58 protein-coding genes and 1 riboswitch (1 of these 59 running past the window's edge) are annotated in these 55,628 nt (G+C 69.9%); of the genes, 18 read left to right on the top strand and 40 right to left on the bottom strand.

Annotation, left to right across the window (positions count from 1 at the left end; translation table 11 throughout):
- The 3 genes in view from ABTX24_RS25985 to ABTX24_RS25975 are tightly spaced (at most 50 nt apart) and all read right to left on the bottom strand, a layout consistent with a single transcriptional unit that may run on beyond the window.
- Positions 1-440 carry the 5' portion of an arylamine N-acetyltransferase family protein gene (locus ABTX24_RS25985; RefSeq protein WP_350843714.1) on the bottom strand. 406 nt of this gene lie to the left of the window's left edge, so only the first 440 of its 846 coding nucleotides appear in the window; its start codon is at positions 438-440; its stop codon lies beyond the left edge, outside the window.
- Positions 437-880 (bottom strand): flavin reductase family protein, encoded by a 444-nt coding sequence (locus tag ABTX24_RS25980; protein WP_350843712.1) that lies wholly within the window; start codon positions 878-880, stop codon positions 437-439. Before ABTX24_RS25980 ends, ABTX24_RS25985 begins: the two co-directional genes overlap by 4 nt.
- Before the next feature lie 50 nt (positions 881-930).
- A complete protein-coding gene (locus tag ABTX24_RS25975) occupies positions 931-1,680 on the bottom strand; it encodes a lysophospholipid acyltransferase family protein (protein ID WP_160024366.1) in 750 nt (249 codons plus the stop codon).
- A 98-nt stretch (positions 1,681-1,778) separates the two neighbouring features.
- On the opposite strand from ABTX24_RS25975, the gene ABTX24_RS25970 reads away from it, so the two are divergent.
- Positions 1,779-2,267, top strand: coding sequence for a hypothetical protein (locus ABTX24_RS25970; RefSeq protein WP_160024367.1), 489 nt, complete (start codon positions 1,779-1,781; stop codon positions 2,265-2,267).
- Here the strand turns inward: ABTX24_RS25970 and ABTX24_RS25965 are convergent.
- From ABTX24_RS25965 to ABTX24_RS25945, 5 genes are read right to left on the bottom strand one after another with little or no spacing between them, the layout of a single operon-like run.
- The gene (locus ABTX24_RS25965; protein ID WP_350843709.1) at positions 2,264-3,235 is read right to left on the bottom strand and encodes an ROK family protein; all 972 of its coding nucleotides are present in this window, start codon (positions 3,233-3,235) and stop codon (positions 2,264-2,266) included. The two genes, ABTX24_RS25970 and ABTX24_RS25965, sit on opposite strands and share 4 nt — an antisense overlap.
- Before the next feature lie 10 nt (positions 3,236-3,245).
- Complete coding sequence (locus ABTX24_RS25960) at positions 3,246-4,199, bottom strand: ROK family glucokinase (RefSeq protein ID WP_160024369.1); 954 nt, start codon at positions 4,197-4,199, stop codon at positions 3,246-3,248.
- Between the two features lie 3 nt (positions 4,200-4,202).
- Positions 4,203-4,625: a DUF5304 family protein gene (locus ABTX24_RS25955; RefSeq protein WP_160024370.1), complete on the bottom strand. Its 423-nt coding sequence runs from the start codon at positions 4,623-4,625 to the stop codon at positions 4,203-4,205.
- A 2-nt stretch (positions 4,626-4,627) separates the two neighbouring features.
- Positions 4,628-5,851: an ArsA family ATPase gene (locus ABTX24_RS25950; RefSeq protein WP_350843707.1), complete on the bottom strand. Its 1,224-nt coding sequence runs from the start codon at positions 5,849-5,851 to the stop codon at positions 4,628-4,630.
- On the bottom strand, positions 5,848-6,294 hold the full coding sequence (locus tag ABTX24_RS25945; RefSeq protein WP_160024372.1) for an SRPBCC family protein: 447 nt from the start codon (positions 6,292-6,294) through the stop codon (positions 5,848-5,850). Before ABTX24_RS25945 ends, ABTX24_RS25950 begins: the two co-directional genes overlap by 4 nt.
- Before the next feature lie 132 nt (positions 6,295-6,426).
- On the opposite strand from ABTX24_RS25945, the gene ABTX24_RS25940 reads away from it, so the two are divergent.
- Positions 6,427-8,220: an AMP-dependent synthetase/ligase gene (locus ABTX24_RS25940; RefSeq protein WP_350843705.1), complete on the top strand. Its 1,794-nt coding sequence runs from the start codon at positions 6,427-6,429 to the stop codon at positions 8,218-8,220.
- Positions 8,221-8,308: 88 nt separating this feature from the next.
- Here the strand turns inward: ABTX24_RS25940 and ABTX24_RS25935 are convergent, their stop codons facing one another.
- The 4 genes from ABTX24_RS25935 to ABTX24_RS25920 all read right to left on the bottom strand — a co-directional run bounded on the left by ABTX24_RS25935 (position 8,309) and on the right by ABTX24_RS25920 (position 12,255).
- Positions 8,309-9,556 (bottom strand): M48 family metallopeptidase, encoded by a 1,248-nt coding sequence (locus ABTX24_RS25935; protein WP_350843703.1) that lies wholly within the window; start codon positions 9,554-9,556, stop codon positions 8,309-8,311.
- On the bottom strand, positions 9,553-10,755 hold the full coding sequence (locus tag ABTX24_RS25930) for a hypothetical protein (RefSeq protein ID WP_350843701.1): 1,203 nt from the start codon (positions 10,753-10,755) through the stop codon (positions 9,553-9,555). The genes ABTX24_RS25935 and ABTX24_RS25930 overlap by 4 nt, the downstream gene beginning before the upstream one ends.
- A gap of 38 nt (positions 10,756-10,793) precedes the next feature.
- Positions 10,794-11,780: a C40 family peptidase gene (locus ABTX24_RS25925; RefSeq protein WP_160024376.1), complete on the bottom strand. Its 987-nt coding sequence runs from the start codon at positions 11,778-11,780 to the stop codon at positions 10,794-10,796.
- Positions 11,781-11,797: 17 nt separating this feature from the next.
- Positions 11,798-11,976, bottom strand: a riboswitch (cyclic di-AMP (ydaO/yuaA leader).
- A gap of 96 nt (positions 11,977-12,072) precedes the next feature.
- Entirely contained in the window at positions 12,073-12,255 is a 183-nt protein-coding gene (locus ABTX24_RS25920) for a hypothetical protein (protein ID WP_091049976.1), read from the bottom strand.
- Positions 12,256-12,378: 123 nt separating this feature from the next.
- On the opposite strand from ABTX24_RS25920, the gene ABTX24_RS25915 reads away from it, so the two are divergent.
- Positions 12,379-13,644, top strand: a complete 1,266-nt coding sequence (locus tag ABTX24_RS25915; RefSeq protein ID WP_350843699.1) for an NYN domain-containing protein — start codon at positions 12,379-12,381, stop codon at positions 13,642-13,644.
- A gap of 82 nt (positions 13,645-13,726) precedes the next feature.
- On the top strand, positions 13,727-15,643 hold the full coding sequence (locus ABTX24_RS25910; RefSeq protein WP_350843697.1) for an APC family permease: 1,917 nt from the start codon (positions 13,727-13,729) through the stop codon (positions 15,641-15,643).
- Here the strand turns inward: ABTX24_RS25910 and ABTX24_RS25905 are convergent.
- Positions 15,624-17,522, bottom strand: coding sequence for a hypothetical protein (locus ABTX24_RS25905; protein ID WP_350843695.1), 1,899 nt, complete (start codon positions 17,520-17,522; stop codon positions 15,624-15,626). The genes ABTX24_RS25910 and ABTX24_RS25905 overlap by 20 nt on opposite strands.
- An 85-nt stretch (positions 17,523-17,607) precedes the next feature.
- Between ABTX24_RS25905 and ABTX24_RS25900 the strand changes: the two genes are divergently transcribed.
- Complete coding sequence (locus ABTX24_RS25900) at positions 17,608-19,326, top strand: DEDD exonuclease domain-containing protein (RefSeq protein ID WP_502890935.1); 1,719 nt, start codon at positions 17,608-17,610, stop codon at positions 19,324-19,326.
- 23 nt (positions 19,327-19,349) lie between these two features.
- Complete coding sequence (locus ABTX24_RS25895; protein ID WP_141803873.1) at positions 19,350-19,628, top strand: Lrp/AsnC family transcriptional regulator; 279 nt, start codon at positions 19,350-19,352, stop codon at positions 19,626-19,628.
- A gap of 122 nt (positions 19,629-19,750) precedes the next feature.
- On the opposite strand, the gene trpD is transcribed toward ABTX24_RS25895, so the two are convergent.
- Entirely contained in the window at positions 19,751-20,788 is a 1,038-nt protein-coding gene (gene trpD, locus ABTX24_RS25890) for an anthranilate phosphoribosyltransferase (protein WP_350843691.1), read from the bottom strand.
- Complete coding sequence (locus ABTX24_RS25885; protein ID WP_160024381.1) at positions 20,785-21,195, bottom strand: hypothetical protein; 411 nt, start codon at positions 21,193-21,195, stop codon at positions 20,785-20,787. The genes trpD and ABTX24_RS25885 overlap by 4 nt, the downstream gene beginning before the upstream one ends.
- A 138-nt stretch (positions 21,196-21,333) precedes the next feature.
- On the opposite strand from ABTX24_RS25885, the gene ctaE reads away from it, so the two are divergent.
- The 5 genes from ctaE (at position 21,334) to ABTX24_RS25860 (ending at position 26,252) form a co-directional block, all read left to right on the top strand.
- The gene (gene ctaE, locus ABTX24_RS25880) at positions 21,334-21,999 is read left to right on the top strand and encodes an aa3-type cytochrome oxidase subunit III (RefSeq protein ID WP_160024382.1); all 666 of its coding nucleotides are present in this window, start codon (positions 21,334-21,336) and stop codon (positions 21,997-21,999) included.
- A gap of 13 nt (positions 22,000-22,012) precedes the next feature.
- On the top strand, positions 22,013-22,894 hold the full coding sequence (gene qcrC, locus ABTX24_RS25875; protein WP_201451064.1) for a cytochrome bc1 complex diheme cytochrome c subunit: 882 nt from the start codon (positions 22,013-22,015) through the stop codon (positions 22,892-22,894).
- Positions 22,891-24,054 (top strand): cytochrome bc1 complex Rieske iron-sulfur subunit, encoded by a 1,164-nt coding sequence (qcrA, locus tag ABTX24_RS25870; protein WP_160024383.1) that lies wholly within the window; start codon positions 22,891-22,893, stop codon positions 24,052-24,054. The genes qcrC and qcrA overlap by 4 nt, the downstream gene beginning before the upstream one ends.
- Positions 24,051-25,778, top strand: a complete 1,728-nt coding sequence (qcrB, locus tag ABTX24_RS25865) for a cytochrome bc1 complex cytochrome b subunit (protein WP_502890786.1) — start codon at positions 24,051-24,053, stop codon at positions 25,776-25,778. Before qcrA ends, qcrB begins: the two co-directional genes overlap by 4 nt.
- Positions 25,779-25,901: 123 nt before the next feature.
- A complete protein-coding gene (locus tag ABTX24_RS25860) occupies positions 25,902-26,252 on the top strand; it encodes a GatB/YqeY domain-containing protein (protein ID WP_350843689.1) in 351 nt (116 codons plus the stop codon).
- Positions 26,253-26,304: 52 nt separating this feature from the next.
- Here the strand turns inward: ABTX24_RS25860 and ABTX24_RS25855 are convergent, their stop codons facing one another.
- From ABTX24_RS25855 to ctaC, 10 genes are all read right to left on the bottom strand, one after another.
- Positions 26,305-27,156, bottom strand: a complete 852-nt coding sequence (locus ABTX24_RS25855; RefSeq protein ID WP_091049949.1) for a MurR/RpiR family transcriptional regulator — start codon at positions 27,154-27,156, stop codon at positions 26,305-26,307.
- Positions 27,153-28,031, bottom strand: coding sequence for a phosphonate ABC transporter, permease protein PhnE (phnE, locus tag ABTX24_RS25850; protein WP_160024387.1), 879 nt, complete (start codon positions 28,029-28,031; stop codon positions 27,153-27,155). The genes ABTX24_RS25855 and phnE (ABTX24_RS25850) overlap by 4 nt, the downstream gene beginning before the upstream one ends.
- Entirely contained in the window at positions 28,028-28,852 is an 825-nt protein-coding gene (phnE, locus tag ABTX24_RS25845; RefSeq protein WP_160024388.1) for a phosphonate ABC transporter, permease protein PhnE, read from the bottom strand. Before phnE (ABTX24_RS25845) ends, phnE (ABTX24_RS25850) begins: the two co-directional genes overlap by 4 nt.
- Positions 28,849-29,613, bottom strand: coding sequence for a phosphonate ABC transporter ATP-binding protein (gene phnC / locus ABTX24_RS25840; RefSeq protein WP_160024389.1), 765 nt, complete (start codon positions 29,611-29,613; stop codon positions 28,849-28,851). The genes phnE (ABTX24_RS25845) and phnC overlap by 4 nt, the downstream gene beginning before the upstream one ends.
- Positions 29,610-30,587: a phosphate/phosphite/phosphonate ABC transporter substrate-binding protein gene (phnD, locus tag ABTX24_RS25835; protein ID WP_350843686.1), complete on the bottom strand. Its 978-nt coding sequence runs from the start codon at positions 30,585-30,587 to the stop codon at positions 29,610-29,612. The genes phnC and phnD overlap by 4 nt, the downstream gene beginning before the upstream one ends.
- Positions 30,581-31,318 carry an HAD family hydrolase gene (locus ABTX24_RS25830; RefSeq protein ID WP_350843684.1) on the bottom strand — a complete coding sequence of 246 codons (738 nt, stop codon included), beginning with the start codon at positions 31,316-31,318 and terminating at the stop codon, positions 30,581-30,583. Before ABTX24_RS25830 ends, phnD begins: the two co-directional genes overlap by 7 nt.
- Before the next feature lie 150 nt (positions 31,319-31,468).
- Positions 31,469-32,677, bottom strand: coding sequence for a L,D-transpeptidase (locus ABTX24_RS25825; protein WP_350718908.1), 1,209 nt, complete (start codon positions 32,675-32,677; stop codon positions 31,469-31,471).
- Positions 32,678-32,827: 150 nt separating this feature from the next.
- Positions 32,828-33,244, bottom strand: a complete 417-nt coding sequence (locus ABTX24_RS25820) for a cytochrome c oxidase subunit 4 (protein WP_350661547.1) — start codon at positions 33,242-33,244, stop codon at positions 32,828-32,830.
- Between the two features lie 5 nt (positions 33,245-33,249).
- Positions 33,250-34,932 carry an aa3-type cytochrome oxidase subunit I gene (ctaD, locus tag ABTX24_RS25815; protein WP_350718910.1) on the bottom strand — a complete coding sequence of 561 codons (1,683 nt, stop codon included), beginning with the start codon at positions 34,930-34,932 and terminating at the stop codon, positions 33,250-33,252.
- Positions 34,929-35,819 carry an aa3-type cytochrome oxidase subunit II gene (gene ctaC, locus ABTX24_RS25810; protein WP_160024393.1) on the bottom strand — a complete coding sequence of 297 codons (891 nt, stop codon included), beginning with the start codon at positions 35,817-35,819 and terminating at the stop codon, positions 34,929-34,931. The genes ctaD and ctaC overlap by 4 nt, the downstream gene beginning before the upstream one ends.
- A gap of 175 nt (positions 35,820-35,994) precedes the next feature.
- Between ctaC and ABTX24_RS25805 the strand changes: the two genes are divergently transcribed.
- Positions 35,995-37,104: a cysteine desulfurase family protein gene (locus ABTX24_RS25805; protein ID WP_350843682.1), complete on the top strand. Its 1,110-nt coding sequence runs from the start codon at positions 35,995-35,997 to the stop codon at positions 37,102-37,104.
- Entirely contained in the window at positions 37,101-37,337 is a 237-nt protein-coding gene (locus tag ABTX24_RS25800; RefSeq protein ID WP_160024395.1) for a sulfurtransferase TusA family protein, read from the top strand. Before ABTX24_RS25805 ends, ABTX24_RS25800 begins: the two co-directional genes overlap by 4 nt.
- A gap of 90 nt (positions 37,338-37,427) precedes the next feature.
- Here ABTX24_RS25800 and ABTX24_RS25795 read toward each other — a convergent pair whose 3' ends face one another.
- Complete coding sequence (locus tag ABTX24_RS25795; protein WP_350843680.1) at positions 37,428-38,411, bottom strand: carbohydrate kinase family protein; 984 nt, start codon at positions 38,409-38,411, stop codon at positions 37,428-37,430.
- Between the two features lie 119 nt (positions 38,412-38,530).
- Between ABTX24_RS25795 and ABTX24_RS25790 the strand changes: the two genes are divergently transcribed.
- A complete protein-coding gene (locus ABTX24_RS25790) occupies positions 38,531-38,746 on the top strand; it encodes a hypothetical protein (RefSeq protein WP_160024397.1) in 216 nt (71 codons plus the stop codon).
- Positions 38,747-38,839: 93 nt separating this feature from the next.
- Here ABTX24_RS25790 and ABTX24_RS25785 read toward each other — a convergent pair whose 3' ends face one another.
- Positions 38,840-39,436 carry a TetR/AcrR family transcriptional regulator gene (locus ABTX24_RS25785; RefSeq protein WP_350843678.1) on the bottom strand — a complete coding sequence of 199 codons (597 nt, stop codon included), beginning with the start codon at positions 39,434-39,436 and terminating at the stop codon, positions 38,840-38,842.
- An 86-nt stretch (positions 39,437-39,522) separates the two neighbouring features.
- Between ABTX24_RS25785 and ABTX24_RS25780 the strand changes: the two genes are divergently transcribed.
- Positions 39,523-40,950 carry an MFS transporter gene (locus tag ABTX24_RS25780; RefSeq protein WP_350843676.1) on the top strand — a complete coding sequence of 476 codons (1,428 nt, stop codon included), beginning with the start codon at positions 39,523-39,525 and terminating at the stop codon, positions 40,948-40,950.
- A 73-nt stretch (positions 40,951-41,023) separates the two neighbouring features.
- On the opposite strand, the gene erpA is transcribed toward ABTX24_RS25780, so the two are convergent.
- Positions 41,024-41,377, bottom strand: coding sequence for an iron-sulfur cluster insertion protein ErpA (erpA, locus tag ABTX24_RS25775; protein ID WP_008363173.1), 354 nt, complete (start codon positions 41,375-41,377; stop codon positions 41,024-41,026).
- Between the two features lie 63 nt (positions 41,378-41,440).
- On the bottom strand, positions 41,441-42,526 hold the full coding sequence (locus ABTX24_RS25770) for a glycerate kinase family protein (RefSeq protein ID WP_350843674.1): 1,086 nt from the start codon (positions 42,524-42,526) through the stop codon (positions 41,441-41,443).
- Between the two features lie 94 nt (positions 42,527-42,620).
- Between ABTX24_RS25770 and ABTX24_RS25765 the strand changes: the two genes are divergently transcribed.
- Together ABTX24_RS25765 and nadA are read left to right on the top strand one after the other, a co-directional pair.
- A complete protein-coding gene (locus ABTX24_RS25765) occupies positions 42,621-43,670 on the top strand; it encodes a DUF695 domain-containing protein (protein WP_350843672.1) in 1,050 nt (349 codons plus the stop codon).
- 64 nt (positions 43,671-43,734) lie between these two features.
- Positions 43,735-44,907 carry a quinolinate synthase NadA gene (gene nadA, locus ABTX24_RS25760; RefSeq protein WP_350843670.1) on the top strand — a complete coding sequence of 391 codons (1,173 nt, stop codon included), beginning with the start codon at positions 43,735-43,737 and terminating at the stop codon, positions 44,905-44,907.
- 101 nt (positions 44,908-45,008) lie between these two features.
- On the opposite strand, the gene ABTX24_RS25755 is transcribed toward nadA, so the two are convergent.
- The 11 genes from ABTX24_RS25755 to ABTX24_RS25705 all read right to left on the bottom strand — a co-directional run bounded on the left by ABTX24_RS25755 (position 45,009) and on the right by ABTX24_RS25705 (position 54,702).
- Entirely contained in the window at positions 45,009-45,650 is a 642-nt protein-coding gene (locus ABTX24_RS25755) for a LuxR C-terminal-related transcriptional regulator (RefSeq protein WP_350718968.1), read from the bottom strand.
- Positions 45,647-46,879: a sensor histidine kinase gene (locus ABTX24_RS25750; RefSeq protein WP_350843668.1), complete on the bottom strand. Its 1,233-nt coding sequence runs from the start codon at positions 46,877-46,879 to the stop codon at positions 45,647-45,649. The genes ABTX24_RS25755 and ABTX24_RS25750 overlap by 4 nt, the downstream gene beginning before the upstream one ends.
- A gap of 17 nt (positions 46,880-46,896) precedes the next feature.
- Positions 46,897-48,246, bottom strand: coding sequence for an FtsX-like permease family protein (locus ABTX24_RS25745; RefSeq protein ID WP_350843666.1), 1,350 nt, complete (start codon positions 48,244-48,246; stop codon positions 46,897-46,899).
- The gene (locus ABTX24_RS25740) at positions 48,246-49,013 is read right to left on the bottom strand and encodes an ABC transporter ATP-binding protein (RefSeq protein WP_350843664.1); all 768 of its coding nucleotides are present in this window, start codon (positions 49,011-49,013) and stop codon (positions 48,246-48,248) included. Before ABTX24_RS25740 ends, ABTX24_RS25745 begins: the two co-directional genes overlap by 1 nt.
- Before the next feature lie 109 nt (positions 49,014-49,122).
- Positions 49,123-50,550, bottom strand: a complete 1,428-nt coding sequence (locus tag ABTX24_RS25735; RefSeq protein WP_350843662.1) for a sensor histidine kinase — start codon at positions 50,548-50,550, stop codon at positions 49,123-49,125.
- The gene (locus ABTX24_RS25730; protein WP_160024408.1) at positions 50,547-51,272 is read right to left on the bottom strand and encodes a response regulator transcription factor; all 726 of its coding nucleotides are present in this window, start codon (positions 51,270-51,272) and stop codon (positions 50,547-50,549) included. Before ABTX24_RS25730 ends, ABTX24_RS25735 begins: the two co-directional genes overlap by 4 nt.
- Positions 51,273-51,332: 60 nt before the next feature.
- Positions 51,333-52,118: a class I SAM-dependent methyltransferase gene (locus tag ABTX24_RS25725; protein ID WP_350843660.1), complete on the bottom strand. Its 786-nt coding sequence runs from the start codon at positions 52,116-52,118 to the stop codon at positions 51,333-51,335.
- A 1-nt stretch (position 52,119) separates the two neighbouring features.
- The gene (pspAB, locus tag ABTX24_RS25720; protein ID WP_350843658.1) at positions 52,120-52,719 is read right to left on the bottom strand and encodes a PspA-associated protein PspAB; all 600 of its coding nucleotides are present in this window, start codon (positions 52,717-52,719) and stop codon (positions 52,120-52,122) included.
- Positions 52,720-52,729: 10 nt separating this feature from the next.
- The gene (htpX, locus tag ABTX24_RS25715; protein ID WP_350843656.1) at positions 52,730-53,638 is read right to left on the bottom strand and encodes a zinc metalloprotease HtpX; all 909 of its coding nucleotides are present in this window, start codon (positions 53,636-53,638) and stop codon (positions 52,730-52,732) included.
- A 6-nt stretch (positions 53,639-53,644) separates the two neighbouring features.
- Entirely contained in the window at positions 53,645-53,923 is a 279-nt protein-coding gene (gene pspAA, locus ABTX24_RS25710; RefSeq protein ID WP_350843654.1) for a PspA-associated protein PspAA, read from the bottom strand.
- Positions 53,920-54,702 carry a PspA/IM30 family protein gene (locus ABTX24_RS25705; protein WP_201451065.1) on the bottom strand — a complete coding sequence of 261 codons (783 nt, stop codon included), beginning with the start codon at positions 54,700-54,702 and terminating at the stop codon, positions 53,920-53,922. The genes pspAA and ABTX24_RS25705 overlap by 4 nt, the downstream gene beginning before the upstream one ends.
- A 187-nt stretch (positions 54,703-54,889) precedes the next feature.
- On the opposite strand from ABTX24_RS25705, the gene ABTX24_RS25700 reads away from it, so the two are divergent.
- Positions 54,890-55,474 (top strand): DUF3043 domain-containing protein, encoded by a 585-nt coding sequence (locus tag ABTX24_RS25700; protein ID WP_160024413.1) that lies wholly within the window; start codon positions 54,890-54,892, stop codon positions 55,472-55,474.
- Positions 55,475-55,628: the final 154 nt, after the last annotated feature.

Below are 55,628 nucleotides of genomic sequence, written 5' to 3'. Positions count from 1 at the left end.
TGCCCGTCGACCAGCGGCAACGGGTCACGGAAGCCGTCCCCGTAGCCCACGTCGGCAGCCCACCTGCCAGCCGGGTTCGATGAGGTCGGCAGTCCACGGACCTCGATCGCCAGGTGGTCCAAGGTCCCCGAAGGACCGGTCGCCTCGAGCATCTGGCCGAAGCGGCGTACGACGTCGAAACCGAGCTCCTCCAGCACCAGCGAGAAGACCCCGTTGTTGTGGAAGCAGTAGCCCGCATTGCCCCCGGCCGCGACCCGCGCCAGCGTCACCTCGGGGTCCACCGGGTCCGGCGCCCCCACGGCCCCGATGGCGGCGAGCATGATCGAGAGGTTGTCGTAGGGAAGCGTGTCGAGATGGCGGTGATGAAGATCGACGAGCGTCTCGTACGTCGCCTCCGGCCGCCCTTCGATGCCGAGCCGTCGCAGATAGCCCTCGATCATCGCTCATACCTCCCGTGCCGGTGGACCAGCGGGTCGGCGTCGTCACCGACCTCGAGCGACACGATCTCGCAGGTCGCCAGAGCAGACCAGCCGATTTCCTGCATCGACACCAGGCGTACGCCTGCCCAGGTCGGCGCATCGGCGAGGCGACGGCCGAACTCGGTGGTCTCCCACGACCCGAAGCGGAACGCGCCACCGGGAGCGGGAGCGGTGCCCCCGAACGCCTCGGCGAGGTCACGATGGCGCCAGTGGAGCAGCGACACGACCCCCACGCCGGTCTCCTCGAGCTCGTCGCGGAGGTCCGAGTCGGGATCGAGGAGACCGAGGACGGCTCCGGGCGACCCGTTGGCCACCATCAGCGAGGAGACCGTCAGCCCCGCCGAGGAATCGGCAGGGCCCGAGGTCCACAGCGACACCCGCCCACCCAGACGACCGCGCAACCGGCGTACCGGATCCTCCGGCGTCGGGAACGGGTGGGACGAGTGGATCGTCAGGCTACGTCCTTGGTAGGCCCGGAGGACTTCTTCGCGGGCTTCTTCGCGGGCTTCTTGCCCTCGGCCAGCTTCTTGGCCTCGGTGGCGTACATGTCGACGTACTCCTGGCCTGAGAGCTTCAGGATCTCGTAGACGATCTCGTCGGTGATCGCGCGCAGGATGTAGCGATCGTTGGTCATGCCCTCGTAGCGCGAGAAGTCCAGGGGCTTGCCGTAGATGACCCGCGGGTGCACGAGCTTGCCGAACTTCTTGCCCGGAGGCGCGATCACATCGGTGCCGATCACGGCGACGGGGATCACGGGCGCACCGGTGTCCAGAGCCAGTCTGGCGATGCCGGTCCGTCCCCGGTAGAGCTTGCCGTCGTGGGAGCGGGTGCCCTCGGGGTAGATCCCGAAGAGCTCGCCCTCGGCCAGGACCCGCTTGGCGGCGATGAGCGCCCCCTCGGCGGCAGTGGCCCCACCGCGGTCGATCGGCACGTTGCCGGTGCCCGAGAAGAAGACCCTCTGCAGGAAGCCCTTGGGGCCCGTTCCGGTGAAGTACTCCGCCTTGGCCACGAAACGCACCATCCTCTTCATCCCGAGCGGCATGAAGAGCCAGTCGGCGTAGGAGAGGTGGTTGCTGGCCATGATCGCCGGGCCTTTGCGCGGGATGTTCTCCGTGCCCTCATAGGACGGACGGAAAACCGCTCGCAGGAGAGGCCCGATCGCCACCCACTTCAAGAACGAGTAGAAGAGCTTCGTCGACACCCCATCGCCTTCCCTAATTGCCTTCGACCGATGAGCCTATAACGAGACAGGTACTTCGACTCCCGCACCCTGTCATGGGATCCGGCTAGGCTTGAGGAGTGAGTGACCGAGACGACCGGCCCGAGGACGCGACCGGGGCCCCAGACGACGCCTCCGTGCCCTCGGAGAGCCAGTCGTCGGACGACGAAGCATGGCGCGAGATCGTCGAGAACTACGGCGACCGCCCCGCCCTCGAGGAGGAGCCCGTCGCCCGCGATCTCTTCGAGAAGAAGATCGACATCGTCGAGACCGTCGACGAGCCGGACGCCTATGACGACATGTGGCGCGACGACGAGGAGGGCTACGTCCCACCGCCTCCGCCGCCGCTCCCGAAGCCGACCCCGGCGCGCCTGCTCGCCTGGATCGGGGTGCTCGGCGCGCCGGTCGCCGTGCTGGTCCTGATCGTGGTCACCCAGGTCACCGGCCGGCACTTCAACAGCTGGGTCATCGGCGGCCTGGTCGCCGCCTTCCTGGCCGGCTTCGTCTACCTGCTCGCGACCATGCCGTCCGAGCCCCGCGACCCCTGGGACGACGGCGCCCGCGTCTAGGTCTGGCTCTGGCTCGAGGTGAGCCGGCGAGCCAGGATGCTCGCCCCCACCACGCCGGCCTCCGCACCGAAGGCGGTCGCCACGATCGGCGGCACCTCACGATGCAGGCGGCCGACGAGCGAGGCCTCCAGCGCCGTACGCGCCGGCGCCAGCAGCAGGTCGCCCGCGGTGGAGACGCCCCCGCCGACGACCAACAGCTCGGGGTCGAAGGCGGCCACCAGGCCGGCCATCCCGACCCCCAGCCACGACCCCACCGACTCGTACGCGGCCAGCGCGAGCGCGTCGCCACGGGCCGCGGCGGCGGTGACCGCCGGGCCGGTGATCTTGAGCGGGTCGCCGGCGGCCAGCTCGTCGAGCGCGCAGCCGGCGTACTCCTCGGTCTCCACACGGGCGCGCACGAAGGCGACCAGCGCGTTGCCGGAGGAGTACTGCTCCCAGCAGCCGGTGAGGCCGCACTCGCACGGGAGCCCGCCGGGCACGACCTGCATGTGGCCGAACTCGCCGGCCATGCCGTTGCGACCACGCACGATCTTGCCGTCCAGGACCACGGCTCCGCCGATGCCGGTGCCGAGAGTGATGAGCAGGGCCGAGTCGACGCCGCGGGCCGCGCCGAGCTCCAGCTCGGCCAGCGCGGCGCAGTTGGCGTCGTTGTCGAGCGCCACCCGGGTGCCCCATCGCGAGGAGAGCCGGGTCAGAGTCGGCTCGCCTCGCCAGGGCAGGTGGGGAGCGAACATGACCCGCTCCCCGGCCGCGTCGACGAACCCCGCGGCGGCCAGGCCGACGCCCGCGACGGGCCGGCCGGCGGCCACCTCGGTGACCGCCTCGGTCAGCGCGTCCTCCACCAGCTCGAGCTCGACCCGGCGTCCGGGAGTGCTGCGCTGAGCGGTGCGGAGCACCTCACCGTCCGGTGAGACCTCTGCCGCGAGCACCTTGGTGCCGCCGATGTCGACACCGATGTGCAGGCTCACTGGTGCTGGCTCACTTGCGGGCCAGGTCCGCAGCGCCGATCAACCCTGCCTGGTTGCCGAGCGTGGCCTTGCGTACGTCGAGCATCGGCCGATGTCCGCGGCCGGTCAGCTGAGCCTGGAAGGCGCGCCGAGCAGGCCCGAGCAGCAGGTCGTCGGCCTCGGCCACTCCCCCGCCGATGGCCACCACGGCAGGGTCCAGCACGGCGGCGATCGAGGCGATCCCCTCGCCGAGCCAGATGCCGAGGTCGGTCAGCGCCTCGATCGCGAAGGCGTCCCCGTCTCGGGCCGCCTCGGTGATCAGCGGGCCCTTGATCTTGTCGAGGTCACCCTCGGCCCGGTCCAGGACCTCGCGGGCCAGCAGGGACCCACCGCGCGCGGCGGAGCGGACGTTGCGCACCAGGGCCGACCCCGAGGCGTACTGCTCCCAGCAGCCGCGGTTGCCGCAGCCGCACAGGTGGCCGTTGGGCACGACCCGCATGTGGCCGATCTCGGCACCGACGCCGAAGGCGCCGCGGTAGAGCTCGCCCTCGAGGACCAGGCCGCCGCCGACGCCGGTGCCGACGGTCACCAGCATCATGTTGTCGACCTCGGCGCCCGCGCCGTACTCGAACTCGCCCCACGCGGCCGCGTTGGCGTCGTTCTCGATCACGACCGGCAGCTCGAGGACCTTCTCCAGGCGCTCCTTGAGCGGTACGTCGCGCCAGGCGATGTTGGGCGCGAACATGACCGTCGAGCGGCCCTTGTCGATGTAGCCCGCGGCACCGATCCCGACGCACTCGATCGGGTGGCGGGTCTTGAGCTCCTGGACCACCTCGATGATGGCGGCCTCGATGGCCTCCGGGCTCTTCGCCGGCGACTCGACACGGTGGTCCTCGATGATGTTGCCGTCATGGTCGACGACGCCGCCGAGGATCTTGGTGCCACCGACGTCGACACCACAGGCGAGCTTCTTCGTCGTCGTCATGACTCAGCTCCAGCCGTCGAGATCGATCCGCTCGACCTTCTCGGAGCGCTGCGCCCAGTCCCGGGTCGCATCTTCCTCAGCCCGCACGCCATCACTGTGAGCATCCTCGCCTTCACTAGGGCCAGCACCCGGACTCGTGGCCGCCGCGTTGAGCACCGTGACCGCGGCCTGCATCAACGAAGCGGCAGCGCTGGCCAGGTGCACCTTGACCTCCGGACTCGACTCCCGGAGGACATGTACGGTACGGCACAGCGGGCAGTAGGCACACTCCGGTGCCCCGGTATCGAGATGCTCTCCGACCGCCTCGGTGAAGTGGCCGATCCGGGAGTCCTTGGCCCACTCGCCGATGGCCTCCATCAGCCGGCCCAGCTCCTCGGCGGTCGACCCCAACGGCTCGTCCGCCCACTCGTGGCGCTGCTCGCTCACGATTACTCGCTCTCGGTGTTCGTCGTCTGACGAGAAAACGTTACTCGCAGCTCCCCGCCCTCGACCCGCGCCCCGCTGACGCGCATCCGGGCGAGTGCGGCGGGAAGGGTCAGCAGGCGCCGGTACGCCCCCACCGTGATCGCCAGCTCGTCGCCGTTGCGGCCCAGCTGCACCTGGTCGCGCTCGACCCACTGGGCCAGCCCGGGCAGCGCCAGATGGACGACCGTGGTCTCGCCGGTGGTCTCGGTGCGGAACGGAGCCGCGGTCTCGGGAACGGCCAGCGGGTCGATGCTGCCGGACCAGGCGTACGCGGCCTCGGCGACCTCGCGCAGGTCGTCGACCCCCACCGGCTCGGTCGGGCGGTAGAACGAGCGCCAGACGGGCAGCCCCTCGAAGGAGGCGCCCACGTCGCCGAGCACGTCGTCCTGGGCCTTGACCCAGCCGGCGCGCCAGTCGTCGGACCCGCCGGCCGGGAAGATCCGGTTGGCGACCACACCGTCGACGCGGTAGCCGTAGAGGGACAGCGTCGTCCAGGACCGTCGTGCCTCGGCGAGCACGACCCGCTCAGGGGTCAGCACGATGCGTACGGACGCCTCGGGGCCCGAGAGCAGGGCACGGACCTCCGCGAGCTCGTCGTGGAGCCGCACCAGGGCGTCGAAGACCGAGTCTCCGGGCATCGGCACACCGGCGGCCTTGGTCAGCACCGGCTTGAGCGCCCTCACCATCTTGCGCTGCACCGGGAGAATGCGCTCGAGATACCAGCCCAGGGCCTCGGGAAGGGCGAGCAGCCGCAGTGTCTCGGCGGTCGGGGCGCAGTCGACCACGATCGTGTCCCACTCCCCCGAGACGGCCATCCGGCGCAATTCCAGGAGCGCGAAGACCTCCTCGGCCCCCGGGATGATGGTCAGCTCCTCGGCGGCGATCCGGTCCACCCCGATCGTGTCCAGGACGCTCAGCAGGTAGCCCTGGACCTCCGCCCACGACTCCTCGAAGCGGCGCTGGGCGTCGACGTGCTGGACGTAGAGGTGCTCGGTGACCTGGACCGGCTCCGAACCCAACGCGCCCTCACTGTGCCCAGGGAGGGCGAACGCGTCGCCCAGGGAGTGGGCGGCATCGGTCGAGAGGACCAGGGTGCGCAGGCCGCGGGCCGCGGACATCGCCGCGGTGCCGGCCGAGACGGTCGACTTGCCGACGCCGCCCTTGCCGGTGAAGAGAAGGATTCTCACGAAGGCATGCCCTGCTTCTCGACTCTCTGCTTGAGGCCTCGCAGCGCGGTGTCGATCAGGACCTTCTCGCCCTTGCGCTTGAGCATGCCGATCAACGGGATGCTCAGGTCGAGCGCGAGCCGGTAGGTGACCTCGGTGCGACCGCCGAGGTCGCGCAGCACGTAGGCGCCGTCCATCGACCGCAGCAGGTTGCCCTTGACCAGCGACCAGGTCACCTGGCGGTCGTCGTCCCAGTCGTACGCCAGGGTGTATTCGTCCTTGATCGGCGCGACATCCAGCACGAACCGGACCTGCTCGGCCCGCCCGTCGACCCCGGTCTCGAGGACGCTGACCTCCTGCATGCCCTTGGCCCAGGCCGGATAGGACTTGAAGTCCGCGATCACCGCCATCACTGCCGAGGGCGCGGCCTCGATCACGATCGTCGAGGTGGTCTGATCGGCCATCGGTGGTGTCCTCACTCCCTGACTTGCTAGGTGCCATGGAGCGTACCGGATAGCATCCCGGTGAAATGGTCGGGCTGTGACGGGGGTAACCTCCGGTTCGTACCCACCTACCATCAGTATGCGGAGGCCCTAGTGCGCGAGTTCTCCACGCCCGCGACGTACGTTGTTCCCCCCACCGGCAGTCTGAGCGACGACGTCGTGCGTAACGCCGCCGAGGCACCCGATGCCGCCGTCCTCAGCCGGCCAGGCGCCGACGGCTCCTGGGACGACGTGACGTCGTCCGAGTTCCTCGCTGAGGTCTCGGCGGTCGCCAAGGGACTGATCGCGGCTGGTGTCGGCGCTGGGGACCGGGTCGCGCTGCTCTCGAAGACGCGCTACGAGTGGACGCTGATCGACTACGCGATCTGGTTCGCCGGCGCGACGACGGTGCCGATCTACGAGACCTCCTCCGCCGAGCAGATCGCATGGATCCTCCAGGACTCCGCCGCCGTGGCGATCGTCGCCGAGGACGCCGGCCACATGAGCCGGATCAGCGAGGTCCGCTCGGGCTGCGCCGCGCTCAACAGCGTGTGGTCGATCAATGACAACGCCGTCGACCTGCTGGTCAAGCTCGGCGCCGACATCACCGACGAGCAGCTCGAGGCCCGCCGCAGCGCGGTCACCCCCGACGACGCCGCGACGCTGATCTACACCTCCGGCACCACCGGGCGCCCGAAGGGCTGCGTGCTGACCCACGGCAACTTCATGTTCGAGCTCGGCGTCGTCGTCGACTCGCTCGACGGCCTGTTCAACATCGAGGGCCGCAGCACGCTGCTGTTCCTGCCGCTCGCGCACGTCTTCGCGCGGATCATCCAGATCGGCTGCATCACCTCCCGCACCCGTCTGGGCCACACCCCCGACATCAAGAACCTCGTCGCCGACCTCGGCACCTTCCAGCCGACCTTCGTGCTGGCCGTGCCGCGGGTCTTCGAGAAGGTCTACAACACCGCCTCGCAGAAGGCCGTGGCCGACGGCAAGGGCCGCATCTTCGACATGGCCACCGAGGTCGCCATCGAATACTCCCGGGCCACCGAGACCGGCAAGGCGCCGTTCCTGCTCGCCGCCAAGCACAAGCTGTTCTCCAAGCTCGTCTACGGCAAGCTGCTCGCCGCGCTCGGCGGCAACTGCTCCTACGCGATCTCCGGCGGGGCGCCGCTCGGCGACCGCTTGGGCCATTTCTACCGCGGCATCGGAGTCACCGTACTGGAGGGCTACGGCCTCACCGAGACGACCGGCGCGCTCACCGTCAACCTGCCCGAGGCGTTCAAGATCGGCACCGTCGGCCGGCCGATCCCCGGCACCTCGGTGCGTGTCGCCGATGACGGCGAGCTGCTCTTCAAGGGCGGCCAGGTGCTGAAGGAGTACTGGCAGAACCCCGCCGCCACCTCGGACGCGAAGACCGAGGACGGCTGGTTCCACTCCGGCGACCTCGGCGAGGTCGACGACGAGGGCTTCGTCAAGATCACCGGCCGCAAGAAGGAGATCCTGGTCACCGCCGGCGGCAAGAACGTCGCCCCGGCCGTCCTCGAGGACCGCCTGCGCGCCCACGTGCTCGTCGACCAGTGCATCGTCGTCGGCGACGGTCAGCCGTTCATCGGCGCGATCGTCACCATCGACCCCGAGGCGCTGCCCACCTGGGCCGAGGCCAACGGCAAGTCCGGCAACATCGAGGACCTCGTCGAGGACGAGGACCTGCGTGCCGTCATCCAGAGCGCCGTCGACGACGCCAACAAGGCTGTCTCCAAGGCCGAGTCGATCCGCAAGTTCGTGATCATCCCCGAATCCTGGACCGAAGAGGGTGGCCAGCTCACCCCCAGCCTCAAGCTCAAGCGCAACGTGGTCATGCGCGAGTTCAGTCACGAGGTCGAGGCGCTGTACGCAAAGTAGTTGCTCGTGCCGCCGAGTCGGCGCATCTTGACGCCTTGGAGCGAAGCGAAGCGAGCGAGGCGTCAAGATGCGCCGACTCGGCCTATTTTCAGTCGAGAACCCGATGAGCAATAGCGATCCGCTGCAGGGTCGTCGGGTGGGAGCCGAACCACCACTGCGACCAAGCCTGCGGTGACGGGTCGGAGAGCGAGCGGGCACCGAGGTCGTGCTGCAGCCGGGTGAACGACTCCAGGTCGCCGGTGGCCTGGAGCGCCTCGACGTCGGCGCGGGCCTCGACGTGCCGGCTGAGGCCGTTCTGGATCGGCATCGCCAGCACGCTCGCGAGCGCGAAGACGGCCATCAGCATCGGGACCGCTTCGGGAGTGGCGTACTCGTCCTGGCGCCGGTAGGACAGCAGCAGGCCGAGCAGACCGACGCCGGCGACCGCACCGGCGGCGCCGATGACCGTGCCGACCAGGACGTCGTCGTGCTTGGCGTGGGCGAGCTCGTGGGCGACGACGGAGAGGACCGCCCCGCGCGCGGCGGCGCCCCGCTGCGAGTCGACGAGGTTGTCGTAGAGGACGACGCGGCGGGTGGAGCCGAAGCCGGTGACGTACGCATTGAGGGAGGTCGTACGCCGGGAGGCATCGACCACCAGGACGTCGTCGAGCTCGACGCCCTCACGCTCGGCGATCGCCATCACCTCGGTCCGGAACTGGCCGCGCGGCAGCGACTCGAAGTCGTTGAACAGCGGCTCGATGACGACCGGATAGATGAACGAGCCGACCACCACCAGAGCAGCGACCAGGGCGGCGGCGACCGCCGGCCACCAACGCCGACCCAGGCGGATGCAGGCGAAGAGGGCGAGCAGCGCCACGGAGGTGGTCACGATGCCGACGACCTGGTTCAGCAGCGAGTCGCCCAGCCAGGGTCCCCACGCCTGCCGGGAGAGCCCGTAGCGCATCTGCAGCCGGTGGATGGCCACCCCGAACGGCAGCGTCGCGATCCAGCCGAGGAGCGTGACCACGGCGACGGCGAGCACCACCCGGAGCAGCCATGGTCCGGGCAGTCTCGCCACCAGACGCCGGCCGAGCGAGGTGAACCCGAGCACACAGGCGACGGTCAGAGAAACGAGGAGCGAGGCCCGGCTGATCCAGCGAGCGGTGCCGGAGTAGGCCAGCATCCGCTCGAGCTCCTCGGGCGTGAACACGTCACGCTCGTCGGGCAGGTCGAGCGCGCCGCCCGGGTATGGATGCCACGGGATCAACGCCCAGGCGAGCACCACGAACGCCACCGCCCCGAGGACGAGAACCACCCACGACGTACGTCGCGTTGCACTCACTTCCGCCCCACTCATCGAGCCGAGTGTGACAGATGGGTCCGCCAGCGGGCGGTCAGCTCCTCTTCTCCGAAGCCGAAGCCGGCCTGCAGCGCCTTCTCCAGGCCGATGCCGCGTCCGGTCTCCTCGTAGAGGTCGACCAGGGCCTGCTCGCCGCCGGCCTCGGCGAGTACCTCGCAGGCGAGCCAGGCGGCTTCGTACTCGGCGCCGAAGTGCTCCGAGCGGGTGTTGAACTCGGCCTTGCCCGGGAGGTGGTCGGGGGCACCGTTCTCGCGGACCTGGGCGAGGATCTGGCCGGCGGTCTTGGACAGCGGCAGCTTGGTGTCGCGGAGCGCGACGTAGTCGGCGAAGCCCTCGACCAGCCACATCGGCCGACGGGTGTTGGTCGCGGCGTCGGTGGCCGCATGGGTGGCCTCATGGGTGATGACGATCTGGGCGCCGGGGGCGTCGAGGTCACCGATGACGCCCTGGTTGACCCACACGTGCAGCGGCGTCCCGGCCTTCGTGGACCCGTCGACGGTCGCGGTCACCGCCGCGACGGCGGCGTAGGTCCCGGGCTGCGCGCCGAGCGCGGAGTCGAGGCCGTTTGCGGGCACCTCGAGGACCAGGCGCGGGTTCTTCCAGGGGATCACCTTGCGGACCCCGGCGACGGCGGTGGTGGCCAGCTCGGCGTAGCGGTCGGCTACCTCGGCAGAGGCCTGGGCGACCACGAGGGTGGAGCCGGTGCGGCGCACCTCGACCGGGCCGCTGAGCCACAGCGGCAGCCGGGTGCCCTGGGCCGCCGAGAAACCGGAGATCGCGCCCTCGGCGTCGAAGCCGACCTTCAGCTCCTCGGTCAGCGCCGGGTCGCCGGGGCTGCGCCACGACATCTCGACGTCGGCCGTCCAGGAGCCGTCGGGCTCCACGTTGCCCGACTCGGCGACGTACCTCGCGGTGACGTCCCCGAGGCCGATGGCACGGGCGTTGCGTACCGCCACCGAGGCGGCGTCCTCTCCCTCGGGCTCCGCCCCGTCGCGTACGCCGTCGACCAGGGCATCCAGCGAGGCCCGGGCACCCTCGGTGTCGGCGCGCACGACCGGCGCGCTGCTCGGGGTCGGGGCGACGTACTCGCCCCCGCCGGTGAGCCGCCAGCCGACGAACCCGGCGAGCAGCATCACCAGCACCAGCGCGGCCCCGATCAGGGCCGGGCGAGAAAGAAGAGAGCCGACCGTTCGCACCTGCGAACGATCGGCCTCTTCGGGGTGCTGGGTCAAACTCAACCCGGGCGGACGGCGCCCGTGTAGGGCATCTCGTCCATCGGGGAGACCTTCACACCGGTGCTCGGGTTGGACGCGTGCACGATCATGCCGTTGCCGATGTAGATGCCGACGTGGCTGATCGGGCTGTAGTAGAAGACCAGGTCACCAGGGGCGAGCTGGTCGCGGGAGACCTGGGGTCCGCTGCTGTACTGCGCCGAGGAGGAGTGCGGGAGCGAGACGCCGGCCTGGCCCCAGGCACCCATGGTGAGGCCGGAGCAGTCCCACGACTCGGTGCCGGTGGCGCCGTAGACGTAGGCGTCGCCGACCTGGGCGAGGGCGTAGTCGACGGCCACCTTGGCGCGACCCGAGGGCGGCGGCAGGTTGGAGGGGATGCTGGTGTCGGTGGACTGGAACTCCTCCAGCTCATCGGCCTCCAGCTCGTCGAGCTCGGCCTGGGCCGCCTCGTACTTCTTGTCGATCTCGCTCTTCTTCTGCTGCATGGTCGTCTTGATCTTGGCCATCTGGGACTTGGCGTCCTCGGTGGCCTCGCGACGAACCTGGAGGGCCTCCGCCTCGGTGTTGTACCGAGCGAGGAGGTCGGCCTGCAGCGCGTTGTAGGACGAGACGGTGGAGAGACCGGCGAGGAACTCCTGCGGGTCCTCGGAGGTGATCACCTGGCCGACGGCAGAGACGTCGGAGCCCTCGAACTGCCGCAGCACGGAGTCACGGAGCTCGGCGCGGATCTTGTCGAGCTCCTTGCTCTGACGCTTCTCGTCGGAGTTGAGGTCCTCGAGCTGGTCCTTGAGGTCCTGCAGCCGCAGCTTGGCGTTGCTGTAGTCCTCGTTGGCCGCCTCGGCCTGGGTGTAGAGCTTGTCGACCTTCTTGCGAACGTCGTCGATGTCAGGGTCTGCCTGGGCGGGGGTCGCTGCGGGAATGATCCCGGCGACTCCGATGGCGGCGATGCCGGCTGCTCCGGCAATGAGTCGCTTCCGGTCGCGTGTCACGAGCGGACGGTCTCCTTGTGTGTAGTCGTTGACGCCTACCGGGTGAGCTGACGGGTTCAGGCACGACCTGCCTTACCACCGCTCCTCGATCTGGTCTCCCAGATCGCCCTTGCGGCGGATACACCCCAGATGATCGGTGTGGTTCCCCGGCTCCTGGCCCGCCCCGAAGCGGGCCTGGACTAAGCGCGACACTCGCGTGGGCCGGTTGACCCACTTCCACGAGCGCCAAGTTCCTGCGCACACTAGCCGACGGCATCCCCCACCTGCCAACCACCCACGCCCAAAAGTTCGGCTACATCCCTTCCACCATGCGCAGCGGCGGGACCAGGCCTCCTTCGGCCAGCACGTCGAGCGCCCGGCGCTCGTCGTCCTCGATGGTCAGCTCCGGCGGTGGCCCCAGAAGCACGGTGACCACGCAGTCGTGGCACGCCAAACCGCGCACGAGGCAGGTGTCACAGTCGATTCTCGTCGTCATGTGAGTGACGGTCTCACCGAGCACCGACATTTTTGCTTTCGTCCGGTTGCGTCCGGCGTGTCATCACCATCGCAGCACGGTATTCCAGGCGGCGATCGCGGACCGGGTCCCTACACTTGGCACATGGAGGTCTCCGCGTACGCGACGCTCCCCGACACGGTCCGGGGGCGCATCGTCGCGCTCACGGCCGGGGTGCTTCCCGACGTGGTGCGCCTGCCGCCCGCGCTCAAGCGGATCGCCGACTTCGCGCCCGCCCGGCGGGCCAAGGCCGGCGGCGCGATGATCGCCTCGGTGCTCGAGAGCGACGACGAGGTCCGGGAGAAGGTCGGCAGCCAGCTGCGGCCGGCGTACGTCTCCGAGGGCTCCGCCGACCACGTGGTCCTCCCCGACGATCCGGCCGAGGCGGCCGCGGTCGTCTGGCTCATCCGCCCCGACGGCTGGGAGGTCTCGCTCAAGGAGGCCCTGGACCGGCTGGAGGCCGCCGCGGTTCCGGTGGTCGACGCCGAGGTGGCCCGGCTGCGCGGCAAGCTCGCCGCGGCCGAGGACGAGCTCCGCGAGGTGCGTGCCGACCGCAAGGCCCGCCTCGACGACCTCAAGGCCGACAACACCGCCCTGCGACGCAAGCTCGGCGAGGCCCGGGCTGCCGCGCGCGAGGCGGGCACCGGCCTGGACGAGGCCCTGACCGAGGCCCGCACGGCGCTCGCCCGCGCCGAGGACGAGCTCGCCGCACGGGACCGCCAGCTGCGGCAGCTCCGCAGCCAGATCGACAAGCTGGAACGCGAGGCCGCGGCCGAGCGGCGTACGTCCAAGACGGACCGCGAGGACGCCTCGCTGCGCGCCCGGTTCCTGCTCGACACGCTGCTCGACGCGGCCGGGGGTCTGCGTCGCGAGCTGGCGCTGCCGCCGGTCACCGGCACCCCGGGCGAGCGGGTGGAGGCCGAGCTGGCCTCCGCTGACGCCGCCGCCGGTGCCGGGGTCACCAGCAGCGCCCACCTCGAGCAGTTCCTGGCGATGCCGCGGGTCCGGCTGATCGTCGACGGCTACAACGTCTCCAAGGCGCTGTGGCCCGACTCGGCGCTCGACGCCCAGCGGCTGCGGCTGCTGCGGGCGATCGCGCCGATCGCCGCTCGCACCGGCGCCGAGACGACCGTCGTCTTCGACGCCCACTCCGCATCCGTACGTCCCACCGCGGTGCCTCCTCGCGGCGTCAAGGTCCTCTTCTCCCCCGAGGGCGTCATCGCCGACGACGTCATCCGCGACCTCGTCGACGCCGAGCCCGCCGGCCGCGTCATCCTGGTCGCCACCGACGACGCCGAGGTCGTCAAGGACGTACGCCGCGCCGGCGCCCGCACCGTCCCGCTCTCCTCGCTCTCGCCCCTGCTCGGTTGATCCAGCAGGCTTCCTGCGCCACACCGGCCTGATTCGATAGGTTCTCCCGACGTTCGAATCATCGGGAGTGGGAGACCAGCGCGTGCGGCACACCCTCAGCGCGATCGCCAGGATGATCCTGTGCGCCGCGGGATTCGTGATGTCCATCTACGGCAGCGTCCAGCTCAATGCCCTCAAGTCGCCGGGATTCCGCGAGCTGCTGCACGAGTCGAGCTTCTGGGTCGCGGCCGTCGGCGGCCTGATGACCGCGATCGCGTTCGAGGCGATGCGACGAGCGCAGGTCCCCGCCGCTCCCGCTCCGCAGCCCACCGAGCCCGTCACGCCGGTCACGCCCGTCACACCCGTGACCGCCGATGAGCCCGCGAAGGACGAGAGGGACGAGCGACCCGCCGATCAGGCCGACAAGCTGAGCCTCGTCGAGGTCGTCGGTCTCGCCGCGGGCGGCGTGATCGGATCCGGCTGGCTCCTGGCCGTTCCCACCCTTCACGAGAGCCTGGGCGAGGCCGCGCTCCTCGGCTGGGCCGCCGGCGGCCTGCTCATGCTCACCATCGCGGTCGTGATGGTCGAGTTCGGGCTCATCTCCCAGCGCACCGGCGGGCTGCTGTTCCATCCGCACGACGCCTTCGGGCCGCTGGTGGTGATCATTCTCGCGGCGTCGCTGTGGATCTCGTACGCCATCAACCCGGCCGCCCAGGCGGCCGCGGCGGTCAACGGGCTGGCCGAGATCGTCCCCGCCCTGGCCGGCGACGGCGGGCTCACCGGGATCGGGTCGACCCTGGCGGTGCTGGTGACCGCCGCGATCATCGCCTTCGTCCTGCTGCCCCGACGGCTCGTCCTGCGTACGAACGCGGCCCTGACGCTGCTCAAGATCGCCATCCCGGTGATCTTCGTGGTGTTCCTGGCGCTCGCGGCCCCCGGCCGGCCGACGGCTCCGGGGACCGCGGCCGGGCCTACCACGACCGGCGTGCTCAGCGCGCTGATCACCAGCGGCGTGATCTACGCCTACATCGGCTTCCAGGCTCCTCTGGACGTGACCGGAGAGGTCCGTGGCGGCCGTCGCGAGGTGGCCAGGCGGGTGCGCTGGGCGGTCTACGGCACGGTCGTCGGCTCGTTCCTGCTCTACTCCTCCCTCCAGCTGGTCTACGCCGAGCACATGGCCGGCTCCGGGGCCGAGCACGGCACCTCCTACGCACGCCTGACCGACGCGGCCACGCTGGCCGGGGCGCCGCTCGACTGGCTGGTCGTGCTGGTCCGGATCGCCGCGATCCTGGCCCCGATCGGGTCCGGCATCGTGTTCACCTACGCCCTCAGTCGCGAGGTCTACGCGCTGAGCGCGGAGAGGTACGTCCCCAGCGGCCTGCACGAGCCGCGGGCATCACGCCTCCCCGGCCGCACCGGCGACTCCTTCTGGCTGATCCTGCTCGTCAACCTGGTGCTCGCGCTGGTGGTCCTGGTCGCGGTGGGCGGCGACTGGCAGACCCTGGCCGTGCTCAACACCATCCCGATCCTGATCCTGTACGCGGTCACCTGCGTCGTCCTGGCCGTGCGCTCCGACCTGCTCGGGACGGGTGCCCAGCGGCTGCTCCCGTTCGCGGCGTACGCGGCCTTCGTCGTCATCGCGCTGGTCGTCAACGAGTCCGCGTGGGACCGGGTGTGGAAGGGCGTGGCGGTGATCGGCTGGGGATCGCTCGTCCTGCTCGTGCTCCCCTGGCTCCATCATCTCCGGGTCCCCGGCCTGGGCTGGTACGACGCGAAGAACCACGGCGCGCGCCTGGTCTCTCGCGACCCGGCGAACCGTCCGTTCGTCGTGCTCGCGCTGTACCTGGTCGCGCTGACCCTGCTGAGCGCCGTCCGCCACCGGATCGACGACGACTCCGTGTGGAGCGTGTGGAGCCTGCGCGCCCTGGTGATGATCGTCGCCTCGGGCGCCTTCGTCCTCCTCGTCGGTGCCGGGCGCCGCTACCTCAGGCAGACCCGGCTCACGACGACCCGGCCCTGACCCACTCGGCCTCCTCCTCCTGGCCGGCGGCGACCAAGGCCTCCACGACGGCGTCGACCCGGGCCCGGTCCTGCCACCGCCCCACCGAGCGGCGCAGGACCCCGGCGCGACTCGCCTCCGGATAGCGGTGCAGGCGGAGCCGGGTGGTGATGCCGACGATGTCGGTGGGGGTGACGCTCTGCGCCTGGTCGAGATAGCGGATCAGCAGCCGGTCGGCCGTGCCGGCGAGCTCCTTGCGCCGGAGCTGGTGGGCGGTCTCGGCGATCGTCGGCCCGGCGCCACGGCGGTTGATCGCCTCGTCGGCGAGATGGTGCCACGACGTACGCACCGCGTCGGTGAAGCCGGCCTCCTCGAGAGCGACGAGGCACTCGGCGTACCAGGCGACGTACGTCTCCTCGGTCGGCGCCGGGTAGACGAGCAGATCCTCGGCCAGCCTCCAGCCGACGTCGGCGGCGACGGCCGAGCGGCCCCGCCTCCCGACCCGGGAGGGTACGTGGCCGAGCAGACCCACGATCTCCTCGGCCGGGCGGAGCCTGACCAGGGTCGCGGCCTGCCGGCGAAGGTCCTCCCCCAGCGTCCTGCCGTGCCCGTCGGCCAGATACCCGGCGACACCCTCCACGACGGCGGATCCCATCGGCGCGCGGTCCGCGCCCTCCGGGGTGAGCACCCAGTGGAGAAGCTTCCGGGTGGTCTCGGCGGACGGCTGCGCCCACGACCACCGGTCGAGGAAGTCGCCGAGCCGCTCGATGTGGCCGCTGTGGGCGATCGCACGGACGAGCATCGCCGCCTGGGCCTCGTCGCCCTCCTCCATGAGGGTCTCGCAGATGCGCTTGAGGTTCATCGGCGTCGCGTCACCGGCCATGGCTGCCAGGAGGCTGTCGCGGCCGGGTCCCCGGCTGCCCCGCAACAGCAGCACGACGTGCTCGCGCGCCTCCTCGGCGTTCTCGCTGCCGTCGAGGCGCAGCTTGAACCAGTCCTCGAGCACGCGTCCGCCCGGGCACAGCTCCCAGAACGCCGCGACGAGATCCTGCTGCTGGGCGGGACCCGGCGCCCGGCCGAGGTCACCGATCGCGCCGAGGGTGCGCCAGAGCAGGTCCAGGGCGATCTCACGCAGCCTCGGGCTGGCGTACAGCGCGACGTAGAGCAGGGCCTTGTCGAGGTTCGAGCGACCGCTGGCAGGGGCCGCGAACTGCTTCACCGTGTCGTTGACCAGGTCCGGCGCCCCGAGCAGGTGCAGCGCCCGGAGGAACCGGGCGATGTCGGGGACGGTCCGCTGACGGAGCACGTCGTGGATGACGGCGTGGGCGATGGAGGTGTCGTGCTCGTTCTCGATCGCGAGCCGGGCGGCGTCCTCGGGCGGGCGGTGCAGTGCGGCGGCGGCGATCAGGATCACGGGGTCCGCGGCGGACTCCAGCGAGGTCGCCAGGGCGGCCAGATCGCCGTCCGCGAGCCGGCCGTAGGCGTGCAGCGCCTGGACCGCGATCGCCGGATGGCCCTGCGTACGCAGCTCCGCGAGCCAGGCCACGAACCGGTCGACGCCTTGGGCTGAGACCCTGGCGAAGGCGTTGTCGATCAGCTTCTGGGTGTTGAGGACCTCGTCGGCCTGGGCGCCGTCGAGGACGGTGACGTACTCGACCAGGCCGGCCAGATCGCCGGTCAGCGTGTCGAGCACACGTTCGTTGAACCGCAGCGCCGCGGTCTGTCCGTCCTCGCTCAGCAGCGTCCTGGCCTGCTCGCCGGCCTCGGCCGGCTCGACCTGCAACGAGCCCGAGCGAGCGAACCAGCGCGCCCAGGGACGATCCTCGCTGCCGGACGCCGCCCCCTCGATGCCGCTGTTTCTCCCTACGATCGCCCACACCTCCCCTGTCAGGTGCGCCACACCCTAGTGGCGAAGGACTGTCGGTGGCACTCGCTAATGTGTTCGCATGGGCAGTAGTAGCGCGGTGCGGGAGGCGCGCAAGGAGATGCGTGCTCGGGCCGTCGCCCGCCGCCAGCGTGAGCAGGCCACCGGAGGCTGGGAGGCTCAGCGGGGCTTCGACGAGCTCGGCAGGCCGCTGCGCGACCTGACCTTCTGCGTGGTCGACCTGGAGACCACCGGCAACAGCCCCGACAACGGCGGCATGATCACCGAGATCGGCGCGGTGAAGGTGCGCGGCGGCGAGGTGCTGGGCGAGTTCCAGACCCTCGTCAACCCCCACACCGGCATCCCGCCCTCGATCGCCGTGCTGACCGGGATCACCAACTCCATGGTCGCCTCCTCCCCCACCATCGAGTCGGTGCTCCCGGCGTTCCTCGAGTTCGCGGAGGGCTGTGTGCTGGTCGCGCACAACGCCCCCTTCGACGTGGGCTTCCTCAAGCACTTCGCCGCGAAGCAGGAGCGGCCCTGGCCGCGTTTCGAGGTGCTCGACACGGTGAAGATCGCCCGCCGGGTGGTCACCCGTGACGAGGCGCCCAACCACAAGCTCGGCTCGCTGGCCCGGGTCTTCGGCTCCACCACGACCCCCAACCACCGCGCCCTCTCCGACGCCCGCGCGACGGTCGACGTCCTCCACGGCATGATGGAGCGCCTCGGCAACATCGGCGTGCAGACCCTCGAGGACCTGGCCGTCTTCTCGGCCAAGGTCACCACGGCCCAGCGCAAGAAGCGCCATCTGGCCGAGGACCTGCCGCACGCCCCCGGCGTCTACCTGTTCAAGGACGACAGGGACCGGGTGCTCTACATCGGCACCTCCAAGGACCTCCGCACTCGCGTACGCACCTACTTCACCGCCTCCGAGACCCGCTCCCGGATGGGCGAGATGGTCGGGCTGGCCGCGACCGTGCAGGGCATCGAGTGCGCGACGGCGCTGGAGGCGGGCGTGCGCGAGCTGCGGCTCATCGCCGAGCACAAGCCGCCCTACAACCGCCGCTCGCGACGCCCGGAGAAGATGCATTTCGTCAAGCTCACCCAGGAACCGTGGCCCCGACTGTCGCTGGTCAAGCAGGTGCTCGACGACGACGCCGACTATCTCGGCCCGTTCGGCTCCAAGAAGGTCGCCGAGAAGGCGCTCCAGGCGCTCCACGACACGTTCCCCATCCGGCAGTGCGCCGACCGGCTCCCGCTGCTGCCGCGCAGGACCCCGTGCGTCCTCGCCGAGCTCCACCGCTGCCTGAGCCCGTGCGACCAGAGCGTCCCCTCCGAGACCTACGCGGCCCTGGTGTCCCGGGTCCGCGAGTCGCTCCTCCACCGGCCCGACGAGGTGGTCGAGACGGTCACCGAGCGGCTCACCGGCCTGGCCGAGCAGGAGCGGTTCGAGGAGGCGGCCGTCCACCGCGACCGACTGACCTCCTACTTGCGCGCAGCGGCGCGCACCCAACGACTCACCGGCCTGACCCGGCTGCCCGACCTCACCGCGATCCGGCGTGAGGACGACGGCCGCTGGGCGGTGCACGTCGTCCGCCACGGTCGCCTCGCCGGGGCCGGGGTGATCCCGCGTGAGGCCAACGCCCACACCTACGTCGCCGACCTCCAGCTCAGCGCCGAGACGGTCCTGCCCGCCCCCGGCCCGGTGCCCGCCGCGAGCGCCGAGGAGACCGAGCTGGTTCTGCGCTGGCTGGAGTCCCCAGGCGTACGCCTCGCCCACGTCGAGGGCGAGTGGACCTGTCCGACCGGCGGTGCGGGCCGGCGGGCAGCGGCGCTCTAGGAGGATCGGCTAACGTGACCTGCGTGATCACAGCGATCGTCTTCATCAATGCCGAGGTCTCCCAGATCCCCGAGGTGGCCGAGGCCGTGGCCGCCATCGACGGCGTCAGCGAGGTCTACTCCGTCACCGGCCAGATCGATCTGATCGCCCTGGTCCGCGTCCGTGCCCACGAGGACGTGGCCAACGTCGTCGCCGACAAGGTCAACAAGGTCCCCGGCGTGCTCGAGACCGAGACCCACATCGCCTTCCGCACCTACTCCCAGGTCGACCTCGAAGCCGCGTTCTCCATCGGCCTGGACTAGCGGGCGCAGCCCGTCCGTGGAGCCGAGTCGGCGCATCTGCACGCTTGGAGCGAAGCGAAGCGAGCGATGCGTGCGGATGCGCCGACTCGGCGCGTAATCCGCTACAGCACGAGGAAAAACCCTCAACGCGATGTAGCAGCAACCCAGCGGTCGAGCACACCCTGAGCTGCCCCGGAGTCGATCGCGTCGGCAGCGCGGGCGATGCCCCCGGCGAGCCGCTCGTCGACGCTGCCGGACCCGGCGTCGTGGACGGCGAGAGCAGCACCGGCGTTGAGCACGACGGCGTCGCGTACGGCGCCCTTCTCCCCGGCGAGCAGACGGCGGACGACGGCGGCGTTGTAGGCGGCGTCGTCGCCGCGCAGGTCCTCGGCGGTGGCGCGGCCGATGCCATGGTCGAGCGGCTCGACGGTCGCCTCGGTCACGACCCCCTGCGAGACCATCCACACGTGCGAGGTCGTGGTGGTGGTGAGCTCGTCGAGGCCGTCGTCGCCGCGGAAGACCCAGGCGTCGACGCCACGGCGGGCGAAGACGCCGGCCATGACCGGCGCGGCGGAGGCGTCGGCACAGCCGATCGCGGAGGACGCGGGTCGGGCCGGGTTGGTGAGCGGACCGAGCAGGTTGAAGACGGTGGCGATGCCGATCTCGCGCCGCGCGGCGGCGGCGTGGCGCATCGCGGGGTGGAAGGCCGCGGCGAACAGGAAGGTGATCCCGGCCTCCTCGGCCACCTCGCCGACCCGGGAGACATCGAGGTCGAGCCGGATGCCGAGGGCCTCGAGCACGTCGGCCGATCCCGACTTGGAGGAGGCGGAGCGGTTGCCGTGCTTGACGATCTTGGCCCCGGCACCGGCCGCGACGATCGCTGACATCGTGGAGATGTTGACCGAGAAGGACCGGTCACCACCGGTGCCGACGATGTCGAGCACGCGCCCGGGAACGAAGATCGGGTTGGCCTTGGCCAGCATCCCGTCGGCGACCCCGGCGAGCTCGTCGACGGTCTCACCCTTGGCACGCAGGGCCACCGCGAAGGCGGCGATCTGCGAGGGCGTCGCCTCTCCCGAGAGGATCTCCCCCATCGCCCACGCCGCCTGGTGCGCGGACAGGGACTGTCCCGCGACCAGCGTGGTGAGGACCTCGGGCCAGGAGTTGGGCGCGGACGTCATGCGCCAACGTTAACGGGCCGCAACAGTCCCACGACCGTCCGGGCCAGCTCGAACGGGTCGAGCGGGTGCGGCACGGTGGCTTCCGCACGCGACCAGGTGCCGAGCCACGCGTCCTGAGGACGACCGATGAGGACCACGATCGGCGGAGCGTCCTTCACCTCGTCCTTGACCGCCTTCGCGATGCCCAGTCCGCCGGCCGGAGCGGTCTCACCGTCGAGCACGGCCAGGGCCAGGCCACCGGCATCGAACTGCGCACGCACGGCCGGCTCGGTGGCCACCTCGACGTACTCCACCTCCGGCAGAGACGGGTGCGGGCGGCGCCCCAGAGCGAGGATCACCTGCTTGCGTACGTCGACGTCGTCGCTGTAGACGAGGATCTTCAGTGATTTCGAGGTGGTGTCGGTCACACCCTGATGCTAGCGCCAACACCATGCCCCGCGGCCACATGTCACACACCGAACCTGAGCGGTGTCTAAGGGTGTAGCAGCACCCTGAAACACGACACACAGGGTCCCAAGAAGACTCTGGAAAGGGGGCAGGACATAATGGCGGGCGTGGCGACAGTATCGACTCTTCCAACAGCCCGCCTGCACGGGCATCACGACCGTCCGAGCATGGTCAGCGTGGGGACGATCATCTGGCTCGCAAGCGAGCTGATGTTCTTCGCGGCGCTGTTCGCGGCCTACTTCACGATCCGCGCGGTCAGCCCCGAGGTGTGGGAAGCCAACACCTCCGGGCTCAACATCCCGTTCGCGGCGGTCAACACGACCATCCTCGTGCTGTCGTCGTTCACCTGCCAGTTCGGCGTCTTCGCCGCCGAGCGTGGCCAGGTCGGACGTAAGGGCTCCCTGCTCGCGGTCCGCCTGTGGGGCCTGCGTGAGTGGTTCATCCTCACCTACCTCATGGGCGCGGTCTTCATCGCCGGTCAGGCGACCGAGTACGCAGCCCTGGTGCAGGAGGGCATCGCCCTCAACCGCGGCATCACCGGTCCCGACGACCCCTACGGCTCGGTCTTCTACCTGACGACGGGCTTCCACGGGCTCCACGTCACCGGCGGCCTGATCGCCTTCCTGTTCGTGCTCGGCCGGACGTACGTCGCCAAGCGCTTCACCCACGAGCAGGCCGTCTCCGCGATCGTCGTGTCCTACTACTGGCACTTCGTCGACGTGGTGTGGATCGGCCTGTTCGCGACCATCTACCTCCTCAAGTGACCAAGGACTGAATGTGCGTCTACTGAACCGCTCCGTCGGTCGACTGTCGCGGCACCGTCGCCGCCCGTTGGCCGGTGCCGCCGTGCTCCTGGTCGCCCTGTTGAGCACCGGCGGCGCGTACGCCGCGCTCGCCCCGGCCTCCCAGGCCGAGCAGGAGAAGGACAACGCTGCTCTCGTCGCCGAGGGCAAAGAGCTCTTCATGATCAACTGCTCCACCTGCCACGGCTCCAACGGTGAGGGCATCACCACCCAGAACGGGAAGCTCTACGGCCCCTCCCTGATCGGTGTGGGTGCCGCCTCCGTCGACTTCCAGGTCGGCACCGGCCGGATGCCGATGGCCCAGCCCGGCGCCCAGGTCGAGGTCAAGGACCCCAGCTTCAACCAGGACGAGATCGACGCCTTGGCCGCGTACGTCGCCAGCCTCGGCCCCGGCCCGGCCGTCCCGGACCGGGAGCAGTACGACCCGGACACCTTCGCCTCCGAGGAGGAGCGTGAGGCGGCGGTCGCCCTCGGTGGCCAGATCTTCCTGACCAACTGCACCGCCTGCCACAACTTCACTGGCGCCGGCGGCGCGATGCCGCGCGGCGGCGAGGCTCCGAGCATCCTCAACACCGACCCGAAGCACATCTACCAGGCGATGCTGACCGGTCCGCAGTCCATGGACACCTTCTCCGACGGCAACATCAGCCCGGAGGAGAAGAAGGCTGTCATCGCCTACGTCGAGTCGATGAAGGAACAGCCCGACTACGGCGGCTTCAACAACGGTTCGCTCGGTCCGGTGACCGAGGGCATCGTCGCGTGGGTCGTCGGGCTCGGCGTCCTGGTGGCGTTCGCCGTCTGGATCGCCGCGCACACCACGCGCACCAACCAGACCAAGAAGGGATCTGCCAAGTGAGCAGCGACCTCAGCGAGATCGAGAAGCACGACGACTCGCACCCCGAGCTCAACGCGCACACCGACGCGTTGCTGCCCGACCCGGGCATGCACGAGCATCACTGGCGTCCCACCGACGTCGACCCCAAGGCGGAGAAGCGCGCCGAGCGCCAGGTGAGCGCCTTCTTCGGTCTCTCCGCGATCTGCTCGGTGCTGTTCGTCGTCGCGTACTTCACCATCGAGCCCGGCTACGACGGTGACGTCTGGGCCGGCTTCGGCGCCTCCAACCTGGCGCTGGGATCGAGCCTCGGCTTCGCCCTCCTCTTCCTCGGCATCGGCGTCATCCAGTGGGCCCGCAAGCTCGTCGTCGACATCGAGCACACCGAGGACCGTCACCCGGCCGCCTCCTCCCCCGCCACCCGCGAGGCAGCCGTCGCCGAGCTCAAGGCCGCGCTCCACGAGTCCGGCATGGCTCGCCGCCCCTTCATCCGCAACGCGATGATCGGCTCGGCCGCCCTCCTCGGCCTGCCCGCGGTCGTCATCCTCAGGGACCTGGGCCAGACCAACGCCCAGATCACCGAGGAGCAGCCCTACCCGGGCGCCGGCCTCGAGCACACCGTCTGGGATGCCGGCGTGCGGGTCGTACGCGACGTGGTCGGCACCCCGATCCGCCCGGGCGACCTGGAGATCGGTGACCTGGTCAACGCCGAGCCGGCGACGATCTTCGACGGCAGCCTGCACGGCGCGCCGCTGCAGATCGCCAAGTCGAAGGCGGCCACCATCCTGCTGCGGATGGACCCCAACGACATCGACAACGACGTGACCCGCAACTGGTCGGTCAACGGCATCGTGGCCTACTCCAAGATCTGCACCCACGTCGGTTGCCCGATCTCGCTGAACGAGCGCACCACGCACCACCTGCTGTGCCCGTGCCACCAGTCGACCTTCGACCTCGCCGACCACGGCAAGGTCATCTTCGGCCCGGCCGGACGCCACCTCCCGCAGCTGCCCCTGGGCGTCGACGCGGACGGCTTCCTGGTTGCCCTCTCGGACTACCCTGAGCCTGTGGGCGTCAGCTACTGGGAGCGCAACACCTACGACATCGACGAGATCTTCGACGACTGGTCCAAGGACCACGCCGCCGATGCTGAGCAGTACGGCTACAAGGAGGGCGGCCAGTGAGCACCGACACGTCCAAGGTTGCCGCCAGCAACGGCACCGAAGCCGCTGCCCCGGCGGGCAAGCCGACCAAGGCAGGCGCGGCCGCGAACTGGGCCGACGAGCGTCTCGGCATCGGCGGACTGAGCAAGTTCCTCTCCCGCAAGATCTTCCCCGACCACTGGTCGTTCATGCTGGGTGAGATCGCGCTGTGGAGCTTCGTGGTCCTGCTCGTCACCGGCACCTTCCTGACCCTGTGGTTCAAGCCCTCGATGGCCGAGATCACCTACCAGGGCTCCTACGCGCCGCTGCGCGGCATCGACATGTCCGAGGCGATGGCCTCGACGCTGGACATCTCCTTCGACGTACGCGGCGGCCTGCTGCTGCGCCAGGTCCACCACTGGGCGGCGATGCTGTTCATCGCCTCGATGATGATCCACATGATGCGCGTCTTCTTCACCGGCGCGCACCGCAAGCCGCGTGAGATCAACTGGGTCATCGGCGCCACGCTGCTGCTCCTCGGCACGCTCGAGGGCTTCACCGGCTACTCGCTCCCCGACGACCTGCTCTCCGGCACCGGCATCCGGGCCGCGGACGGGTTCATGATGGCGATCCCCATCGTGGGGACGTACATCTCGTTCTTCCTGTTCGGAGGCGAGTTCCCAGGCGACGACATCATTCCACGCCTGTTCACGATCCACGTGCTGCTGATCCCAGCGCTGCTGCTGGCGCTGATCGGTGCCCACCTGATCCTGCTGATCTACCACAAGCACACCCAGTGGCCTGGACCCGGACGCACCGAGAAGAACGTCGTCGGCTACCCGATGGTGCCGAACTACATCTCCAAGATGACCGGCTTCTTCTTCATCACCTTCGGTGTGACCGCCCTGCTCGGCGCCTTCTTCTCGCTCAACCCGGTGTGGAAGTTCGGGCCCTACGACCCGACCAAGGTCACCGCCGGCTCGCAGCCTGACTGGTACATGGGCTGGCCCGACGGCGCGCTGCGCATCATGCCGGGCTGGGAGTCGCACTTCTGGGGCTCGACCTGGTCGTGGAACATCTTCTTCCCGGTCATCGTGCTGCCGATGGCGGCCTGGATGGTCGTGCTGATGCTCCCGTTCATCGAGGCCTGGATCACCGGCGACAAGCGCGAGCACCACCTGCTCCAGCGCCCGCGCAACGCTCCGACCCGCACCGCCACGTTCGTCGCGCTGATGACGTTCTACGCGGGCTTCTGGGCCGCCGGCGGCAACGACATCATCGCGATCAAGTTCGACCTCTCGATCAACCAGATCACCTACTTCCTGCGGGCGTTCGTGTTCCTGGGTCCGATCGCGGCGTTCATCATCACGCGTCGTTGGTGCATCTCGCTGCAGCGTCACGACAACGAGAAGCTGCTGCACGGCTACGAGACCGGCACGGTCATCCGTACGCCGGAGGGCGCCTACCACGAGAAGCACCTCCCGCTTCCCGAGGACGAGGCCTTCGCCATGACCGTCCGCGACCGCGGCCGGGCCGGCGAGGAGCCGGAGCTGAAGAAGAACGGCAAGCTGTCGCTCCGCGCGAAGCTCCGGGCCTTCTACTACGACCACGACGTGGACAAGCCGACCCCCGAGGAGCTCAGCGAGGCACACCACCACGCCGAGCACGTGGCCCACGAGCTGGCCACCCACGAGGGTCACCAGGTCGACGGTCACGACTTCGACGATCACCGCCACTCGGCGATCGAGGAGCCCCTCAGCCGCTGAGGTTGAAGCCGTACGCCACGTGGCGCCGTTCCCTGCGGGGGACGGCGCCACGTGCGTTTCTGGGCGCTCCAGCGGCCGAAACCCGGTTGCCCGCGGCCGGACGCGGATTCTAGGGTCCAGCACATGACCGGCCTCCAGGCTCGACTCCGAGCCGACCTCCTCACCGCCCGCAAGGCGCGCGACACTACGGCCACGGCCGTGCTCCGCTCGACGCTCTCCGCCATCGCCAACGCCGAGGCCCTCCCGGTGGCGGAAGGGGCGCTCGTGAGCGACGGACCGATCGCCGGCGCCGCGAGCGGCGTGGGTGCCACCGAGGCCGCGAGACGCGACCTGACCGATGACGACGTCCGAGGCATCATCTCCGCGGAGCAGACCGAGCGGCTGAGCGCCGCGACGGACCTGGAGTCCCACGGCGCGGGCGAGAAGGCGGAGCAGCTCCGCGCCGAAGCAGACCTTCTCGCGGCCTACCTCTGAAACATGCCGAGTCGGCGCGTTCTAACGCGCCGACTCGGCCTTGTTGGGGTGGTCAGCCCTGCGGGTCGAGCTCGCCGCCGACGACCTCGAGCACCCGGGCGCGTACGTTGGCCGCCGCCTCGGGGTCGCGGGCTGCCACGGCGGCGACGAGTGCGTTGCCGAGGATGAGCTGCGGGATCCGGATGATCGAGTCGAGCTCCTGGCGGAACCCGGCGCGACCGCCCTGCGGGGTGACCAGCTCGACCTCGGCGAGCTTGGTCAGCTGGGTGCCGGTGAAGGAGGTCAGCGCGATGACGGCCGCTCCCCCGGCGACGGCCGCCTGGGCGACCTGGATGGTGGGCGCGGTGGCGCCGGTGCCGCTGACGACGACGCAGACGTCGCCCGGCTGGAGCAGACGGGCCCGGATGAGCTGGTCGAGGTGGTCGCTGGGCGCGACGGTGCTCAGCCCCTGGGAGCCCAGTCTCATCGCGATGTCCTGGGCGACCGGCGAGGAGACGCCCGTGCCGGCGACCAGAATCGAGCGGGCCTCGGCGAGGAGCTCCACGGCCCGGGTGACCTGCTCCTCGGAGAGGAGCCCGACCATGTCGGAGGCGGAGTCGGCGATGTCGGCGAAGAAGGAGCGCACCACCGTCAGCGGGCTGCCTCCCTCGGTCGTCTCGGTCTTGGCCGTGCCCAGGTCGCGCGCCAGCAGCACCTTGAGGTGCGGGAAACCGCGGAACCCGAGTCTCTGCGCGGCTCTGACCACGGTCGCGGTCGAGACGGAAGCCTCGGCGGCGATCTCGGCGGTGGTCGCCTCGATGGCCCACTCCGAACGGGTCAGCACGACCTCGGCGACCGCGCGCTCGGAAGGGTTGAGCCGCGGCATCGCGGCCCTGATGGCTGGAAGAACCGGCGCGCTGGTCATGCCGCCACCACAGTGGCTTCGGCGCCGTGCAGGATCCGGTGACGCAGCGCTGCTGACAGCTGGTCTACCAGGATCGTCACGATGATGATCACAGCTAGCATGATTCCACCCCACTCCCACTCACGGCCCCGAAGGACACGGTTTAGTAACGCACCAATTCCACCGGCGCTCACCACGCCGAGGATCGCGCTTGCCCTGATGTTCACCTCGAAGCGGTAGAGCCAGAAGGCCACGGTCTCCGGCATCATCTGCGGGATGACGGCCGTGCGGATCCGCTGCCACCACGTCGCACCGGCCGCCGTGACGGCCTCGACGGGACGTGGGTCGACCGCCTCGATGTTCTCCAGCGTCAGCTTGCCGAGCGAGCCGATCGAGTGGATGCCGATCGCCATCGCTCCGGCCATCGGGTTGAGCCCGAAGAGCGGCAGCATCACGATCACCGCGAGCAGGATCTCCGGCACCGCGCGGATGGCGTTGAAGAAGAGCCGCACCGGGAGGCGTACGGCCAGCGGCGCGGTGGTGGAGGCGGCCAGGAACGCCAGCGGGAACGAGAACAGCGCGCCCACGCAGGTGCCGATCCAGGCGAGCGCCACCGACTCCCCCATCAGCTTCAGCGCCTGCAGCCACCAGTCCCCGTAGGTGAGCTCCGGGTCGGCCTGGCCCTCGGGATGCGCCCCCGGCCAGGTGAGCACGCCGTCGAGCATCTGCCCGGCGTACTGCAGGATCTCCCCGGGGAACTGCGGCAGCCGCTCCCACTTGGCATCGTCCAGCGACCATCCGGCCACCAGCACGATGCCGATCAGGGCCATGCCGGCCACGGTGTAGGGCCACTTCGGCGGCGGCTTCGGGCGCGTGATCGCGGGCGCCGAGCTCATACCAGCCTCCGGCGCAGGAACTGGGAGAGCAGGTCGATCCCGACGACGACCGCGAAGATGACGATCACGACCGCCGCGAGCTGCGGGTAGTCGCCTCGGGTGAAGTAGAGGATGATCAGCTGCCCGATCCCGCCGGCCCCGACCGCGCCCAGCACCACGGAGGCGCGGATGTTGAGCTCGAAGACATAGAGGACGTACGAGGCGTAGTTGGGCAGCACGGCGGGCACGATCGCGACGCGGGCGCGCTGCCAGCGGGTCGCCCCGGCGGCATCGAGCGCCTCCAGGGGGCCGGGATCGACGGCGTCGATGCTCTCCGAGGTCAGCTTGGCGACGATGCCGATGTTGAAGATGGTCAACGCCAGGATCCCCGGGAGCGGACCGGTGACGACGGCGACGAAGACCAGCGCGTAGGCCATGTCGGGCAGCGACCGGATCACCGACATCACCGGCTTCGTGACCCGGTAGACCGCGGGCGGCGCGCTCACCTTGGAGCCCAGCAGAGCCACCCCGAGGGCGATCAGGGAGCCCACGAAGGTCGCGATGACCGCGATGGCCACGGTCTCCATCAGCGCGGTCCACAGCCGCGAGGACGGGTCGGTGATCTCCGCCCACTCGGGGTGCACGACCTCCTCGAGGATCATCGTCAGCATCGGCCACTGCTCGACGACCGGCGTGAGCGAGAAGTCGATCGCCCAACCCGCCACCACGGTCACGGCGACCGCGCCCAGGATGCCCCCGATGAGGAGCGGGCTCGGCGGCGGCTGCGGCGGGCGTTCCTGCTTCGGTGAGCCGCCCGGGCGCTCGAGGGTCGCCTGGCTCATGTCAGGACGTCCTCGGCGGTCAGCGAGCGGCCGTAGATCCTCTCGAAGACAGCGTCGTCGGCCTCGGCCGCGGGACCGTCGAAGACCACCTCACCTGCGCGCATGCCGATGATCCGATCGGCGTAGCGCCGGGCGAGATCGAGGAAGTGCAGGTTGACCACAGTGGTGATACCGAGATCGCGGTTGATCCGTTGCAGGTCGCGCATGACCAGGTTGGCCGTCGGCGGGTCCAGGGAGGCGACCGGCTCGTCGGCGAGCACCACCGACGGCTGCTGCGCGAGCGCGCGAGCGATCGCGACCCGCTGCTGCTGCCCGCCGGAGAGCTGGGAGGCGCGTACCCACGCCTTCTCGACGATCCCGACGCGCTCCAGCGCCTCGAAGGCGATCTCCTTGTCGGCCTTGGTGTGCAGCCCGAGGGCCGACCGCGCCCACGACTGGGCGTGCAGCCGCCCGGTGAGCACGTTGCCCATCACCGAGCGGCGGGTCACCAGGTTGAACCCCTGGAAGATCATCCCGATCTCGGCACGCAGCCGGCGCAGCCGGCGCCCGCGCGCAGTGGCCACCTCGGTCCCGCCCACCGACAGCGATCCCGAGGTGACCGGCACCAGGCCGTTGATCGTACGGACGAGCGTCGACTTGCCGGCCCCGGAGAGCCCGACGACCACGACGAACTCCCCCGCCGGGATGGTCAGGGAGACCTTGTCCAGGCCGCGGGTGCCGTTCGGGTAGACCACCGAGACGTCGTCGAAGACGATGCTCATTCGCCGAAGTTCTCCTCCACGGACTTCGCCTTCTTCAGCGCGGCCGTGTCGACCTTCTCCAGACCCTCGATCTCGTAGACCGCCTCCAGCGTCTTGAGCCCCTTGGGGTCCTTCGCCATCGCGGTGAAGGCGTCGGTCACCTTCGTACGCAGCTCCTTGGAGAGGCCAGCGGCGACGACGATGCCGTCGTTGGGGATCTCGGTGGAGTAGGCGAAGACCACGACCTCGGAAGCCACCTTCGGCTCGTCGGCAGCGACCTCCTCGCGGGCGTCGTCGAAGCTCACCCCGATCGGGTAGTCACCGCGCGCGACGGCCAGGACCGCAGCGTCGTGGTCGCCGGCGAACTGCGCGTCGAGGTCGACCAGGGCGTCGCCGCCGGTGACCTGACCCCACTGGGTGGCCGGGTAGTAGTAGCCAGAGGCGGAGCCCTGGTCGACGAAGGCGATCGAGGTGCCGGGCTTGATCTTGGCGAGCGCCTCCTCACCGGCGGGACCGGTCTTGGCGGCATCGGTGCCGTTGCAGTACTTGAAGCCCTCGACCACCTTGACCTCGTCGGCGCAGTAGGTCTCGGGGTCATTGGTGAACCACTGGGTGTGGTAGGTGCCCGAGCCGAAGCGCACCGACTGCAGCACCGGCACCGCGCCGGCCTGGTCCTCGGCCTGGACCATGCCGATCGGGCCGAGCATCGCGACCTGGGCCTGGTCGGCCTTCATCGCCACGATCGCGGCGGCATAGCTCTCGGTCACCTCGGCGCGTACGGGGATCCCGATCTTGTCGCTGAGGAAGGACTCCAGGCCCTTCGCACTCTCGGTGATCGAGTCGACGTCGCCGGAGGGCACCAGCGACAGCACGATCTCGTCGGGATCCTCCGCGGGCGCGGTGCTCTCCTCACCACCACCGCAGGCGGCGAGCGAGAGGGCGAGCGATGCGGCGGCACCGACCGCCAGCAACCGGTTCCTGGGGGTTCTCAACATTGGACAGACTCCTTGAGGGGGTGAGCTGCTATGAAGGATGACGGGTCACTCGACCAGTCCGAGACTGCGGGGTACAGGTCCACGAACGATCCTGCACGAACATGTGCCGGTCCCTGCCGGCGGTCGAAGGCGTCAACGTATGCAGCAACACAACCACGCTCGACGGCGGGGGCAAGGTCATTGCGCCAGATGTCGCCGACCGACATCAACCACTCGGGTGTGTCGGCGGCACCGACGTGGTCGAGGAAGCCGTCCAGGTGCCCCTTCATCCGGGTCGGTTTGAGCGCGTCGGTGCACACCTCGTCGACCACGTCGCGTACGCCGAGGTGCTCCAGGATCGCGTCGAGGCCGCGGCCGCCGGGTGAGTTGGTCAGGATCACCCGGTGCGCGTCGATCCCGTCGAGCAGGTCGATGAGCCCCTCGGGCGTGCGGATGTCGCCCGGTTGCTCGCTGATCGCCTCCCGGCTCGCGACGTACGCAGCGCTGAGCTGCTCCTCGGAGACCCCGGCCGCCAAGCCCAGGATCTTGACCGCCTCATAGCCGTCCTGAGCGCCCGTCAGCGTCTTCGGGGCGGTCTCGGGCAGTCTGTGCCCAAGGAACGCCGCCGCGGTCTCCAGAAGCGCCTCAGGGGCGTCGGTGAGGTCCGCCACCCGGGTGGCGTAGAGAAGTGCCGGTGTGTCTCCGAGACACACCGTGCCGTCCAGGTCGAGCACCAGCACAGGCCGAGGCAACGAGTCCACCTTCCAAGGCGGCGCGGGCCGTCGGGGTCAGCCCTGCGCAACGCGATTACGTGTTAGGTGGAACGTAGGTAAAGTCGCGATCAGGTTCAAGCATCAACCACACGATGTCGCACGCTAATTACTGCAATGCACAATGTCGACTCAGGCGAGGGCGGACCCCGCCCGGTATTCGTCGTAGGAGGTGTTCCAGTCGCCCCAGCCGTTGCTGAAGGTCATCTGGCGGTTGGTGCCGACGGTCTCGACGACGTCACCGCGGCGGGTCATGTCGTAGAGGAACTTGGCGTTCTCGTCGCTCATCCCGGTGCACCCGTGGGAGACGTTGGCGTTGCCCTGCTGCGCGACCGACCACGGCGCGCCGTGGATGAACTCGCCGGAGAACGTCAGCCGCATGGCCCACTTCACGCCCTCCATGTTGTAGTACTCCCGGTCACCCTGGTTGATCCCGATGGTTTCGGAGTTCATGGTCTTGCGCTTGAACTTCTCGATGATCACCTTCACGCCGCTGCGGGTGATGAACCCTTCCTTGCCGGTCGTGATCGGGATGGTCCGGATCTTCTGCCCGTTCTTGAAGACTTCCATCTGGTGGGTCTGCGCGTTGGCCCGGTAGATGTGCGCGTCACCGGTCTTGAACGTGATCTCGCGGTCCTTCTGGCCGAAGATGCCGCCACCGGCCGGGACCGAGTTGATGTTGAGCTTCACGTTGATCGTGGAGTTGGCCTGCCAGTAGGTGCGCGGGCGGTAGTGCACTTCCTTGTCGCTCACCCAGTACCACGACCCCTCCTGCTTCGGGGTCGACTCGACGATCATCTTCTTCTCGAAGGCGGCCTTGTTCTTCACCGGCAGGTCGTACGTCACGATGATCGGCATCCCGACGCCGACCGTCTCGCCGTCGAGCGGCGCGATCGACGGGTAGGTCTGGCGATCCAGGCCGAGGTCCTCGGTCGAGAACTTGATCTGGCTCGTCTGCTCCAGACCGTCGTCGCCGGTCGCGGTGACCGCGAGGGTGTAGGAGGCGGTCGGCTCGAGCACCTCACCCGCGCTCCAGCTGAGCCCGTCCTCGGTGATCGTGCCCCGTACCTTGGTGCCCTTGGCACCGGTCAGCATGACCTCGTCGAGACGCCCCTTGGCCACATCGACCTTGACGACCTTGTCTACGGCGACGCCGGTGGCGTTGTCCTCGATGTTGGACGTGATCTGCACCGTCGGCTCGGCGGGCTTCTTGGGCTCCTTCGAGGCCGGGTCCGCCCCGCACGCGGCGAGCACCGGCGCGAGGGCTGCCGCTGCGGTGGTCAACAGCACCCGGCGGCGGGCAAACACGGACGGGCGGCGAAACGGTGACTGCGTTGACACGGTGAGACTGCTCCAGACCTGATTCATTTACCCCGACGCCCTGAACCGGGACGTGGGCGCGATAACCCTACCGGGCATCACCAAGAGCTTCCCAAGAAGGTAAGCGGGGCCCGATCCATCTCGGATCGGGCCCCGCGTACGTTCCTCTGCTCAGTGCTTGAACTCGCCTCGGTAGTACTCGAAGTTCCAGCCGGCGAGGGCCAGCAGGCCGAGCACGGCGGCGATGATGAGGAGCCACCAGGCGGCCATCGCGACGGCGAGGACCACCAGACCGAAGGTGAGGCCGGCCCACAGCGGCCACCAGGAGAACGGCGGGAAGAAGCCGTACTCCCCGGCGCCCTCGGCGATCTCGCCGTCCTCACGGTCCTCGGGACGCGGGTCCATCTTGATGGCGTGGAAGCCGAGGTAGACGGTGATCATCGCGAACAGCAGCGTGCACATCACCAGCGCCGAGGTGCCGGTCCAGTCGCCGCCCTCCTCGGAGGCCGCGGTGACGAACCAGTAGGCCGGCGTGACCAGCACCATGAAGGCGGTGCAGACCACGAAGATCCAGGCTTCAGACTTCATCGGGGTCAGCCTTCCTTGTTGGAGCTGGTGGAGGCGAGATCGTCTTCATCGTGCTCCAGCGCGGCGATCTCCGGGTGGTGGAGGTCGAAGGCCGGGGACTCCGAGCGGATCTTCGGGATGGAGACGAAGTTGTGGCGCGGCGCGGGGCAGGCGGTGGCCCACTCCAGCGAGCGGCCCCAACCCCACGGGTCGTCCACCTCGACCTTGGGAGCGTTGCGCGAGATGTAGAGGTTGTAGAAGAACGGCAGCATCGACAGGCTCAGCAGGAACGCGCCCACCGTCGAGAACTGGTTCAGGAAGGTGAACCCGTCACTGGGCAGGTAGTCGGCGATGCGTCGCTGCATGCCCTCGACACCCAGCCAGTGCTGGACCAGGAAGGTCGCGTGGAAGCCGACGAACAGCAGCCAGAAGTGAACCTTGCCGAGGCGCTCGTCGAGCATCCGGCCAGTCATCTTCGGCCACCAGAAGTAGAAGCCGGCGAACATCGCGAACACGACGGTTCCGAAGACCACGTAGTGGAAGTGCGCGACCACGAAGTAGGAGTCGGAGACCTGGAAGTCGAGCGGCGGGCTCGCCAGGATGATGCCGGTCAGACCACCGAAGAGGAAGGTCGTCAGGAAGCCGATCGACCAGAGCATCGGGGTGTCGAAGCTGACCGATCCGCCCCACATCGTGCCGATCCAGTTGAAGAACTTCACGCCTGTGGGCACGGCGATCAGGAAGGTCATGCCGGAGAAGAACGGCAGGTTGACCGCGCCGGTGACGAACATGTGGTGCGCCCACACCGCCACCGAGAGGATCGCGATGCCGAGGGTCGCGGCGACCAGGCCGACGTAGCCGAAGATCGGCTTGCGGCTGAAGACCGGGAGGATCTCGGAGATGATGCCGAAGAACGGCAGCGCGATGATGTAGACCTCGGGGTGACCGAAGAACCAGAACAGGTGCTGCCACAGGATCGGGCCACCGTGCGCGGCGTCGAAGACGTGGGAGCCGAACTGGCGGTCGGACTCGAGCATCAGCAGCGCGGCGGCCAGGATCGGGAACGCGATCAGCGCGAGCAGCGCGGTGATCAGGGTGTTCCAGGTGAAGATCGGCATCCGGAACATGGTCATGCCCGGCGCCCGCATGCAGATGATCGTGGTGATGAAGTTGACCGAGCCGAGGATCGTGCCCAGACCGGCCATGTAGAGACCCATGATCCACAGGTCGCCACCGACACCCGGCGAGTACTGCGCGCTGGACAGCGGCGTGTAGGCGAACCAGCCGAAGTCGGCCGCACCGGTCGGGGTGAGGAAGCCGCTGGCCGCGATCAGGCTGCCGAAGAGGTAGAGCCAGTAGCTGAACATGTTGAGCCGCGGGAAGGCGACGTCAGGCGCGCCGATCTGCAGCGGCATGATCACGTTGGAGAAGCCGAAGAACAGCGGCGTCGCGAAGAGCAGCAGCATGATCGTGCCGTGCATCGTGAACAGCTGGTTGAACAGCTCGTCGTTGACGACCTGCTGGCCCGGGAAGGCCAGCTCCGAGCGCATCAGCAGCGCCATCAGGCCGCCGATCAGGAACCAGACGAACGACGTGACCAGGTACATCTTGCCGATCAGCTTGTGATCGGTGGTGGTCAGCAGCTGGTAGATCTGCGTTCCGAGCGGCTTGCGGCCCTCGGTGACCGGGCGCGCAGCGGTGGCGGTCACTCGCCCTCCTCCTCGTGAGTGGGGATGTCGTCGGCGGGGCGGGTGGACTTGCCACCACCGAGCAGCGGGCGCTCGGCCTCGAAGCCGTTCTGCGCCAGCGTGTCGACGTAGGACTTGTAGTCGCTCTCGGAGAGGATCGCGACCTTGAAGATCATCCGGGCGTGGTAGACGCCGCAGAGCTCGTAGCAGGCGCCGCGGAAGGTGGTGCCCTCGATGAGGTCCTCCGCGCTCGGGTCGAAGGTGGCCGTGGCCTCCTTCGTGGTGATCGAGTAGTGGTTCACCCGACCCGGGATGACGTCCATCTTCATGCCGAAGTCCGGGATGCCGAAGTTGTGGATGACGTCGGCCGAGCGCAGGTTGAACCGCGTGGTGGTCTCCTCCGGGAGGACCAGCGTCGGGATGTGCGAGCCCGTGCCCACGACGTAGCCGTAGCTGTCGTAGGCGAACTCGTCGTCGACGAGGTTCTCGTCCGCGCTCAGGTCGGGCTCACCGATGCCGTGGTTGAAGGTCCACTGCCACTGCTGGCCGGTCACCTCGATCACGTTGGTCGGGTTGCCGTCCTTCAGCATCTCGTTCTGGACCTTGACGGTGTGATCGAAGAACACGATCACCATCAGGACCGGGGCGATCGTGTAGAAGATCTCCAGCGGCAGGTTGTAACGCGTCTGGACCGGGACGTCGGCATCGCTGCGGCGCCGGTAGCGCCAGATCGCCCAGAAGATGAGCCCCCAGGTCAGGACACCTGTGATCAACGCGGCGATCCATGCGCCCTGCCACAGGGCGAGGTTGTGCTCCCCCTGCTCAGAACGTGGCTCGGGGAAGCCGAAACGCGCCGCCTCGTCCGTACAGCCACTCAGCAGGAGGGCGCCGGCCGTCAGCGTCGCCACCAGCGCACCACGTCGGGCGCGGGCGTGGGACGGAGTCGTTCCGGCCCCTGGCAAGTGCAGACCCACTACGAGCCTCTCTCTCATGCGAACACTCAGATGTCGGCAGACTACCGCGACCGCCTCCGGATTCATCTTCAGGGGTTCCTCATGTCGCGTATGGCTACCGTTGGGTTCTGTGACCGACCGCTTCACCTACCTCGACGCCGCCTCGGCCGAGCCGCTCCATCCCGCCGCGCGGGAAGTGCTGCTCGCCGCGGCCGATCAGGGGTACGCCGACCCCCGCCGCCTCCACCGGCCGGCCCGTAACGCCGGGCTGCTGCTCGCGAACGCCCGCGAGGTCGTCGCCGAGGCGCTGGGGGTGCGTCGGGATGAGGTGCTTTTCACATCCTCGGGGACCGCCGCCGTGCACGCCGGCCTGCTGGGGCTCGGATCAGGTGGCATAGGTCACAGTGCCGTCGAGCACCAGGCCGTCATCGACGCCGCACGATGGTCGCAGCGCTCTCCCGTCACCGAGCTGGCCGTGGACGGCGAGGCCCGGGTCGAGGTCGCCGCCGTCCGGGAAGCGGTGCAGAGCGGAGACGTCGACGTGATCGCGGTCCAGCAGGCCAACCACGAGGTCGGCACGCTCCAGCCCCTCGACGAGGTCGCCTCCGCCGCCGGCACGGCATCCCTCTTCGTCGACGCCGGCGCCGCCATGGGGCGGCTGCCGCTGCCGTCGGTCGGAGACGCGATCGCCGGCTCCGCTCGCAAGTGGGGCGGTCCCGGTGGCGTGGGAGTGCTGGTCGTACGCCGGTCTGCCCGCTGGCGCTGGCCGTTCCCGGGCGACGAGTGGTCGCGTACGGATCAGGGCTTCACGAACATCCCCGGGGCCTTGGCGGCCGCGGCCGCGCTCCAGGCGGTCGTCGCCGAGCGCGAGGAGGTCAACGCCCGCCAGCACGAGCTGGTCGCACTGGTCAGGGAACGCGTCCGGACGGAGGTCCCCGACGTGGACGTCGCCGGGCCCGTCGATGGCCGGCTCCCCCACCTGGTGACCTTCTCGGCGTTGTACGTCGACGGCGAGGCGCTGGTGACCGCGCTGGACCGCATCGGCGCCGGTGTCGCCAGCGGCTCGGCCTGCACCTCCGACACCCGTGAGCCCTCTCGGGTGCTTGCTGCCATGGGAGCGCTGACACACGGTAACGTTCGGCTATCGCTGACCCGCGACACGACGCGAGAGGATGTGGAGCGCGTGCTCGACGCACTGCCCGGGATCGTCAAGGACCTGCGCGCCGAGGCCGGCCTGTGAGCGCGCCCGTAGTCGTTCTCGACTGCCGCGGCCAGGCCTGCCCGCGACCGATCATCGAGCTCGGCCGCCACCTCGGCGACGTCGAGGTCGGCGAGGTCATCGCTGTCGCCGCCGACGACGTGGCCGCCCACCACGACGTACCCGCCTGGGCCCGCATGCGCGGCCAGGAGTTCGTCGGCGAGGTGGAAGCCGAAGACGGCGTACCGGTCTATCGGATACGCCGTCTGAGCTGAGCGAAGCGGTAGGGATACCCGGTTAACCGGGTATCCCTTCACTTCTCTGGCGTTGCATTGCCCGAGAAGTGCAGGAATTGCCAGAGAAGTTCAAGCCTTGATGTGCGGCGCGATCTGGTCAGCGGCGGTGTCGCCGTAGGACTCGCGGACCCGGGCGACGAACTCCTCGGCGGTGAAGGAGTACTCCTGCGGGCCAACGGTCTCGACGCAGTAGGCGGCGAGGACGCAGCCGACCTCGGCGGCCTGCTCGAGCTCGCAGTCCCAGGCCAGCGCGGCCAGGAAGCCGGCCCGGAAGGCGTCGCCGACCCCGGTGGGCTCGACGGCGTTGACGTTCTTGGCTGCGGGCAGCTCGATCGCGTCCTCGCCCTTGCGCTGGATGCGTACGCCGTCCTTGCCGAGCGTGGTGACCTGGGTGCCGACGCGGGCGAGGACCTCGTCGGCGGACCAGCCGGTCTTCTGCTGGAGCACGTGCGACTCGTACTCGTTGGTGAACAGGTACGCGGCGCCGTCGACCAGCTCACGGATGAGCTCACCATCGCCGAAGGCGAGCTGCTGGCTCGGGTCGGAGATGAAGGTGTATCCGCGCTGGCGCGCCTCCTGGGTGTGGCGCTTCATCGCGTCGGGGTCGTCCGGCGCGATCAGCACGAACGAAGGCTCGCCCACCTTGTCGGCGATCGGGCCGAGCTCGATCTCGCGCGCCTCGGCCATCGCGCCCGGGTAGAAGCTGGCGAACTGCGCCATCGCGGTGTCGGTGGTGCACACGAACCGCGCGGTGTGCAGCGTCTCGGAGACGTGCAGGTGGTCGCAGTTGACGCCGTGACGCTCGAGCCAGGAACGGTAGTCGGCGAAGTCCTCGCCGACCGCGCCCACGAGCACCGGCGCCAGGCCGAGGTTGGCCAGGCCGAAGGAGATGTTGGCGCCGACGCCACCGCGGCGGATCTCGAGGTCGTTGACCAGGAAGCTCACCGAGAGCTTGTCGAGCTGGTCGGCGACCAGCGAATCGGCGAACTTTCCACCGAAGCTCATCAGGTGGTCAGTGGCGATGGAGCCTGCGATCAGGAGTGAACCGGACATGCGCGGAACCCTACCGGCGAGACCTCGGGCGACGTTAAGGCTCGACCGTAGACAGCAGATGAAATATTACCGCTGAGTCGGCCTTCTGCTACCCGTTGGTAGTGCTTACCGTCGTTTGCATGACAGACATGCGCGTTCCGTACGACGACCTCGACAGCCCCGCGCAGCTCTGCGCCGACTGCGCCGCCGCCGACAGCGCGCTGCGCCTGCCCGCGCCACGGGTGCGTGAAGCGGCCCGCCCCGCGCCCGCCATGCGGATGCAGGCCCGCGAGCCGGGCGACACCGCCATGCTCGAGGCATGCGGACACGTCGCCGACGACCTCGCCCTGACCTGAGCCCGACGCCGCCGCGACCGCTTGTCGTGGTTGCCGGAAACATGACGAGAGCCCCTGTCGCGCACAGGGGCTCTCGTCATCTCAGTGGCCCGGTCAGTCCCTCGTGGTCACCCCGTCCAGGGCGAGGTCGAGGAGGCGGCTGGCACGGTCGGGGTCGGCGGCGCGGTCACGGCTGACGACCCAGGCGATCCCGGCGGCGAGATCGAAGAGATCCTCCATGAGTATGTCTCGCCGGATGTCTCCGGACTCCTGCGCCCGGGCGAGCAGCACCCGGGTCGTCTCCTGCATGTGACCACAGGTCACCCCAAGCAGCGACCCCTCTCGGCCGGCCGCGTCGAGAACACTGCCCGGGAGTCCTCCGTAGGTGCTGATCTGCGCGATCGTCGCCAGCAGCCACTCCCGCAGGGCCACCAGAGGCTCCTCGGTCCCGGCGAGCTCGGTGCCACGCTTGTGCACGGCCGCCATGTTCTCCGCGAGCGCCACGGCGATGAGCTCGTCACGCGTCGGGAAGTGCCGATAGAGCGTCGCGTTCCCCACGCCCGCCGAACGGGCGATCTCGTCGATCGAAGTGTCGACGCCGTCGCGCGCGAATGCCGCTCGCGCCGCCTCGACGACGGCGTCGTAGTTGCGGCGCGCATCCGCCCGCTTCGGCCGCCTGCTCTCCCAGTCGGTGATCTCGGTCGCAGTCATCATTACCCCTTGACAATAACCGGGGACTATCCCCACATTTGAAACGGGGAGTCTCCCTGGTTCCGATGATAGCGAGGTACGAAGACATGACAGAGCTTCACGAGGCACGGACCGGAAGCCGGGCCGGAAACAGAGCCGGTCCCCGCGGCGGAGGTTGGGCGGTGGCCGCGGTGGTGACCTGCCAGCTGATGCTGATGGTCGACGGCGTGATCGTCACCGTCGCTCTGCCCTACATCCGCGAGGAGTTCGGGCTCAGCGCGGTCGGCCTGTCGTGGGTCGTCTCCGCCTACGCCCTGGCGTTCGCGGGCTTCCTCCTGGTCAGCGGACGGCTCGGGATGATGTTCGGGCCCCGCCGCGTGCTCCTGGCGGGCACGGCGATCTTCGTGGTGGCGTCCGCGGCTGGAGGGCTCGCCCCGTCCGGGGAGCTGCTGATCGCTGCTCGGGCTGTGCAGGGCGTCGGTGCCGCACTGGCCGGGCCGGCGATCATGGTGTTGCTCGTCGCGAACACCGACGAGGGGCCGCAGCGACTGCGTGGGATGTCGTGGTTCATCATCGGCTCCAGCCTCGGCAGCTGCCTCGGCCTGGTCGCCGGGGGCATCTTGACCGTGGCCCTCGACTGGCGCTGGGTGATGTTGATCAATGTGCCCGTGGGAGCGGCGGTCCTCGTGGGGACGGTGGCCTTCGTCCGAGAGGCCGACCGGACACCCGGACGCCTGGACATCCCCGGCGCGCTCGCCTCCGCCGTCACCATGGTCGCTCTGGTTCACGGGCTCACCCGAGCGGGCCAGGAGGGCTGGGGCGACCCCGTCGTGCTCGGCTCCATGGCTCTCGCGGTGCTCGCCCTGGTCGTCCTGGTCGCCGTGGAGTCTCGCGCGGCACACCCCGTCGTACCGCTCCGCCTTCTCCGCGGCGCCCGCCGCGCCGTCCCCTATGCCGGCATGCTCCTGGTGCCGGCGATGATGATCGGGTTCTTCACGTTCTCGGTGCTCTTCCTGCAGGACGTACGCCACTTCGACGCCCTCGAGGCCGGGTTGGCCTACCTTCCGTGGGGAGCGTCGGTGATCATCGGCGCCCGACTGGTGCCCGCGCTGGTGGGCCGCATCGGCGACCGCGGCACGATCGTTCTCGGGATCGCCCTCGGTCTGGCCGGGCTGGTCGCGTTCGCGCTGCTCGCCGCCGATGCCCCGCTGTGGGCCGGTGTCCTGCTGCCGTGCTTCGTCTTCGGTTTCACCGCGCCGTTCTTCTTCACCCCTGCCAGCGCCGCGATCATGGCGGCGGCCGACGGTGAGGATTCCGGTGCCGCCGCCGGGATGTTTCAGGCGATGCAGCAGCTCGGCGGGGCGATCGGCGTCGCGACGCTCACCGCCGTGTTCACCAGCCGCTCCGCAGCGGGCGTCGAACCGGCGATGGAGACCGCGATGCTCGCATCGACCGCCTTCGGGCTCGTGCTCCTCGTACTGGCCCTGGCGACGCCCGCGTTCGCTGGTCGCCGGCCGGCGCCGGTCGCCGCCTAAGTGTCACCGAACGCACGAGCGCCCCTGTCCGAGTCGGACAGGGGCGCTCGTGATGCTCAGTGGCTGCGCTGGCTCAGTGGAACGAGTCGCCGCAGGCGCAGGAGCCGGTGGCGTTGGGGTTGTCGATGGTGAACCCCTGCTTCTCGATGCTGTCCACGAAGTCGATCATGGCGCCGTTGAGGTAGGGAACGCTCATCCGGTCGACGACGACGGAGACACCGTCGAAGTCGGTGACGACGTCACCGTCGAGGGTGCGCTCGTCGAAGAAGAGCTGGTAGCGCAGGCCGGAGCAGCCGCCGGGCTGCACGGAGATGCGCAGGCTCAGGTCGTCGCGGCCTTCCTGCTCAAGGAGGCTCTTCACCTTCGCGGCGGCAACGTCGCTCAGGTTGATGGAGTCGGCGCGGCGTTCGGTAGTCTGCTCGGTCATGTAGCTGGGCTCCCTGTGCGTGGGTGCGGGTGTGTCTCAAGGTCAATCGTCGCACATCATCGGTTATTCCCGCTGGTCGGCGGACCACGTCCGGGCCACCCTGGCGGCGACCTGGACCAGGGAGTCGTACGCCTGGCCGAGCGCCTGCTCCTCGCCGACGCTGTCGACGAGCGAGTAGGCGGCGTCGATCCCGAGCGTACGCATCTCGCGCCCGCTCATGCCGACCTTGCCGGCCAGCACGATGCAGGGCCGCAGCGCCTGCTCGGCCAGCCTGGCGACCCCGGCCGGCACCTTCCCGGCCGCGCTCTGCGGGTCGAAGGAGCCCTCACCGGTGATCACCAGGTCGGTCCGGGCGGCCAGCTCGGGCAGTCCGAGCAGGTCGGCGACGACGTCGAACCCCGGACGTCGGGTGGCGCCGAGAAGCAGCAGCGCGAACCCGATCCCGCCGGCCGCTCCCGCGCCCTTCTCGGTCGCGGTCTTGCGTGACGTGGCGGCGGCCAGGTCCTGGAGCACGCCGTCCCAGCGGGGCATGGTCTCCTCGGCCAGCCCCTTCTGCTCGCCGTAGACCTTGATCGCGCCGAAGAGCCCGGTCAGCGGGTTGTCCACGTCGCTGGCGATCACGATCTCGAGGCCGAGGGGCTCGGGGAGCGTGACCTCGGTGATGCCCTCGAGCCCGGCGACGCCGGCATCGAGCGGCCGGTCCGCGGTGGCGCCGAGCGCGGCGAGCAGCCCCGCTCCCCCGTCGCTGGTGCCCGAGCCGCCGAGGCCGACCACGACCGTGCTCGCGCCGGCGTCACGGGCGGCGAGCAGCAACTGGCCCACTCCGTACGAGCTCGCCTGCTCCGCCCCCTTCCCGCCGGTCAGGTGCAGGCCGGCGGCCTGGGCCGACTCGACGTAGGCGGTCTCGCCGTCGACCAGCACCTGCGCCGTCACCGGCTCACCGTGCGGCCCCCTGACCTCGACCTCGTGGAGGTCGCCACCGAGGACGTCGTGCAGCAGCTCGAGAAAACCCGGCCCGCCGTCCGCCATCGGCGCGAGCGAGAGCTCGTCGCGGGGCGCCGTACGCCGCCACCCCTCCGCGATCGCGGCGGCCGCCTGGGAGGCGGTGAGCGTGCCTGCGTACTTGTCGGGGGCGATCAGCACTCGCATGGCCGAAACCTACCCGCGCACGGAAGCACCAGGTGTTCCACCTGACATTTTTGGTGTCGTAACCATTCCGCATGCGTCGCGTTAAGGTCGTTTCGTGCGGATCTTCGGGCGGCGCGGGGCCGGCGACTCAGAGACCAGGCGGATCAACGGCTTCTGGACCTGGTGGGCCCAGAAGGGAGCTCTGGCCTGTGGTGCGGCGCTCGACGCCGACGACCAGGACGCTCTCGTCGCGCTGCTGGCCCGACGCGTCGACGCGATCGAGGCCGGTCTGAGCTGGGAGGTCGGGCCCGGGCCGCTGGGCGGCCGGCTGCTGGTCGTCTCGGCCGGCGGCAACCCCGACCATCGTGCGCTGGCACGCCGCTGGCTGCTCGCCGCCCCCGAGCCCGACGGCGTCTCACCCTGGGAGTTCAGCGACCAGCGCCCGCCCGTCGACGATCCGGTCGAGGCGGTGCTCACCACCCCCGGCGGCGCCGCGATCCGGCTGGCCGACGTGCTGGTCGCCGCCCGGCAGAGGGGCGCCCACTTCGACCTCACCCTGTTCCACCCGGCCTTCCCCGACCTCGCCGACGACGCCCGTCTGCAGGTCGCCTTCCATGCCCTCGACACGACACTGGGCGAGTCCAGCACCGAGCTGTGGATCGGCGAGGTCGAGACCACCACCGCCCGACCCCGCGACGGCTTCGGCCTCGACGGGCTGAGCGTCGCCGTACGCAATCTCCGCAAGGAGTACGTCGACCCCGACGGCAACCCGGCCTGGGTGCTGCTCCACGGGGAGAGCCCCCAGGGGCCGGTGATCGCGAGCGCGGTCGTGCCCCTGCACCCGGTCACCGCGCCGAACCTGACCCATCACGTCGGCGTGATGGTCCCCTACGTCGGCTTCGCCGAGCGAGGTCTCCCCTCGCCCGACGCTCTGCGCGAGCTCGGCCAGCTCGAGGACCGGCTCGCCACGACCCTCGGGCGCGACGGTCGCGTCGTGGCGCACGAGACCACCAACGGCGTACGCGTTCTCCACGCCTATGTCGACCCCACCACCGCAGCCCCGCAGCGACTGGAGGAGACGGTCGACGGCTGGGCCCACGGCGACGTCGTCACCCGGGTCGACACCGACCCGGCATGGGATGCCGTGCGCCCCCTGCGAGTTTGAGCCCGTACCACCATGTGACCCATGCCACGAGGGCGCCGAGCCCTCGACATGTATTATCGTCATCATGACGACTGTCGACCTCCCGCTGCTCCCTCTGGGGCGCGGCACCGACCTGAACTCCGAGCGTGGCGTCGAGTGCCCCGGCGACCTGCCGGCCGCCTCCGACCCCGACCTGGTCAAGCGCGCGCTCGCCGCCAAGGAGAAGCTGGGCGAGAAGGTGTTCGTCCTCGGACACCACTACCAGCGCGACGAGGTCATCCAGTTCGCTGACGTGACCGGGGACTCCTTCAAGCTCGCGCGCGACGCCGCCGCCCGGCCGGACGCGGAGTACATCGTCTTCTGCGGCGTGCACTTCATGGCCGAGTCGGCCGACATCCTCACCTCGCCCTCGCAGGCCGTCATCCTCCCCGACCTCGCGGCCGGTTGCTCGATGGCCGACATGGCGCGGCTGGGGCAGGTCGAGAAGGCCTGGGAGGCGCTCTCCGAGGCGGGCGTGGCCGAGCAGGTCGTGCCGGTGACGTACATGAACTCCTCCGCCGACATCAAGGCGTTCTGCGGGCGCCACGACGGCGTCGTGTGCACCTCCTCCAACGCGCAGGCCGTGCTGGAGTGGGCCTTCGACCAGAAGGACGACGCCAAGGTCCTCTTCTTCCCCGACCAGCACCTCGGCCGCAACACCGCCGTGCTCAAGCTCGGCATGTCGCTGGGCGACTGCGTGGTCTGGGACCCGCTCAAGCCCGGTGGCGGCCTCAGCGCCGACGAGCTGCGCGCGGCGAAGGTGATCCTGTGGAAGGGCCACTGCTCGGTCCACGGCCGCTTCTCCGCCGACACCATCGACGACCTGCGCGCCGAGATCCCGGGTGTGCAGATCCTGGTCCACCCCGAGTGCCAGCACGAGGTCGTCCTCAAGGCCGACCTGGTCGGCTCGACCGAGTTCATCATCTCGACGATCGAGGCCGCTCCCGCCGGGTCGGCCTGGGCGATCGGCACCGAGCTCAACCTGGTCAAGCGCCTCGCCAACGCCCACCCGGACAAGCGGATCGTCTTCCTCGACCGCACCGTGTGCTACTGCTCGACGATGAACCGCATCGACCTCCCCCACCTCGTCTGGGCGCTCGAGTCCCTGGTCGAGGGCCAGGTCATCAACCGCATCGAGGTCGACCCCGACACCGAGCGCTACGCCAAGCTCGCCCTGCAGCGCATGCTCGATCTCCCGGGCAAGACCCAGGACGACTGACCACCCCTCGCCGAGGCGTCAGCCCGGTCGGCCGAGTTGGCACCGGCCTGCCGTCTCGGCCGACGGGAGCGACGTCTCGGCCGACGTAGGTGACGCCTCGCTCAAGTGTCGTTGAGCCAGGCCAGAACGGCGAGCACGCGACGGTTGTCGTCGCTCGCCTGGGGCAGATCGAGCTTGGTGAAGATCGAGCTGATGTGCTTGCCGACCGCCTTCTCGGTGACGAAGAGCCGGGCGGCGATGGCGGCGTTGGAGCGCCCCTCGGCGATCAGCGTCATCACCTCGCGCTCGCGCTCGGTGAGCCGGTCGAGCGGGCGTTCGCGGCGGGTGAGGAGCGCGGCGACGACCTCCGGGTCGAGGACGGTCCCGCCACCGGCGACCTGGCGTACCGCCGCGAGGAAGGCGTCGACGTCGGCGACGCGGTCCTTGAGCAGGTAGCCGACCGCGCCCTCTCCGCCGGCGAGCAGGTCGCGGGCATAGAGCGGCTCGACGTACTGGCTCAGCACGAGCACCGGGAACCCTGACCGCGCCTGCCGGGCCTCGATCGCGGCCGTGATGCCCTCAGTGGTGAAGGACGGAGGGAGACGTACGTCGACCACCGCCGCGTCCACGTCCGGCCGGACCAGTGCCCGGGCCAGGGCGGGCGCGTTGTCGACGGCCTCGACGACCTCGATCCCGCCCGCTTCGAGGATCCGGGTGAGGCCGACGCGGAGGAGCGCCTGGTCCTCGCCCAGGACCACCCTCAGATCCGGCAAGGCACCTCCAGGGTGATCAGGGTCGGGCCGCCGGAGGGGCTCTCGACCTCGACGGTGCCGTCGAAGGCGGCCAGCCTGGTCGCGACGCCGCCGAGCCCGTGCCCGGTCGGGTCGGCTCCGCCGCGGCCGTTGTCGCCCACGACGATCCGCAGCCGCTGCCCGTTGTGGCTGCCGCGTACGAACGCCCGGTCGGCGCCGGAGTGCTTGACGGCGTTGGCCAGGCACTCGGCCACCGCGAAGTAGGCCGCCGACTCGACCGGGTCGGGCAGCCGCCCGGGCAGCTCGATGGCGACGGTGACCGGCAGCGGCAGCCCGGCGGTGAGGGCCTGGACCGCTCCCACGAGGCCACGGTCGGCGAGCACGGGCGGCAGGATGCCGCGTACGACTCCACGCAGGTCCTCCAGCGCGGACACTGTGGTCTCGCGGGCCTCGCGCAGCAGCGCGGCGGCGGCGTCGGGGTCCGTCGCCATCAGCTTCTCGGCGAGGCCGACGCTCATCCCGACCGCGGCGATCCTGGCCTGGGCACCGTCGTGGAGGTCCCGCTCGATGCGGCGCAGCTCGGCCGCCGAGTGGTCCAGCGTCTCGGCACGGGTCGACTCGACCTTCTCCACCCTCGCGGCCAGCGCGGCGACCTGCCCCTGACCGAAGATGCCCCGCTCGGCCAGCGCCCGCGCCCGGACCAGGCCCGGGGTCGACACCCACCACACCAGCAGCAGCGGTCCGCTGAGCAGGATCAGCAGCCAGGCCACCCAGGTGATGCCGGAGAGGGCCAGGACCAGCCAGGTCACCGGCACGGTCAGGAACGCCGCGGGCAGCAGGGAGAGCACGAAGCCCCCGGTCGCCGAGAAGCAGCAGAAGGCGAAGTCGCGCCAGCGCGCCTTCTCGCGGAGCCACCGGAACGGCCGGCTCAGGACCGGCTGAGCGCTCAGGTCCGCGTACGTCTCCGGGATGGTCTCCCCAAGGAGCATCCCGCTCACCCGGCGATGCACACCGGCGACGGCCTGGGTTGCCGGCACCGCGCCCAGGGCGATCCCGATGCCGACCCCGAACACCAGCCCGAGCGGGATCGAGAGCAGGGTGAGGATCGCCAGCACCAGGGCCGGAGCCATCATCAGGGCATAGCCCAGCGACAGTCCGGTCAGCCGGAGCCGCTCGACGAGCGCCTGCCCGCTGAACGGCTCCGGCCGCACGGTCCGGATCGGTGCATCCCACTCGGTCATCAGGAGTGAGTGTGACATCAGCGAGCGCCGGACGTCGTGCGTAATGCCCGGCTCGTCGCGCCGGCCGCCGAGGCCAGCGTGAGCGCCACTGCGCCGGCGATCAGCAGGGGCGGCAGCCAGAGCTGTGCGTCAGGGACCAGACCCTCACCCCGGACGTAGGCGAACGGGACGATCGTCGCCTGGGCGGCGAGCAGGCCGATGACCGTGCCGACCGCGGCGACCACACCGGCCTCGGCGAGGATGGAGCCGCGTACCTGACCGGGGGTGGCGCCGAGCAGCCGCAGCCGGTGCAGCTCCAGGCGCCGGTCGGCGAGGAGCGCGGCGAAGGCGTTGATCACCATGATCGCGGCGAACGCGCAGATCATCGCGGTGACCACGTTGTTGAGCAGGTTGATCGTCTCGTAGCCCTCGGTGACCTCCGGGGGCAGACCGGTGGGCAGCGTACGCTCGTCGATCCCGACCAGCATCAGGATGCTGACTGCGGCCGCGGAGAGCACCATCACCGGCGCGAGCACGCCGGCGAGCAGGTGCGACCTCCGCGAGGTGTTGTACGCCGCCAGATGCCCGCTCGTGCCGCCCAGGAGCGGCCGCAGCACCCAGCTCCCGGCCCTCAGCAGCAGCGGAGCCAGCGCGGCCAGACCCACCGCGACCAGGAGCCCGAGGGAGCCGGTCATCGCCATCGCGTCGTACGGGTCGGCGGCGTCCTTGCCCGTGGCCATGGTCATCACGACCATGGTCGTGGCGTGGCCGACGGCGACCAGGGCCACGACCCACCGCCACCAGGCGATGCGTCCGGTGCCCGTCCTGGCCTCGGAGAGGGCGACTGTCGCCGGTCCGCGGGAGGCACGTGACCCGGCCAGGCCGGAGGCGGCCAGGGAGACGAGCAGGAGCAGGACGACGTTCGCGGCGAGCGCGACCCAGCCGCCCGAGTGGGCGACCTGCTCGCTGACGACGCCACCGGACTGCAGCAGGTCGAGGAGGGCTCGGCTGGTCAGGCTCGCCACGACGGCGCCGAGGACAGCGGCGACGAGCGCGACCACGAGCGTCTCCGCCCGCACCAGGGCGCGTACCTGACGGGGCTCGGCGCCGACGGTGCGCAGCAGGCCGATCTCGACCTCGCGCTGCCGGACGGTGATGCCGACGGTCGAGACGATCGAGAAGAGCGCGATGACGGTGCCCCAGGCGCCGACCACTCCCCCGAGGACGAGCAGGGTCTCCCGCTCGGCGCTCGGCGTGCCGGGTTCGAGGGCGACCTGGATCAGCGGCGTGAACGAACCCATCACCGCCGTGCCGAGCAGGATCGCGACGAAGGTCGCGGTCATGGCGGTGGCGCGGTGTCGCAGCGAGCGCAGTGCCAGGGTCAACATCACACCATCTCCCGCTCGGCCCGGGCGGTGAGCTCGTCGAGATGTGCCATCTGGCCGGCGACGGCCTCGGCGGCGGGGTTGTCCATCCGTCCCACGGCACGGCCGTCGACGAGGAAGACCACACTGTCCGCGTACGCAGCGGCGACGGGGTCGTGTGTCACCATCACGACGGTCGCACCGAGCTCGCGCACGAGGCTCCGGAGCAGGGCCAGCACCGAGGCCGCCGTGTGGGAGTCGAGGGCTCCGGTGGGCTCATCGGCGAGGACGATGTCGGGACCGGTCACCAGCGCCCGCGCGATCGCGACCCGCTGCTGCTGGCCGCCGGAGAGCTGTGCCGGCAGGTGGCCGGTGCGATCGCCCAGGCCGACGCGGTCAAGCAGCTCGCGGATCCGGCGGCGGGCAGCCGCGTCGATCCGACCCCCGGCCAGCCGCAGCGGCAGCGCGACGTTCTGCTCGGCGGTCAGGTAGGGCAGCAGGTGGAAGCCCTGGAAGACGAACCCGATCCGCTCGCGACGCAGCCGGGTCCGGCGCGCCTCGGTCAGCTCGGTGACGTCCTGGCCGGCGATGACGACCCGGCCGCCCGTCGGCTGCTCCAGCGCTCCGGCGCAGGTCAGGAAGGTGGACTTGCCGGAGCCGGAGGGCCCCATCACGGCGGTGAACGTGCCCGGCGCGCAGGCCAGGTCGAGTCCGTTGAGCGCGGCCACGGCGGCCGCGCCGGTGCCGTAGGTCCTGGTGAGGCCGGTGACCTCGAGGGCGGGTGTGGTCATGGGTGGCTCCTGCGGTTTCGGGTGGCTGATGTCACCCTTCGACGCTAAGGAACCCGCCGCTCGCACACGATGGGCTCAAGGAGCCGAACCGGGTAGGGAAAACCCCACCTCATCCCTCGGACGGGCGCGGCAGACGTACGGCGATCGTGGTGTCGCCCGGGGCACTGGTGAGGGTCACGGTGCCGCCGTGAGCGGTGACGATGGCGTGGACGAGGGCGAGGCCGAGGCCGGCGCCGCCGTCGCGCTGCCGGGCCTCGTCGGCCCGGGTGAAGCGCTCGAACGCGTGCGGGACCAGGGCCGGGGGGAAGCCCGGGCCGTCGTCGTGGAGGTCGAAGCCGTCAGGACGTACGCGGACGGTGACCGTGGTGCCGGCGGGCGTGTGCCGGCGCTCGTTGGTGAGCAGGTTGCTGATCACCTGGTGGAGGCGCTGGGCGTCGCCGGCGACGATCACCTCGGCGTCACCGGAGTCGGCGCCGGCCGGCAGCTCGATCCGCCAGGTGTGCGAGGGGTCGACGACGCGAGCATCGTCGACGGCCTCCAGGAGCAGCCGGGTCAGGTCGACCGAGTCGCGGGCGAGCGGGCGGCCCTGGTCGAGGCGCGCGAGCAGGAGCAGGTCCTCGACCAGCGCGGTCATCCGCAGCGACTCCTCCTCGACCTTGCCGAGCGCCGTCGGGACCGCTTCGGGACGCTGCTGGGCCAGCTCGGTGTAGCCGCGGATGGTGGTCAGCGGAGTACGCAGCTCATGGGAGGCGTCGGCGACGAACTGGCGTACCTGCTGCTCGCTGCGGTGACGCTCGGCCAGCGATGTCTCCACGTGGTCCAGCAGGGAGTTGAGCGCCGCGCCGACCTGGCCGACCTCGGTGTCCTCGTCGGTGAGTCGCTCGGGCACCCGCTCGGTGACCTGGACCTCGCCGGACGACAGCGGGAGCCCCGCGACGGTGTGCGCGGTGGCGGCGACCTCGCGCAGCGGGCTGAGCTGGCGGCGTACGACGACGTAGCCGGCACCCGCCGCGGCCAGAACGCCCAGCAGGGTCAGCAGGGCCTCCCAGAAGATCAGGCTCTCGATCGTGTTGTCGACCTCGGCGGTGGAATGACCGGTGACGAAGACCACCGTCTGACCGAGGGTGGGGCTGAAGACGGACTGGGCGATCACCCGGTAGGTGCCGTGGTCGGGCAGCTTGACGTCGTGGGGGCGTGCGTCGACGCGTACGTCCGCCATCACCTCCAGGTCGACGGCGCTGAGCGACTCCATCTGGTTCGGATCGAAGTCGCCCAGGTTGCCCTGCGCCTCACCGTTCTCCGGAAAGACCGCGACGACTGATTCCGGCCCGACGTTGAAGTCGTTGCGCGGGCCCGGGCCGGCGACACCGCGAGCCATGTCGTGTACGTCCCGGTCGAGCCGCTCCATCAACGTCTGCCGCAGCGCGATCGTGGCGAAGGTCGCGATCAGCAGCGAGACAACGAGGACCAGGGAGACCGCGGTGATGACCAGACGGGAGCTGAGGGGCGCGACCAGCCGCTTGAGACGGACGCTCACTCAGCGGCCTTCAGCACATAGCCCGCGCCGCGCATGGTGTGGATCATCGGCTCACGACCGGCGTCGATCTTCTTGCGCAGGTAGGAGATGTAGAGCTCGACGACGTTGGCCTGGCCGCCGAAGTCGTAGGACCAGACCCGGTCGAGGATCTGGGCCTTGGACAGCACCCGGCGCGGGTTGCGCATCAGGAAGCGGAGCAGCTCGAACTCGGTCGCGGTGAGGGTGATCTCCTCCCCGGCACGGTGCACCTCGCGTGAGTCCTCGTCCATCGTCAGGTCGCCGACGCGGATCACCGAGTGCTCCTCGACCCGGGTCGCGCCGGCCCGCCGCATCAGCCCACGCAGCCGGGCGACGAGCTCCTCGAGCGAGAACGGCTTGATCACGTAGTCGTCACCCCCTGCGGTCAGCCCGGCGACCCGGTCCTCGACCGCGTCCTTGGCAGTGAGGAAGAGGACGGGCACGCCCGGGTTGGTCGACCGGACCCGGCGCAGGACCTCGAGCCCGTCGAAGTCGGGCAGCATCCAGTCGAGCACGATCGCGTCGGGAGCGGTCTCCTTCGCGGCGGCCACAGCCTTGGAACCGGAGTGGGCCATGGTGATCTCCCAGCCCTCGAACCGCAGCGCCATCGCGATCAGCTCGGCGATGTTCACCTCGTCGTCCACGACCAGCACCCGCAGCGGCGAGCCGTCGGCGCGGGTCAGGCCCTTTCCTCCAGCACTCATGCCTCCATCATGCGGCTGTTTGCTGTGTGGTGCCTGTGAGGCCACTGTGGTGTGTCGATGTCACCGCCGCGCGAACGTCCCGTCCCCGGCGCGGCGGGCGGTGTGGACCATCAGGTCCGCGCGCACCTCCACCCGCTCGGGGAGGACCGCAGCCAGGTCGGCGAAGAGTGCGGACCGGTCGGCGGCCGACAGGATCCGGATCGCGGAGATGGTGTCGAGGTGGCGTACGTAGTCCGCGCGGGTGAGGGTGAACCGGCGCGGCACCTCCCGCTGGCGTACGTCGCTCAGCCGGCCGTCGGCCAGCATCTCGTCCCCGGGGAACAGCATCGGCGCGTCAACCGCGGACGGCGGCGGCAGGTGGCGTCCTTCCGGGGCGTACGCCGCGATCATCTCGTCCTCGACGGCCGCGACCTCGTCGTCGGCCAGCATGAACGGGCCGCCGAAGAAGGCCACCGCTCCCCCGGCGCGGACCAGGGCGGTGGCGAGGTCCCAGCGCGTCGCCGGCGCCGTCCAGTGCCAGGCGGCGGCAGCGTAGAGCAGGTCGAACGGCTCGTACGCCGCCGGGTCGAGCTCCTCCAGAGCGGCGCGCACGGTGGTCACCGGCAGGCCCGCGCACTCGCGCCGGAGCACGCCGAGCATGTCGGCGTCGGGGTCGGTCGCGACCACCTCGATCCCGGCGGCAGCGAACGTCCGGGTCGCCTTCCCGGTGCCGGCACCGATCTCGATCGCCCGTCGCACCGGGCCGTCGGCGACCTCGCTCACCAGCGCGACCAGATCGTCGGGGTAGCCAGGACGGAAGCGCTCGTAGTCCTCCGCGACCGCTCCGAAGCTTCGGGAACGTTCCATCTCAGAGCCCGGGGGCGCCCCAGACGGCGAGCCAGCGGGAGAGGTCCTTCTCGACCGGTAGATCGCCCTCGATCGCGCTGCGGACGTTGATCTCGAGCAGGTTGTCGCGCTGCTGCGGGCCGGTCGGGACGAAGGGGTAGAAGGTGCCCTGCTTGTAGAGGTAGATCAGGCCTACGCTGCGCCCCTCGGCGCCCGTGCTGCGGTCACGGAAGGCGATCAGCGAGCACAGCAGTCCGGGGCCGAAGCCGTTCATCTCCAGGGTGGTGTTGACCGCGTGGAGGTCGGTGACCAGGCCGGTGATGTCGGGGTTGTCCGGGTCCAGCGGCTCGTGGTCGACGCTGAGCCAGGTGAAGCCGAACTCGTCGACGCTCGTGGTCACCGTCGGCGCGCCCTCGGAGGCGCCGAGCAGCTCGACGATGTCGCTCTGCGTGCCGGCGAATCCCGCACCGGCCGCGGCCCGGTAGCAGACCGCTCCGTCACCGGTCGGGACCAGCCCGAGCGAGGTCTGCATGGTGAGCGCGGCGGTCGGCACCGCGAACAGTGCGTCGAGGTTGGCCTGCTTCGGTCGCGTACGACCCGTGATGACGTCCCAGAAGCCCACGTCGCCGACCCTACTGGGTCGGGCGGCCGAGCTCGGCCTCGATCCGGGCGAGCTGCTCCAGGCGCTGCTCCAGCGAGGGGTGCGTCGAGGTGAGCGTACGCAGCGACTGGCCGCTGATCGCCGGGGCGATGAAGAACGCGTTCATCGCCTGCGAGGACCGCAGGTCGCGGCTCGGGATCGCGGAGATCTCACCGGTGATCTTCTGCAGCGCGCTGGCCAGCGCGCCCGGCTTCATGGTCAGCTGCGCGCCGGCCCGGTCGGCGGCCAGCTCGCGGTAGCGCGACAGCATCCGCAGCAGCAGCCAGGACACGGCGTAGACCGCCAGCGAGACCAGCAGCACGACCAGCCACACCGGGAGGCCGTTGTTGTTGTCGCGGCGGCCGCCACCTGCGTACGCACCGTACTGGGAGCCGCGGCTCAGCATCCCGGCCACGATGCCGGCCGAGGAGGCGACCGTCATCACCAGCACGTCGCGGTGGGCGACGTGGGAGAGCTCGTGGGCGAGCACGCCCTCCAGCTCCTCGGCGGTCAGGCGCTGCAGGATGCCGGTGGTCACCACGACCGCGGACCGCTTCGGCGAGCGGCCGGTGGCGAAGGCGTTGGGCATGTCGGTGTGCGCGATCCCGACCCGCGGCTTCGGCATGTCGGCCAGCGTGCACAACCGGTCGATCATCGCGTGCAGCTCCGGCGCCTCCTGGGCCGACACCTCGCGCGCGCCCATGGCGCGCATCGCGAGGGTGTCGGAGGCGTACCACTGCCACCAGGCGATGCCGAGCCCGACGATGCCAATGATCGGCGCCCACTGCGCGGGCATGACGAACATCAGCGCCACGATGAGCCCGACGAACAGCGCGCCGAGCAGGAACATCACCGTGGTCATCCGGGCGGTCAGCCCGGCATCACCCTGGAAGCGTGACATTGCTGGTCAGCCGGGGATGAGGCCCTCGTCGCCGAGCATCTCGGAGACCTCGGCGAGCGTGGAGCCGGGTCCGGGAAGGATCAGGTCGGAGGAGTCGATCGCGTCGACCGGGTGGGCGGTGCCCATCGAACGTACGCCATCGAGCAGGGCCGCCAGGGCCGCGTCGAAGACGGCCTCGTCGGTGCCCTTGCAGGCGGCCTCGACCGCGGCGTCGAGCTCGTTGAGCTTGTCGACGGAGGCATCGTCGAGGTCGTACTGCCCCTCGCCCAGGATGCGTACGATCACTGCTCGGCCTTCTTCTCGGTCGACTCCACGTCGATGACCGGCGCGTTGGCGTCGGCACCGGGCAGCGCCTGCGTCTGCTGCGGGGAGTTGAGGCCCTTGAGCGCGGCGAGCTCGGCCTCGACGTCGCTGGTCGAGCTGAGCGCGTCGAGCTGGCGGGTGATGTCGTCGGAGGGACCGGCGGTGAGGTCGTCGAGGGCACCGGAGGCGAGCAGCTCGTCGACGGCACCGGCGCGAGCCTGCATCTCGAGGGTCTTGTCCTCGGCACGCTGCATGGCCATGCCGACGTCGCCCATCTCCTCGCCGATGCCGGAGATCGCCTCGTTGATCCGGGTCTGCGCCTCGGCTGCGGTGTAGGTCGCCTTGATGGTCTCCTTCTTGGTGCGGAAGGACTCCACCTTGGCCTGCAGCCGCTGCTGGGCGAGGGTGAGCTTCTCCTCCTCACCCTGCAGGGTCGCGAGCTGGGTGTTGAGGTCGTTCATCTGCTGGGTGAGACCGCTCTTGCGCGTGAGGGCCTCGCGGGCAAGATCCTCACGGTTCATCTCGATGGCCTTCTGGGCCTGCTGGGTGAGCTTGTCGGACTGCTGCTTGAGCCCGTTGATCTGCAGCTCGACACGCTTGCGGCTGGTCGCGACGTCCGCGACACCGCGGCGCACCTGCTGCAGCATCTGAAGCTGCTTCTGGTAGCTGTAGTCGAGCACCTCCCGTGGGTCCTCGGCCTTATCCAGCGCCTTGTTTGCCTTCGCCTTGAAGACCAGGCTCAGCCGCTTCATCACACTCATCGGTTCCCTTTATGCCTCTCATATGCGGCCGACCGCCGGCCGCCCCGCGTCGTCGCTTGCCGCTGGACTCTCGTCGTCCTAGGACAAGTGTTGCCTCTCACCTTAGGCCGGGTCCACAAAACTCGCTGTCAAGGCCGATCGGGATATCCTGTATGTGTCCCAGCCAACAGGTAAGAGGTCACTTAAGTTGTTCGGTCGCAAGTCCCCCGCCCCGCAGGTCGTCGAGCCCGAGAACCCGGTCAAGGAGACCGGTAAGGGTCGTCCGACCCCTTCGCGCAAGGAAGCGGAGGCGGCCCGCAAGGCGCGTCTCAAGCAGCCGCGCTCCCGCAAGGAGATCAACGCCGCCAACCGCGCCCAGCGCGCCGAGCAGGGCGACAAGATGCGCCAGGCGATGAAGACCGGTGACGATCGCTACCTGCCGCTGCGCGACAAGGGCCCGGTCAAGCGCTTCATCCGCGACTGGATCGACGCCCGGTTCACCTTCGCCGAGATCGTGCTCCCGGTGCTGATCATCGCGCTCGTGGTGCCCTACATCAGCCTCGAGCTGGCGATGTACTCCCAGCTCTTCACCCTCGTCGTGATGGCCACCGTGATCATCAACCTGGTCGCGCTGCGCTTCCTGCTCCGCAAGGAGCTCAAGCGCCGCTTCCCCGACAACGACCTCAAGGGCACCACCTACTACGCGATCATGCGCGCCATCCAGATCCGCCCCCTGCGCCTGCCCAAGCCGCAGGTCAAGATCGGCACGCAGCTCCCCGACGACTACCGCTGACCCCAGCGCCCGGCCCCAGTCGCCGAGAATGCAGTTGTGGCGGACGAAACCACCGTTTCCCCGGGCCAGACTGTCCCCGCTGCCAGATAGGTTGCCACCATGAGAGCGCAGGCGTCGGTGATGCACCTCGACCTCGACGCGTTCTTCGCCTCGG

This window comes from Nocardioides sp. NPDC127514 (assembly GCF_040302125.1).
Lineage (GTDB): Bacteria > Actinomycetota > Actinomycetes > Propionibacteriales > Nocardioidaceae > Nocardioides.
This window is presented reverse-complemented; position numbering and strand designations above follow the sequence as displayed.

What these genes read in the sequence shown, in the direction of transcription:
- ABTX24_RS25745 (WP_350843666.1), bottom strand. Translation starts at nt 48,246, where the DNA reads ATGTTGACCCTGGCACTGCGCTCGCTGCGACACCGCGCCACCGCCATG.
- ABTX24_RS25725 (WP_350843660.1), bottom strand. Translation starts at nt 52,118, where the DNA reads ATGGAACGTTCCCGAAGCTTCGGAGCGGTCGCGGAGGACTACGAGCGC.
- ABTX24_RS25730 (WP_160024408.1), bottom strand. Translation starts at nt 51,272, where the DNA reads ATGAGTGCTGGAGGAAAGGGCCTGACCCGCGCCGACGGCTCGCCGCTG.
- ABTX24_RS25750 (WP_350843668.1), bottom strand. Translation starts at nt 46,879, where the DNA reads ATGACCGAGTGGGATGCACCGATCCGGACCGTGCGGCCGGAGCCGTTC.
- phnE (WP_160024387.1), bottom strand. Translation starts at nt 28,031, where the DNA reads ATGAGCTCGGCGCCCGCGATCACGCGCCCGAAGCCGCCGCCGAAGTGG.
- ABTX24_RS25790 (WP_160024397.1), top strand. Translation starts at nt 38,531, where the DNA reads ATGACAGACATGCGCGTTCCGTACGACGACCTCGACAGCCCCGCGCAG.
- ABTX24_RS25900 (WP_502890935.1), top strand. Translation starts at nt 17,608, where the DNA reads ATGCGTGCTCGGGCCGTCGCCCGCCGCCAGCGTGAGCAGGCCACCGGA.
- ABTX24_RS25770 (WP_350843674.1), bottom strand. Translation starts at nt 42,526, where the DNA reads ATGCGAGTGCTGATCGCCCCCGACAAGTACGCAGGCACGCTCACCGCC.
- ABTX24_RS25795 (WP_350843680.1), bottom strand. Translation starts at nt 38,411, where the DNA reads ATGTCCGGTTCACTCCTGATCGCAGGCTCCATCGCCACTGACCACCTG.
- ABTX24_RS25935 (WP_350843703.1), bottom strand. Translation starts at nt 9,556, where the DNA reads ATGAGTGGGGCGGAAGTGAGTGCAACGCGACGTACGTCGTGGGTGGTT.
- ABTX24_RS25960 (WP_160024369.1), bottom strand. Translation starts at nt 4,199, where the DNA reads ATGACGACGACGAAGAAGCTCGCCTGTGGTGTCGACGTCGGTGGCACC.
- phnD (WP_350843686.1), bottom strand. Translation starts at nt 30,587, where the DNA reads ATGTTGAGAACCCCCAGGAACCGGTTGCTGGCGGTCGGTGCCGCCGCA.
- phnE (WP_160024388.1), bottom strand. Translation starts at nt 28,852, where the DNA reads ATGAGCCAGGCGACCCTCGAGCGCCCGGGCGGCTCACCGAAGCAGGAA.
- ABTX24_RS25855 (WP_091049949.1), bottom strand. Translation starts at nt 27,156, where the DNA reads ATGACCAGCGCGCCGGTTCTTCCAGCCATCAGGGCCGCGATGCCGCGG.
- ABTX24_RS25785 (WP_350843678.1), bottom strand. Translation starts at nt 39,436, where the DNA reads ATGACTGCGACCGAGATCACCGACTGGGAGAGCAGGCGGCCGAAGCGG.
- ABTX24_RS25945 (WP_160024372.1), bottom strand. Translation starts at nt 6,294, where the DNA reads ATGGCCGATCAGACCACCTCGACGATCGTGATCGAGGCCGCGCCCTCG.
- ctaE (WP_160024382.1), top strand. Translation starts at nt 21,334, where the DNA reads ATGGCGGGCGTGGCGACAGTATCGACTCTTCCAACAGCCCGCCTGCAC.
- ABTX24_RS25740 (WP_350843664.1), bottom strand. Translation starts at nt 49,013, where the DNA reads ATGACCACACCCGCCCTCGAGGTCACCGGCCTCACCAGGACCTACGGC.
- trpD (WP_350843691.1), bottom strand. Translation starts at nt 20,788, where the DNA reads ATGACGTCCGCGCCCAACTCCTGGCCCGAGGTCCTCACCACGCTGGTC.
- ABTX24_RS25920 (WP_091049976.1), bottom strand. Translation starts at nt 12,255, where the DNA reads ATGACGACGAGAATCGACTGTGACACCTGCCTCGTGCGCGGTTTGGCG.
- ABTX24_RS25705 (WP_201451065.1), bottom strand. Translation starts at nt 54,702, where the DNA reads ATGAGTGTGATGAAGCGGCTGAGCCTGGTCTTCAAGGCGAAGGCAAAC.
- htpX (WP_350843656.1), bottom strand. Translation starts at nt 53,638, where the DNA reads ATGTCACGCTTCCAGGGTGATGCCGGGCTGACCGCCCGGATGACCACG.
- ABTX24_RS25915 (WP_350843699.1), top strand. Translation starts at nt 12,379, where the DNA reads ATGGAGGTCTCCGCGTACGCGACGCTCCCCGACACGGTCCGGGGGCGC.
- nadA (WP_350843670.1), top strand. Translation starts at nt 43,735, where the DNA reads ATGACGACTGTCGACCTCCCGCTGCTCCCTCTGGGGCGCGGCACCGAC.
- phnC (WP_160024389.1), bottom strand. Translation starts at nt 29,613, where the DNA reads ATGAGCATCGTCTTCGACGACGTCTCGGTGGTCTACCCGAACGGCACC.
- erpA (WP_008363173.1), bottom strand. Translation starts at nt 41,377, where the DNA reads ATGACCGAGCAGACTACCGAACGCCGCGCCGACTCCATCAACCTGAGC.
- ABTX24_RS25780 (WP_350843676.1), top strand. Translation starts at nt 39,523, where the DNA reads ATGACAGAGCTTCACGAGGCACGGACCGGAAGCCGGGCCGGAAACAGA.
- ABTX24_RS25860 (WP_350843689.1), top strand. Translation starts at nt 25,902, where the DNA reads ATGACCGGCCTCCAGGCTCGACTCCGAGCCGACCTCCTCACCGCCCGC.
- ABTX24_RS25820 (WP_350661547.1), bottom strand. Translation starts at nt 33,244, where the DNA reads ATGAAGTCTGAAGCCTGGATCTTCGTGGTCTGCACCGCCTTCATGGTG.